General features: G+C 73.1%; 48 protein-coding genes (2 of these 48 only partly in view). 23 read left to right on the top strand and 25 right to left on the bottom strand.

Annotation, left to right across the window (positions count from 1 at the left end):
• The 5 genes in view from lpxA to HJG45_RS29435 are tightly spaced (at most 19 nt apart) and all read left to right on the top strand, a layout consistent with a single transcriptional unit that may run on beyond the window.
• On the top strand, window positions 1-616 hold the 3' portion of the coding sequence (gene lpxA / locus HJG45_RS12195; protein ID WP_254452463.1) for an acyl-ACP--UDP-N-acetylglucosamine O-acyltransferase. 254 nt of this gene lie to the left of the window's left edge; the window shows 616 of its 870 coding nt (coding positions 255-870); its start codon lies off the left edge, out of view; its stop codon occupies window positions 614-616.
• On the top strand, window positions 613-1,473 hold the full coding sequence (locus tag HJG45_RS12190) for a UDP-2,3-diacylglucosamine diphosphatase LpxI domain-containing protein (RefSeq protein ID WP_171612392.1): 861 nt from the start codon (window positions 613-615) through the stop codon (window positions 1,471-1,473). The genes lpxA and HJG45_RS12190 overlap by 4 nt, the downstream gene beginning before the upstream one ends.
• The gene (gene gloA / locus HJG45_RS12185; protein ID WP_171612391.1) at window positions 1,470-1,859 is read left to right on the top strand and encodes a lactoylglutathione lyase; all 390 of its coding nucleotides are present in this window, start codon (window positions 1,470-1,472) and stop codon (window positions 1,857-1,859) included. Before HJG45_RS12190 ends, gloA begins: the two co-directional genes overlap by 4 nt.
• 19 nt (window positions 1,860-1,878) lie before the next feature.
• Window positions 1,879-3,282 carry a YcjX family protein gene (locus HJG45_RS12180; protein WP_171612390.1) on the top strand — a complete coding sequence of 468 codons (1,404 nt, stop codon included), beginning with the start codon at window positions 1,879-1,881 and terminating at the stop codon, window positions 3,280-3,282.
• Window positions 3,279-4,184, top strand: a complete 906-nt coding sequence (locus tag HJG45_RS29435; protein WP_171612389.1) for a DUF697 domain-containing protein — start codon at window positions 3,279-3,281, stop codon at window positions 4,182-4,184. The genes HJG45_RS12180 and HJG45_RS29435 overlap by 4 nt, the downstream gene beginning before the upstream one ends.
• Before the next feature lie 151 nt (window positions 4,185-4,335).
• On the opposite strand, the gene HJG45_RS12170 is transcribed toward HJG45_RS29435, so the two are convergent.
• Complete coding sequence (locus HJG45_RS12170; protein WP_171612388.1) at window positions 4,336-5,298, bottom strand: tripartite tricarboxylate transporter substrate-binding protein; 963 nt, start codon at window positions 5,296-5,298, stop codon at window positions 4,336-4,338.
• A gap of 4 nt (window positions 5,299-5,302) precedes the next feature.
• Window positions 5,303-6,322 (bottom strand): tripartite tricarboxylate transporter substrate binding protein, encoded by a 1,020-nt coding sequence (locus HJG45_RS12165; protein ID WP_171612387.1) that lies wholly within the window; start codon window positions 6,320-6,322, stop codon window positions 5,303-5,305.
• A 64-nt stretch (window positions 6,323-6,386) separates the two neighbouring features.
• On the opposite strand from HJG45_RS12165, the gene HJG45_RS12160 reads away from it, so the two are divergent.
• Together HJG45_RS12160 and HJG45_RS12155 are read left to right on the top strand one after the other, a co-directional pair.
• Window positions 6,387-7,487 (top strand): isocitrate/isopropylmalate dehydrogenase family protein, encoded by a 1,101-nt coding sequence (locus tag HJG45_RS12160; protein WP_171612386.1) that lies wholly within the window; start codon window positions 6,387-6,389, stop codon window positions 7,485-7,487.
• A complete protein-coding gene (locus HJG45_RS12155; RefSeq protein WP_171612385.1) occupies window positions 7,484-9,013 on the top strand; it encodes an FAD-dependent oxidoreductase in 1,530 nt (509 codons plus the stop codon). Before HJG45_RS12160 ends, HJG45_RS12155 begins: the two co-directional genes overlap by 4 nt.
• A 145-nt stretch (window positions 9,014-9,158) precedes the next feature.
• Here HJG45_RS12155 and HJG45_RS12150 read toward each other — a convergent pair whose 3' ends face one another.
• From HJG45_RS12150 to HJG45_RS12140, 3 genes are all read right to left on the bottom strand, one after another.
• On the bottom strand, window positions 9,159-12,251 hold the full coding sequence (locus HJG45_RS12150) for an efflux RND transporter permease subunit (protein ID WP_171612384.1): 3,093 nt from the start codon (window positions 12,249-12,251) through the stop codon (window positions 9,159-9,161).
• Window positions 12,252-12,262: 11 nt separating this feature from the next.
• Entirely contained in the window at window positions 12,263-13,339 is a 1,077-nt protein-coding gene (locus HJG45_RS12145; RefSeq protein ID WP_171612383.1) for an efflux RND transporter periplasmic adaptor subunit, read from the bottom strand.
• A 290-nt stretch (window positions 13,340-13,629) separates the two neighbouring features.
• The gene (locus tag HJG45_RS12140; protein WP_171612382.1) at window positions 13,630-14,604 is read right to left on the bottom strand and encodes a tripartite tricarboxylate transporter substrate binding protein; all 975 of its coding nucleotides are present in this window, start codon (window positions 14,602-14,604) and stop codon (window positions 13,630-13,632) included.
• A 114-nt stretch (window positions 14,605-14,718) separates the two neighbouring features.
• Between HJG45_RS12140 and HJG45_RS12135 the strand changes: the two genes are divergently transcribed.
• Complete coding sequence (locus HJG45_RS12135) at window positions 14,719-15,474, top strand: enoyl-CoA hydratase (RefSeq protein WP_171612381.1); 756 nt, start codon at window positions 14,719-14,721, stop codon at window positions 15,472-15,474.
• 16 nt (window positions 15,475-15,490) lie between these two features.
• Window positions 15,491-16,498 carry a nitronate monooxygenase family protein gene (locus tag HJG45_RS12130; RefSeq protein ID WP_171612380.1) on the top strand — a complete coding sequence of 336 codons (1,008 nt, stop codon included), beginning with the start codon at window positions 15,491-15,493 and terminating at the stop codon, window positions 16,496-16,498.
• 179 nt (window positions 16,499-16,677) lie between these two features.
• Here the strand turns inward: HJG45_RS12130 and HJG45_RS12125 are convergent, their stop codons facing one another.
• The 6 genes from HJG45_RS12125 to HJG45_RS29430 form a co-directional block, all read right to left on the bottom strand.
• Window positions 16,678-18,219, bottom strand: coding sequence for a DHA2 family efflux MFS transporter permease subunit (locus HJG45_RS12125; RefSeq protein WP_171612379.1), 1,542 nt, complete (start codon window positions 18,217-18,219; stop codon window positions 16,678-16,680).
• Between the two features lies 1 nt (window position 18,220).
• Window positions 18,221-19,336, bottom strand: coding sequence for an HlyD family secretion protein (locus HJG45_RS12120; protein WP_171612378.1), 1,116 nt, complete (start codon window positions 19,334-19,336; stop codon window positions 18,221-18,223).
• A 16-nt stretch (window positions 19,337-19,352) separates the two neighbouring features.
• Window positions 19,353-19,805 (bottom strand): MarR family winged helix-turn-helix transcriptional regulator, encoded by a 453-nt coding sequence (locus HJG45_RS12115; RefSeq protein ID WP_171612377.1) that lies wholly within the window; start codon window positions 19,803-19,805, stop codon window positions 19,353-19,355.
• Between the two features lie 85 nt (window positions 19,806-19,890).
• Complete coding sequence (locus tag HJG45_RS12110) at window positions 19,891-21,015, bottom strand: DUF2252 family protein (protein WP_171612376.1); 1,125 nt, start codon at window positions 21,013-21,015, stop codon at window positions 19,891-19,893.
• Window positions 21,016-21,271: 256 nt separating this feature from the next.
• Window positions 21,272-25,072: a translocation/assembly module TamB domain-containing protein gene (locus HJG45_RS12105; protein WP_171612375.1), complete on the bottom strand. Its 3,801-nt coding sequence runs from the start codon at window positions 25,070-25,072 to the stop codon at window positions 21,272-21,274.
• The gene (locus HJG45_RS29430) at window positions 25,072-26,982 is read right to left on the bottom strand and encodes an autotransporter assembly complex family protein (RefSeq protein ID WP_171612374.1); all 1,911 of its coding nucleotides are present in this window, start codon (window positions 26,980-26,982) and stop codon (window positions 25,072-25,074) included. Before HJG45_RS29430 ends, HJG45_RS12105 begins: the two co-directional genes overlap by 1 nt.
• A 77-nt stretch (window positions 26,983-27,059) precedes the next feature.
• On the opposite strand from HJG45_RS29430, the gene HJG45_RS12095 reads away from it, so the two are divergent.
• Window positions 27,060-28,229, top strand: a complete 1,170-nt coding sequence (locus HJG45_RS12095) for an amidohydrolase (protein WP_171612373.1) — start codon at window positions 27,060-27,062, stop codon at window positions 28,227-28,229.
• 167 nt (window positions 28,230-28,396) lie between these two features.
• Here the strand turns inward: HJG45_RS12095 and HJG45_RS12090 are convergent, their stop codons facing one another.
• Window positions 28,397-29,407, bottom strand: a complete 1,011-nt coding sequence (locus HJG45_RS12090) for a P1 family peptidase (protein ID WP_171612372.1) — start codon at window positions 29,405-29,407, stop codon at window positions 28,397-28,399.
• Between the two features lie 62 nt (window positions 29,408-29,469).
• On the opposite strand from HJG45_RS12090, the gene HJG45_RS12085 reads away from it, so the two are divergent.
• The gene (locus tag HJG45_RS12085; protein ID WP_171612371.1) at window positions 29,470-29,952 is read left to right on the top strand and encodes a GNAT family N-acetyltransferase; all 483 of its coding nucleotides are present in this window, start codon (window positions 29,470-29,472) and stop codon (window positions 29,950-29,952) included.
• Window positions 29,953-29,955: 3 nt separating this feature from the next.
• On the opposite strand, the gene HJG45_RS12080 is transcribed toward HJG45_RS12085, so the two are convergent.
• The gene (locus tag HJG45_RS12080; RefSeq protein ID WP_254452461.1) at window positions 29,956-30,915 is read right to left on the bottom strand and encodes an alpha/beta hydrolase; all 960 of its coding nucleotides are present in this window, start codon (window positions 30,913-30,915) and stop codon (window positions 29,956-29,958) included.
• 111 nt (window positions 30,916-31,026) lie between these two features.
• Between HJG45_RS12080 and HJG45_RS12075 the strand changes: the two genes are divergently transcribed.
• The gene (locus HJG45_RS12075; RefSeq protein ID WP_171612370.1) at window positions 31,027-33,672 is read left to right on the top strand and encodes a GNAT family N-acetyltransferase; all 2,646 of its coding nucleotides are present in this window, start codon (window positions 31,027-31,029) and stop codon (window positions 33,670-33,672) included.
• A gap of 13 nt (window positions 33,673-33,685) precedes the next feature.
• On the opposite strand, the gene HJG45_RS12070 is transcribed toward HJG45_RS12075, so the two are convergent.
• From HJG45_RS12070 to HJG45_RS12060, 3 genes are all read right to left on the bottom strand, one after another.
• Window positions 33,686-34,021 (bottom strand): SMR family transporter, encoded by a 336-nt coding sequence (locus tag HJG45_RS12070; RefSeq protein WP_171612369.1) that lies wholly within the window; start codon window positions 34,019-34,021, stop codon window positions 33,686-33,688.
• The gene (locus HJG45_RS12065) at window positions 34,018-35,016 is read right to left on the bottom strand and encodes a glycosyltransferase (protein WP_254452460.1); all 999 of its coding nucleotides are present in this window, start codon (window positions 35,014-35,016) and stop codon (window positions 34,018-34,020) included. Before HJG45_RS12065 ends, HJG45_RS12070 begins: the two co-directional genes overlap by 4 nt.
• A gap of 188 nt (window positions 35,017-35,204) precedes the next feature.
• Window positions 35,205-35,939, bottom strand: coding sequence for a methyltransferase domain-containing protein (locus HJG45_RS12060; protein ID WP_171612367.1), 735 nt, complete (start codon window positions 35,937-35,939; stop codon window positions 35,205-35,207).
• Between the two features lie 199 nt (window positions 35,940-36,138).
• On the opposite strand from HJG45_RS12060, the gene HJG45_RS12055 reads away from it, so the two are divergent.
• The 4 genes from HJG45_RS12055 to HJG45_RS12040 all read left to right on the top strand — a co-directional run bounded on the left by HJG45_RS12055 (window position 36,139) and on the right by HJG45_RS12040 (window position 39,623).
• Window positions 36,139-37,128 carry a DMT family transporter gene (locus HJG45_RS12055; protein ID WP_254452459.1) on the top strand — a complete coding sequence of 330 codons (990 nt, stop codon included), beginning with the start codon at window positions 36,139-36,141 and terminating at the stop codon, window positions 37,126-37,128.
• Entirely contained in the window at window positions 37,128-38,051 is a 924-nt protein-coding gene (locus HJG45_RS12050) for a DMT family transporter (RefSeq protein ID WP_171612366.1), read from the top strand. Before HJG45_RS12055 ends, HJG45_RS12050 begins: the two co-directional genes overlap by 1 nt.
• 24 nt (window positions 38,052-38,075) lie before the next feature.
• Window positions 38,076-38,954 carry an MBL fold metallo-hydrolase gene (locus tag HJG45_RS12045; RefSeq protein WP_171612365.1) on the top strand — a complete coding sequence of 293 codons (879 nt, stop codon included), beginning with the start codon at window positions 38,076-38,078 and terminating at the stop codon, window positions 38,952-38,954.
• A 153-nt stretch (window positions 38,955-39,107) separates the two neighbouring features.
• Complete coding sequence (locus HJG45_RS12040) at window positions 39,108-39,623, top strand: hypothetical protein (protein WP_171612364.1); 516 nt, start codon at window positions 39,108-39,110, stop codon at window positions 39,621-39,623.
• A 31-nt stretch (window positions 39,624-39,654) separates the two neighbouring features.
• Here HJG45_RS12040 and HJG45_RS12035 read toward each other — a convergent pair whose 3' ends face one another.
• The 5 genes from HJG45_RS12035 to HJG45_RS12015 form a co-directional block, all read right to left on the bottom strand.
• Entirely contained in the window at window positions 39,655-40,353 is a 699-nt protein-coding gene (locus tag HJG45_RS12035; protein WP_174890446.1) for an NUDIX domain-containing protein, read from the bottom strand.
• Complete coding sequence (locus tag HJG45_RS12030) at window positions 40,346-41,185, bottom strand: nitroreductase family protein (RefSeq protein WP_171612363.1); 840 nt, start codon at window positions 41,183-41,185, stop codon at window positions 40,346-40,348. Before HJG45_RS12030 ends, HJG45_RS12035 begins: the two co-directional genes overlap by 8 nt.
• Before the next feature lie 173 nt (window positions 41,186-41,358).
• Window positions 41,359-41,760, bottom strand: coding sequence for a VOC family protein (locus tag HJG45_RS12025; RefSeq protein WP_171612362.1), 402 nt, complete (start codon window positions 41,758-41,760; stop codon window positions 41,359-41,361).
• Window positions 41,761-41,817: 57 nt separating this feature from the next.
• Complete coding sequence (locus HJG45_RS12020; protein WP_171612361.1) at window positions 41,818-43,872, bottom strand: acetate--CoA ligase family protein; 2,055 nt, start codon at window positions 43,870-43,872, stop codon at window positions 41,818-41,820.
• A gap of 213 nt (window positions 43,873-44,085) precedes the next feature.
• Window positions 44,086-44,997 (bottom strand): SDR family NAD(P)-dependent oxidoreductase, encoded by a 912-nt coding sequence (locus HJG45_RS12015; protein ID WP_171612360.1) that lies wholly within the window; start codon window positions 44,995-44,997, stop codon window positions 44,086-44,088.
• 129 nt (window positions 44,998-45,126) lie between these two features.
• On the opposite strand from HJG45_RS12015, the gene HJG45_RS12010 reads away from it, so the two are divergent.
• Window positions 45,127-45,528 (top strand): carboxymuconolactone decarboxylase family protein, encoded by a 402-nt coding sequence (locus tag HJG45_RS12010; RefSeq protein ID WP_171612359.1) that lies wholly within the window; start codon window positions 45,127-45,129, stop codon window positions 45,526-45,528.
• Between the two features lie 177 nt (window positions 45,529-45,705).
• Window positions 45,706-46,188 carry a nucleoside deaminase gene (locus tag HJG45_RS12005; protein ID WP_171612358.1) on the top strand — a complete coding sequence of 161 codons (483 nt, stop codon included), beginning with the start codon at window positions 45,706-45,708 and terminating at the stop codon, window positions 46,186-46,188.
• A 25-nt stretch (window positions 46,189-46,213) separates the two neighbouring features.
• Here the strand turns inward: HJG45_RS12005 and HJG45_RS12000 are convergent, their stop codons facing one another.
• Window positions 46,214-47,686, bottom strand: a complete 1,473-nt coding sequence (locus HJG45_RS12000; protein WP_171612357.1) for a helicase HerA domain-containing protein — start codon at window positions 47,684-47,686, stop codon at window positions 46,214-46,216.
• 313 nt (window positions 47,687-47,999) lie between these two features.
• Between HJG45_RS12000 and HJG45_RS11995 the strand changes: the two genes are divergently transcribed.
• Complete coding sequence (locus HJG45_RS11995) at window positions 48,000-48,587, top strand: hypothetical protein (RefSeq protein WP_171612356.1); 588 nt, start codon at window positions 48,000-48,002, stop codon at window positions 48,585-48,587.
• 410 nt (window positions 48,588-48,997) lie between these two features.
• Here HJG45_RS11995 and HJG45_RS11990 read toward each other — a convergent pair whose 3' ends face one another.
• From HJG45_RS11990 to otnI, 3 genes are all read right to left on the bottom strand, one after another.
• Window positions 48,998-49,888 (bottom strand): helix-turn-helix domain-containing protein, encoded by an 891-nt coding sequence (locus HJG45_RS11990; RefSeq protein WP_171612355.1) that lies wholly within the window; start codon window positions 49,886-49,888, stop codon window positions 48,998-49,000.
• Between the two features lie 167 nt (window positions 49,889-50,055).
• On the bottom strand, window positions 50,056-50,946 hold the full coding sequence (locus HJG45_RS11985) for a 2-hydroxy-3-oxopropionate reductase (RefSeq protein ID WP_171612354.1): 891 nt from the start codon (window positions 50,944-50,946) through the stop codon (window positions 50,056-50,058).
• Window positions 50,947-50,989: 43 nt separating this feature from the next.
• Window positions 50,990-51,772, bottom strand: a complete 783-nt coding sequence (gene otnI / locus HJG45_RS11980; RefSeq protein ID WP_171612353.1) for a 2-oxo-tetronate isomerase — start codon at window positions 51,770-51,772, stop codon at window positions 50,990-50,992.
• Between the two features lie 186 nt (window positions 51,773-51,958).
• Here otnI and HJG45_RS11975 point away from each other — a divergent pair, with 186 nt between their 5' ends.
• The 4 genes from HJG45_RS11975 to HJG45_RS11960 form a co-directional block, all read left to right on the top strand.
• Window positions 51,959-53,026, top strand: coding sequence for an AI-2E family transporter (locus HJG45_RS11975; protein ID WP_254452458.1), 1,068 nt, complete (start codon window positions 51,959-51,961; stop codon window positions 53,024-53,026).
• Window positions 53,027-53,220: 194 nt separating this feature from the next.
• Window positions 53,221-54,207 carry an ABC transporter permease gene (locus HJG45_RS11970; RefSeq protein ID WP_171612351.1) on the top strand — a complete coding sequence of 329 codons (987 nt, stop codon included), beginning with the start codon at window positions 53,221-53,223 and terminating at the stop codon, window positions 54,205-54,207.
• A gap of 1 nt (window position 54,208) precedes the next feature.
• Window positions 54,209-55,129, top strand: a complete 921-nt coding sequence (locus HJG45_RS11965) for an ABC transporter permease (RefSeq protein ID WP_171612350.1) — start codon at window positions 54,209-54,211, stop codon at window positions 55,127-55,129.
• On the top strand, window positions 55,129-55,819 hold the 5' portion of the coding sequence (locus HJG45_RS11960) for an ABC transporter ATP-binding protein (RefSeq protein ID WP_171612349.1). Its footprint extends 332 nt past the window's final position; the window shows 691 of its 1,023 coding nt (coding positions 1-691); the start codon lies at window positions 55,129-55,131; the stop codon falls past the right edge of the window. The genes HJG45_RS11965 and HJG45_RS11960 overlap by 1 nt, the downstream gene beginning before the upstream one ends.

The following is a 55,819-nucleotide window of genomic DNA, read 5'->3' as shown; positions in this document are numbered from 1 at the left end:
GCCGACGCGCTGCGAGATCGGCGCCGGCTGCCTGATCCGCGAGGGCGCGACCATCCACCGCGCCAGCGTCGGCGGCGCCGGGCTGACCCGCATCGGCGCCGGCTGCATGCTGATGGCCCAGGCGCATGTCGGGCATGACTGCCTCCTCGGCGATGGCGTCATCCTCGCCAACAACGTCATGCTCGGCGGCCATGTGCTGGTCGGTGATGGCGCCTTCATCGGCGGCGGCGCGGCGGTGCACCAGACGGTGCGCATCGGCCGGCTCGCCATGGTGAGCGGTCTCGCCGGCGTCACCAACGACATCCCGCCCTTCGGCTACGTCTTCGGCCTGCCGGCGCGCCTCGTCGGCTTCAACAAGATCGGGCTGCTGCGCCGCGGCATCTCCCGCGATCAGCTGCGCACCCTGCGCCAGGCCAACAACCTGCTGTTCAAGGAGCCGGGCGAGTTCGCCGCCAAGCTCGACCAGGCTGCGGCGCGCTGGCCGGGGGAGGCGTTGGTGCAGGAGGTGATCGCCTTCGTGCGCGACACCACGCGGCGGCGCCAGCTCGTGCGCCCGGGCCGCATGACGGCGCCCGAGCTCGGCGGCATCGATGAGGAGAACGGGGAGGGGGTGTGAGCCCCGAACCCCTCGGCATCCTCGCCGGTGGCGGCCATGTGCCGCTGCAGGTCGCCCGCACCGCCCGCGCCGCCGGGCGGCCCGTGCATGTCGTCGCGCTGGAGGGCTGGGCCGACCAGGAATGGGACGGCTTCCCGGTGCTGCACGAGCGTGCCGGCGCCGCCGGCCGCATCCTCGGCCATCTGCGCGCCCAGGGCGTGCGGCAGCTCGTGCTGACCGGGCGCGCGCAGCGCCCCTCCTTCCTCTCGCTGCGGCCGGATGCCACCGGCGCCCGCCTGCTCGCCCGCATCGGCCGCGCCTTCTTCGCCGGCGATGACGGGCTGCTGCGCGCGGTGGCGCGCGTGCTGGAGGACGAGGGGTTCGAGATCCTTCCGGCGCAGGCCGTGCTGCGGGACATCCTGCCCGCCGCGGGGCTGCTGACCCGGACGGCGCCGGATGCGTCGGCCTGCGCCGATATCGCGCGCGGCATCGCCGTGGTGCGCGCCCTCGGCGCGGTCGATGTCGGCCAGGGCGCGGTGATCCAGCAGGGGCTGGTCCTCGGCGTCGAGGCGATCGAGGGCACCGATGCGTTGCTCGCGCGTTGCGCCGGGCTGAAGCGGGAAGGCCCGGCGGGGCGGCGGGACGGCGTGCTGGTCAAGCTGGTGAAGCCCGGGCAGGATCGCCGCCTCGACCTGCCGACGGTCGGGCCCGAGACCATCCGGGGCGCCGCGGCGGCCGGGCTTGCCGGCATCGCCATCGAGGCGGGCGGCACCATCCTCGTGGATCGGGCCGGCACGCTCGCGGCGGCGGAGGCGGCCGGGCTGTTCGTCATCGCCATCGATCCCGAGCGTTTCACGACAACGGAGAGGACGCCATGAGCAAGTTCCTGCACACCATGATCCGGGTCGGCAACCTCGATCGCAGCGTGAAATTCTACACCGAGCTGCTCGGCATGAAGGAGCTGCGCCGCCGCGACGTGCCGGACGGCAAGTACACGCTCGCCTTCCTCGGCTATGGCGAGGGCAATGCCGAGGGCCAGGGCGAGATAGAGCTCACCTACAATTACGGCACCGAGAAGTATGAACAGGGCAACGCCTTCGGCCATCTCGCGGTCGGCGTGCCGGACGTGGCGGCGACCTGCGAGAAGGTCCGTGCCGGCGGCGGCAAGGTGACGCGCGAGGCGGGACCGGTGAAGTTCGGCACCACCATCATCGCCTTCGTGGAAGACCCCGACGGCTACAAGATCGAGCTGATCCAGCGCTGAGCCTGCCGGCGCGGCACGCATGTCGGGCCTGCTCGATCCCTTCGGCCTGCTGCGCGACGCCGCCTGGGGGGCGGAGCGGTTCGGCCGCTCCCTCATCGGCCAGGAGCGCATCCGCCTCGCCGTCACCGGCCTGACGCGCGCCGGCAAGACCGTCTTCCTCACCTCGCTGCTGGCCAACCTGCTGGCGGCGGGGCGGGGACGCCGCACCCTGCCGGCGCTCGAGGAACTGGCAGGCAAGCGGCTGCGCGCGGTGCGCCCGGCGCCGGCGGGCGTGGAGGGGCTGCCGCGCTTCGACGTCGCCGCGCATCTCGCGGCCCTCGCCGCCGATCCGCCCGCCTGGCCGGCGCGGACCGAGGATCTCTCGACCCTCGAGCTGGTGCTGGAGCTCGACCGGCAGAGCATGCTCGGCGGGCTGCTCGGCACCCGCACCGTCACGCTGGAGCTGCTCGACTATCCCGGCGAATGGCTGCTCGACCTACCGATGCTCGGCGACGACTATGCCCGCTGGTCGGCAGCGACGCTGGAGCGGCTGCGACGCGGCCGGCGGGCCGAGGCGGCGGCCGAGTTCCTCGCCTTCGTCGATGCCCTGCCACCCGGCGCGCCGGCCGAGGACAGCTTGGCGCGACGCGGCTTCGCGCTCTACCGAGACACGCTGCGCGCCTGCCGCGACCGGCTCGGCTTCCGCTTCCTGCAGCCCGGCCGGCTGCTCAATCCCGGCCCGCGCGGCGAGACGCCGCTGCTCTGGTTCTTCCCGCTGCCGCAGCCGGCCCGCGGCGGCCTCGCCACGCTGCTCGCCGAGCGGCACCACGCCTATGTCGAGGCGCAGCGGCGCGACTTCTTCGAGCCCTATTTCCGCCGCTTCGAGCGCCAGGCGGTGCTGGTCGATGTGCTCGGCGCGCTGCATGCCGGGCGCGACGCCTTCGAGGACACGGCCGAGGCGCTGGCAGCGATCGCCGCGGCGCTGCGCTATGGCGGCGGCTGGCTGGACTGGCTGACGGGCACCGGGGTCGACCGCGTCGCCTTCGTCGCCACCAAGGCGGATCACGTGCCGGCGCGGCAGCGCGATGCGCTCGCCGCGCTGCTCGGGCATCTCGTGGCGGCGCCGCAGGGGCGCGCGACGGGCGCCGGCGTCACCACCAGCGTGCATGCGCTGGCCTCCATCCGCTGCACCGAGGATGACGTGGCGACGCTGGATGGCCGCCCGGTAGCCGCGGTGCGCGGCCTGCTGCTCGAGAACGGCCGCAGCGCCAAGGTCTATCCCGGCGAGATCCCGCTGCGGCCGCCGGATCCGGGCTTCTGGGACCATGGCTTCTTCGAGATGCCGGAATTCCAGCCGCCGAAGCTCGATCCCGCCGGCGGCTCGGGCGTGCCGCATCTCGGCCTCGACACGCTGCTGGCGGCGCTGATCGGAGACGTGCTGTGAGCGACCGGCCCCCGCCTTCCTCTCCTCCCGCCTCTCCTCCCGTTGGCCCGCGGGTGATCCTCGAGGAGGAGACGCGCAGCCCGCCGCCGCGGCTCGACTTCGAATGGGAGCAGGCGGTGGTGCCGGTCGCGGCGCCGCGGCCCTCGGTGCGCTGGTCCGGCATCGGCCGGCTCTTCGGCGGGCTGGCGCTGCTGGGCGGCGGGCTGGCGGCGCTGGATGCGGCGAATTTCGTCGCCGACCAGTTCGCCCGCGGCCCGCTGCAGGGCTGGGCGACGCTCGGCGTCGTCGCCAGCGGCCTTGCCTTGCTCGGCGGCGGCGCTTGGCGGGAACTGCGCGGCCTGGCCAGCATCCGCGCCGTCGACCGCGCCCGCAGCGCCTTCCTGCGCGGCGATCTCGCGACGGCGAAGGCCGAGGCGCTCCGCTGGGCCGGCTCGGTGCAGGAGGCGGCGCCGCTGCAGCCGGCGATCCGCAACGCCGCCAGCATCGAGGAATTGCGCGCCCTGTTGCAGCCGGCGCTGGCGACGCTGGAGGCGCGGGCCGCGCTGCTCGGCCGCAACGCTGCGGTGCAATCCTTCGCCGTCACCGCCATCAGCCCCTCGCCGGGGCTGGATGCGCTGATCTTCGCCTGGCGGGGGGTGCGGCTGGTGCGGCAGGTGGCGGCGCTGCACGGGCTGCGGCCGGGTCTCGCCGGCACGCTGTCGCTGCTGCGGCGCACGCTGCTGGATGCGGCGACGGTCGCGGCCACCGATGTCGCGGTCGATGCCGCGGCGCGAGCGCTGCTCTCCAATCGGTTGCTCGAGCAATTCGCCGGCGAGGCGGCGGCCGGCGCGGTGGCGGCGCGGCGGATGCTGCGCCTCGCCAAGGTCGCCGCCGAAGCCTGCCGCGTGGTGCCGCCGGGGTGAATTCCCCACAAGACCGCTGCGCGGCCTTGCGGGGACCCCGTGATTCGCCCTGCGTCCAGGCGGCGTCACAGCCTGCTGCGGCGAAGCCGCGGCAGGGCAACGGGCGGCGATGGTTGCGAAGGACGCTTCTGGGCGTGCCTCGTGTCGCCCCTTACTCCGCCTTGATGCCGGCCTTCTCCGCCACGCCGCGCCAGTAGACGATCTCCCGCCGCACCTGCGCCGCATAGTCGGCGGGGCTGCTGGCCACCACGCTGTAGCTCTGGCTCTCCAGCCGCGCACGCAGTGCCGGCTCGCGCGCCGGGGCGAGGAGCAGCGCGTGCAACCGCTCGACCACCGGGGCAGGCAGACCGGCCGGCATGATGAAGCCCCATTCGCCGAGCACGTCGACCTCCGGCAGCCCCGCCTCCACCATGCTCGGCACCTCCGGCAGCAGCGGCGTGCGGGCCGCGCCGGTGACGGCGAGGGCGCGCAGCCTGTCGCCCTGCACATGGCCGAGCGAGGAGGAGAGGGCGGCGAAGCCATAGGGCGTCTCGCCCGCGACCAGCGCGGCGAGCTGCGGTCCGCCGCCGCGATAGCCGATCGGGGTGATCTCGCGCCCCGTCGCCAGCTGCAGCTGCACCACGGCGAGATGCGTCGGCGCGCCGATGCCGCCATGCGAGAGGCCGAGGCCCGGCCGGGCGGCGGCCTCGGCCAGCACATCGGCGAGGCTGCGGGCTGCGGCCCCCGGATGCGCCAACAGCAGCGCCGGCGAGGTGACGGCGAGGCCGAGGAAGCCGAGATCGCGCTCGGTCTCGTAGGGCAGCTTTCCCTGCAGCAGCGTCGGGTTCAGCACCAGCGCATTGTCGTTGGTGCCGATCGTGTAGCCGTCGGGCGCCGCGGTCGCCACCGCCTGGGTGCCCGGCACCGTCGCGCCGCCGCCGCGGTTCTCGACCAGGAAACTTTGGCCGGAGGCCTCGGTCGCGTGCTGCGCCAGGATGCGGGCGACGATGTCGCTGCTGCCGCCCGGCCCATAGGGCACGATGATGCGCACCGGCCGGGCGGGAAAGCTCTCCGCGCGGCCGCGGAGGGCTGCGGCCGGCAGCAGCGCGGCGGCGAGCAGCCCGCGGCGGCGCACCGGGTCAGCCCTCCAGCCGGACATTGGCGATCTTCGCCACCTCGCGCCACTGCGCGATCTCGCGGCGGACGAAATCGCCGAAGGCCTCCGGCGTGCCGGGCGCCGTGGTGCCGCCGAGCTCGATGAAGCGCGCCTGCATCGCCGGCTCGCGCAGCACGGCGTTGAGATCGGCATTCACCCGGCGGAGGATCGGCTCCGGCATCCCCGCCGGCCCGCAGAGCCCGGTCCAGCCATAGGCGCCGTAGCCGGGCGCGACCGTCTCGGCGATGGTCGGCACCGCCGGGAGCTGCGGCGCCCGCTCGGGCGTCGTCACCGCGATCGGGACGACCTTGCCGGATTGGATGTGCGGCAGGGCCGAGGCGACGCTGTCGAACATCAGCGGCACGTTGCCGGCGAGCAGGTCGGCCATGGCCGGGCCGCTGCCGCGGTAATGCACCATGTTGAAGCGGGTGCCGGTGCGGTGCGCGAAGAGCTCGGCCGACATGTGCTGGCTGGTGGCCGGCCCGGCGGTGGCGAGGTCGATGGCCCCCGGCCGCGCCTTGGCCGCCGCGACCAGCGCCGGCGCCGTGCGCTCGGCGAAGGCGGGATGCGCCACGATCAGCAGCGGCAGCACCACGACATTGCCGATGAAGGCGAAGTCCCGCTCGGCGTCGTAGGGCAGGCGCGGCAACACCGAGGGGTTGACCCCGAGCGTGCCGGAGGTGCCAGCGGTCAGCGTGTAGCCATCCGGCGCAGCCCGGGCGCCAGCCTCCAGTGCCGGGGCGCCGGCGCCGCCGCCGCGATTCTCCACCACCACCCGCTGCGGCCAGCGGCGGGAGAGCTCATCGGCATAGAGCCGGGTGAAGATGTCGGCCGCCTGCCCGGGCGGGAAGGGGACGATGATGCGCACCGGCTTCTCCGGCCAATCCGCCGACCGGTCCGCCGGGGCGCCCGGCGCGGTCTGCGCCGAGGCCGTCCGTCCTGCTGCCGCCCATGTCGGCAACGTCGCCGCGGCGAGCAGCGCGCCGCGTCTGGTCCATGCCATCCCTGTCCCTCCCGGAGCCTTTGCCGCAGGATAGGGGGGAGGCGAGGCAAGGGGGAAGCGGGCCATGGCGCGGGCGAATTCGGTGCGGGTGGCGGTGCTGCCGGGCGACGGCATCGGCACCGAGGTGACGGAGGCGACGCTCTCGGTGCTGGAGCCGCTGGCGCGGCGGCACGGCATCGGCATCGCCACCGAGATGCTGCCCGCCGGCGCCTTCCACTACCGGGAGACCGGCGAGGCCTTCCCGGAGAGCAGCTTCCGCGCCGCCGAGGCCGCCGATGCCATCCTGCTCGGCGCCATGGGCTGGCCCGGCATCCGCTATGCCGACGGCACCGAGATCGCGCCGCAACTCGATCTCCGATTCCGCCTCGGCCTCTATGCCGGCGTCCGGCCGGTGCGCGCCATTCCCGGCGTGCCGGTGGCGCTCGCCGATCCACGGGCACGGGACATCGACCTCGTGCTCATCCGGGAGAGCACGGAGGGCCTGTTTCACTCGCGCGGCAAGGGGCTGGTGACGGAGGAGCTCGCCGAGGAGACGCTGCGCATCACCCGCGCGACCACCGAGAAGCTGGCGCGCTTCTCCTTCCGCCTCGCCGAACGGCGCGCGGCGCAGCGCGGCCGGAAGGGCCAGGTGACGCTGGTGGACAAGGCGAACGTGTTCCGCGCCTTCGCCTTCATGCGTGGCGTCTTCGACGGCGTGGCCAAGGAATTCCCCGGCATCGGCAGCGGCCACCACTACGTGGATGCCATGGCGCTCGACCTCGTCCGGCGCCCCTGGGCCTTCGACGTGCTGCCGACCGAGAACATGTTCGGCGACATCCTCTCCGATCTCGGCGCCGGTCTGGTCGGCGGCATGGGCTTCTCGCCCTCGGCCGATATCGGCGACACGTATGCGGTGTTCCAGCCGGCGCATGGCACCGCGCCCGACATCGCCGGCAAGGGCATCGCCAACCCCACCGCGACGCTGCTCTCGGCGGCGATGATGCTGGACTGGCTGGCGGCGCGCGGCGCCGGGCAGGGCTATGCCGATGCCGCGACGGAGCTGGAAGGCGCGGTGGATGCCGCCTTCGGCGCCGGGCTGCGCACCGCCGATATCGGCGGCGGCGACGGCACCGCGGCGGTGGCGCGGGCGGTCGCCGATCACATAGGCAGCCGCAGCGGCGGATGATCAGCCGGCGCGCCCTGCTCGAGGGCGTCGCCGGTGCGGGCGGGGCGCGCGCCGTCATCGCCACCCTCGCCGCGCTCGGCGGCCTGCCCGCGACCCCGGCCCGCGCCGCGCCGCCGGCGCTGCCGCGCGACGGGCGGCGGGTGGTGGTGGTCGGCGGCGGCATCGCCGGGCTGGTCGCCGCCTTCGAGATGCGCCGCGCCGGCTGGTCGGTGCGGCTGCTGGAGGCGGCGCCGCGCCTCGGCGGCCGCTGCCTGACGCTCCGCGCCGGCGACGCGGTCCTGGAAGCCGGCGGGCCGGCGCAGCGCGTCGCCTGGGACCCGGCGCCGCATCTTTACTTCAATGCCGGCGCCGCCCGCATCCCGCACCATCACCGCGGCATCCTCGGCTATTGCCGGGCGCTCGGCGTGCTGCTCGAGGTGCTGGTGAACGAGAACCGCGCCGCGCCGGTGGAGGGGGCGGGCGGGCCGCTGCCGCTGCGCCGGGTGCAGGCCGATCTGCGCGGGCTGGTGGCGGAGCTGGCGGTGAAGGGTCTCGGCGCCGAGGCCCTGGCCGGGCCGCTCTCGGCGGCCGAGCTGGAGGGGCTGCGGCGGGCGCTGCGCTTCTGGGGCGCGCTGGATGCCGACCTGCGCTATCGCGGCAGCCCGCGCTCCGGCTGGGCGCTGCCGCCCGGCGCCGGCCCCGACCCGCCGCGCCCGCTGGAACCGCTCGATCCGCGCCTGCTGCTGCGGCCCGAGCTGTGGCTGGCCGCGGGCTTCGCCGAGGGCATCGACTACCAGGCGACCATGCTGCAGCCGGTGGGCGGCATGGACCGCATCGCCCTGGCGCTCGGCCAGGCGCTCGGCGATGCGGTGGTGACGGGGGCCGAGCTGCTCTCGCTGCGCCGGGTGGAGGGCGGCGCCCGCCTCGCCTGGCGGGAGGAGGATGGCAGGCGGCACGAGGAGGTGGCGCCGGCCATGCTGCTCACCCTGCCGGCGCCGCTGCTGGCGCGGCTCGACACCGACCTGTCGGAGGGGCGGAAGGCGGCGCTGGCCGGGCTGCGCTATTCCGAGGCGGCGAAGCTGGCCTTCCTCGCCCGCCGCCGCTTCTGGGAGGAGGATGCCGCGATCTATGGCGGCATCTCCTGGACGGCGCGCGACGCCACTCAGATCTGGTATCCGAGCCAGGGCTTCCACGCCGCCGGCGGCGTGCTGCTCGGCGCCTATATCTGGGACGACGACGTGGCGCGGCGCTTCGCCGCCCTGGATCCGGCGGCGCGCGGGGCGGCGATGGCGGCGGATGGCGAGGCGCTGCATCCCGGCTATGCGCGCGAGGTCGGTGCGCCGGTCTCGGTCGCCTGGGCGCGCATGCCGCTGGCCGGCGGCGCCTGGGCGGAATGGAGCGCGGCGCAGCGCGCCCGGGACTATCCGCTGCTGCGAGCGCCGGAGGGGCCCTACCACTTCGCCGGCGAGTACCTCTCCTGGCTACCGGGCTGGCAGGAGGGGGCGGTGCTCTCGGCCTGGCAGGCGCTGGAAGGGCTGGCGCGGTAGAGCGGCGCCGCCTTCAAGCGCCTGTCAGAACCGTCGCTCCCCACTGCCCTGCTGCGGCTTCGGCGCGGCAGGCTGTGACGGGTCTGGGCGGGAGGGGCCTCCATGGAGCCCCCACAATGCCGCGAAGCGGTTTTGTGGGGCGTTCTCATTCCGCCGCCAGGGTCAGGCCGGCCGGCAGGACCTGCCGCCGCATCCGCAGCGCCAGCCCGTAAAGGGCCGGCACCACCAGCAGCGTCGCCACGGTGCCGAGCGTCAGCCCGCCGATCATGGCGATCGCCATCGGCCCCCAGAAGACCGAATGCGCCAGCGGCACGAAGGCGAGCACCGCGGCGAGCGCCGTCAGCAGCACCGGCCGGGCGCGGCGAACCGTGCTCTCGATGATGGCGCGCCGCAGCTCGCTGCCGGCGGCGAGGTCCTGCCGCACCTGATCGACCAGGATGATGCTGTTGCGCATGATCATCCCGGCCAGCGCGATGACGCCGAGCAGGGCGACGAAGCCGAAGGGGCTGTCGGTCAGCAGCAGGGCGGCGGCGGCGCCCGGCAGGCCGAGCGGCGCCGTCGCCAGCACCAGCAGGGTGCGGCCGACATGCCGGAGCTGCCACATCAGCAGCAGCAGCATGGCGCCGATCATCACCGGGAACAGGGCGTAGAGCGCGGCATTGGCCTTGGCGCTCTCCTCCGTCGCGCCGCCGGTGACGATCCGCATCCCGGCCGGCAGCCGGGCCCGCAGCGCCTCGATCCGCGGCATCGCCGCCGCCGTGACGTCGGGCCCCTGCAGCCCCTCCGCCACATCGGCGCGGACGGTGAGGAAGAGCTCGCGGTTGCGGCGCCAGAGGATCGGCTCCTCCATTACCGGCTCCAGCCGGGCGAGCTGGGCGAGCGGCACCGCGCCGGCCGGCGTCGGGATGGTGAGGTCGGCGAGGGCGGCGAGCGAGAGGCGCTCCGCCGCCGGGGCGCGCACCACCACATCGACCAGCCGGTGCCCCTCGCGCAGCTGCGTCGCGACGGTGCCCGAGAGCAGCCCCTGCAGCGCCTGGGCGACCGTCGCCGGGGAGAGGCCGAGCTGCGCCAGCCGCTCCTGCTCGAGCGCGATGCGCAGGCCCGGCGCCCGCTCGCCCCAGGCGAGCTGCACGTCGCGCGTGCCAGGCGTCGCCCGCAGCGCCGCGGCGACCTCGCCGGCGACCCGGCGCAGCCCGTTGACATCCGGGCCCTGCACGCGGAACTGCACGGGGAAGCCGACCGGCGGGCCGAATTCCAGCCGCGAGACGCGCAGCCGCGCCTCCGGCACCGTGCCGTCCTCGGCCAGCCGGCGCAGTCGGGCCAGAAGCCGCTCGCGCGCCGCCAGGTCGGGGGTGAGGATGACCAGCTTGGCGATGGCCTCGTTCGGCAGGTCCGGGTTGAGGGCGAGGAAGAAGCGCGGCGCGCCAGAGCCGAGATAGGTGGTGACGCTCCGCGCATCCGGGTCGCCCCGCAGCGCCGCCTCGATCCGCTCGGCGGCGGCGCGCGTCGCCGGCAGGCCGGCGCCCTGGCGCAGCGTAATGTCGACCAGCAGCTCGAGCCGCGCCGAGCTGGGGAAGAATTGCTGCCGCGTCGCCGCCAGCCCGGCGATGCCGGCGCCGAGGACGAGCACGGCGATGCCGAGGACCGGCAGGCGATGGTCCACGCACCAGCCGACCAGCCGGCGCAGCAGGCGGTAGGCGCGGCCGTGATAGCCCGCGCCGTGTGCCCCCCCGGCGGCCGCCTTGCCCACCCCCTTGGCCCGCGCTGCCGGCAGCAGGAGCAGGCCGAGCGTGGGGACGAAGAGCACGGCGACAAGCCAGGAGGCGGCGAGCGCCGTGCCCACCACCCAGAAGATGCCGCCGGCATACTCGCCCGCGGTCGAGGCGGCGAAGCCGACCGGCAGGAAGCCGGCGACGGTGACCAGCGTGCCGGAGAGCATGGGAAAGGCGGTGGAGCTCCAGGCGAAGCTCGCCGCCCGCAGCCGGTCCCAGCCCTCCTCGAGCTTCACCACCATCGCCTCGATGCTGATGATGGCGTCGTCGACGAGTAGGCCGAGGGAGAGGATCAGCGCGCCGAGGCTGATCCGCTCCAGCTCCATCCCCCAGGCCAGCATCACCAGGAAGACGATGGCGAGCGTCAGCGGCACGGCGAGGGCGACGACGATGCCGGCGCGCAGGCCGAGGGAGAGGAAGGAGACCACCATCACCACGGCGAGGGCGGCGGCGAATTTCAACAGGAACTCGCCGACGCTCTCGGCCACCACCCGGGGCTGGTCGGCGATCACCTCGAGCGCCAGGCCCAGCGGCAGCTCGGCGCGCAGGCGGCCGAGCACCTCCTCCACCTCGCGGCCGAGGGCGAGCACGTCGGCGCCGGGGCGCTTGGCGATGCCGATCAGCACGGCGGGCCGGCCCTGGTGGCGGATCTGCGCGCTCGGCGGATCGGCCAGGCCGCGGCTGACGCTGGCGATGTCGCCGAGGCGCAGCGTCCGCTCGCCGCTCGCCACCGGCACGGCGCGGATCGCGGCGAGCCCGTCGAGAGCCGCGGCGCCGCGGAGATGGATGCGCGAGGAGGACGTCTCGGCCACGCCGGCGGGCAGGACGGCGTTGTGCCGCGCCAGCGCCTCGACGATCGCCGCGGGGGGGATGGCCAGGGTGGCGAGGCGGCGATGCGAGACATCGACGAAGACGCGCTGCGCCTCCTCGCCGAAGATCGCCACCTTGCCGGCGCCGGGCAGCGGCAGCAGCCGCAACCGGATCGCCTCGGCCTGGCGCGTGAGCTCGGCATTGTCGGCGCCGGTCAGCGCGACGAGGACGGCATAGACATCGGAATACTCGTCGTCAAAGACCGGGCCCTGCAGCCCGGCGGGCAGGCCCGGGCGGATGTCGGCGACCTTCTTGCGCACCTGGTACCAGAGGCCCGGCACCTCGCCCGGCGGCGTGGCGTCCTGCAGCACGACGGTGGTGATGGCCGAGCCCGGGCGGGTGAAGGTCTGCAGGTGGTCGAGCCAGGGCAGGTCCTGCAGCTTGCTCTCGATGCGGTCGGCGACCTGGTCCTGCATCTCCTCGGCCGTCGCGCCTGGCCACTGCGCCGAGACCACCATCAGCTTGATCGTGAAGCCGGGATCCTCGGCGCGGCCGAGGCGCAGATAGGCGGCGGTGCCGGCCAGGGCGAGCAGCAGGAGAAGGAAGAGGGTGAGCGTGGTGTTGCGCACGCCCCATTCCGACAGGTTGAACCGCATTCCGGGCCGCCCTAGCGCAGCGTCGCCGCCGGGCGCAGGCCGGCGATGCGGACCCGGCTCGCCGGCTCGAGCAGTTGCGGGCCGAGCGCCACCACCTGGTCGCCCTCGGCGAGCGGGCCGCGCAGCACGGCCGCCACCTCGCCGAGCGAGACTACCTCGACCGGGACCGCGGCGACGCGGCCCCCGGCCACGCGCCAGACCATCGGCCCGGCGCCGCGGTCGTGCAGGGCGGAGAGGGGCAGGGTGGCGAGCGTCTCGCCCGGCGCCTCGGTGAGCACCGTGCCGGTCATGCCGAGCGTGATCCAGTCCGGCGCCTCGGGCAGCGAGAAGCGGGCGGTGTAGGTGCGGAGCAGGCTTTCCGCCTGCGGCGCCAGCTCGCGCAGGCGGGCCGGCAGGGAGAGGCCGGGGCGCGCCCAGAACTGCGCCGCGACCCGGGCCTCGGCGAGGCCGGTGACGGCGGCTTCCGGCACCTGCACCACCAGCTCGCGCTCCTCGGGATTGGCCAGGCGGAAGACCGGCTGCCCCTCGGCCACCACCTGCCCGGCCTCGGCCAGCAGGGCGGTGACGACGCCATTGCCCGGGGCCCGCAGCAGGGCGTAGTCGAGCCGGCGGCGGGCCAGGTCGAGCGCGGCGCGGGCGGCGGCGGCGCGCTCGGCGGCGCTGCGGGCGGCGGCCACGCGCTGGTCGTCATAGGCGATGGAGACATGGCCGGCGGCGCGCAGCGCGCGCGACCGCGCCGCCTCCGCCGCGGCCTGCCGCGACTGGGCCTCGGCGGCCGAGAGCTCGGCCTCGGCCGCCCGGGCGGCGAGGGACAGGTCCGCCTCCTCGATGCGCGCCATGGGCTGGCCGGCCGCCACCTTCTGCCCGACCTCGACGAGGCGCGCGGTGATCCGGCCGCCGGCGCGAAAGGCGATGTCGGCCTCGTGCCGGGCCCGGACCACGCCGGTGAGGGCGCGGGCCTCGGCGGCCGGGGCGAGATGCACCTCGGCCACCTGCACCGGCCGCGGCTGCTCGGCGGCGGGTTGCGTGGCGCTCTCGGCCTTGCAGCCGAGGAGGGCGATGGGCATGAGCAACAGGACAGGACGCATGGGCTGGCTCCGGACGGCCGGAGATCGGACCATGTGCCGACCGACGAGCCGCGGGGCTCGTCAGCGCGCGCCCTTCACGGCCGGAGGGCGCGCAGCACGGGTGCAGCCATCTCGTCCACCGGGAGCCGGAGCGCCTCCTCGCCCGGTCCTGGCCGGGCAAGGCCGGTCGCAGCCGGGCCCGGGTGGTTCCGGGGGCATTATCGTATGCAATCCGGTTGGCGGTTTCTTAACGGGGTTCACATGTCCCCCCTTGTCGCCTCCCTTGTCGCTCCTTTTGTCGCCCTGGGGCGTCAGTCGATCTGCAGGTTCATCCGCTGCAGCACCGGCGCCCAGCGCTCGGCCTCCTGGCGGAGGAAGCGGGCGAATTCCTCCGGCCCGGTGCCGAGGGCGAACTGCCCCTCGCCGAGCAGCCGGTCGCGCAGGCCAGGATCCCGCAGGGCGGCGGCCGCGGCCTGCGAGACGCGCTCGATCATCGGCTGCGGCGTCCGGGCCGGCGCGACCAGGCCGAAATAGGTCTGCGCCACGGTGCCGGGCACGAATTCCTCGAAGATCGGGCGGTCCGGCGTCGCCGGCATCCGGCGGTCGCCGGTCCAGGCCAGGATGCGGCCCTGGTGGTTGCGGTGCGGCTGGATGGCGCTCGCCCCGCCGACCACCAGCAGGTCCAGCGTGCCGGCGAGGAAGTCGTTGAGCTGCTGCGCATCGCCCTTGTAGGTCACGTCCTGCATGCGGATGCCGAGCTTCTCCGCCACCAGCACCGCGGCGATGTTGTTGAAGCTGGAGGGACCGTTGGTGCCGTAATTGAGCTGCCCCGACTTCGCCTTCGCCAGGGCGACGAAATCCGGGATGGTCTGCGGCATGTCCATCCGCAGCAGGAAGGCGAAGGGCAGGACCGAGAGCAGCGAGGCGGGGGCGAAATCCTCGGCCTTGTAGGAGAGGCGGCGAATCAGCAGCGGGTTCAGCGTCAGCGTCGTGCCCGAGTTGACCAGCAGGGTGTAGCCGTCCGGCGCGGCGCGGGCGACGGATTCCGCGCCGACCACGGTGGCGGCGCCCGGGCGGTTGTCCACCAGCACCGGCGCGTCGAGCGCCGCTTGCATCCGCTCGGCGAGCAGTCGCGCCATCACGTCGGTCGAGCCGCCGGGCGGGAAGGGGACGACCAGGGTGAAGGGCCGCGCCTGGGCCAGTGCGGGGCTTGCCAATACGGGACCTGCCAGCGCCGCCGCGGCGGCGGCGAGGAAGGGGCGGCGCCCCGGCATCGTGACGGTCATAGGGTCCTCCCGGTGGTTCGGCGCAGGGTGCCATGCGGGAGCGACGCCGGAAATGGCCGCGCGCTTGACGCCGGCCGCGCCGCGCCCTGCTATGGCGGCAGGAGGAGCGAAGCGATGTCCGAGTATATCCGCGTCTCGGTGGCGGACGGCGTCTGCACCGTGGCGATGCACCGGCCCGAGAAGAAGAACGCGCTGACCCGCGACATGTATGCGGGGCTGGCCGATGCCATCGAGCGCAGCGCCGCCGATCCGGAGATCCGCTGCCTGCTGCTGACCGGCACGGAGGAGGTCTTCTGCGCCGGCAACGACATCGCCGATTTCCGCGCCCCGCGCCCGGCCGAGGACCCCGCCGTCCCGACGCCGAGCCGGCGCTTCTATTTCGGCCTGGCGAATTTCGAGAAGCCGCTGGTCGCCGCGGTGCCCGGCCTTGCGATCGGCATCGGCTGCACCATGCTGCTGCATGCCGACATCGTCTATGCCGCGCCGGAGGCGCGCTTCCGCCTGCCCTTCGTCGATCTCGGCCTGGTGCCGGAGCTCGGCGCCTCCATGCTGGTGCCCTGGCTGGTCGGCAAGCACAAGGCGGCCGAGCTCATGATGCTCGGCGAGTTCTTCGACGCCGCGGCGGCCGAGCGCATGGGCTTCGTCAACCGCATCCTCGACCGCGCCGAGCTGTTGCCCAACGCCACGGCGACGGCGCGTGCCCTGGCGCAGAAGCCGGTGGAGGCGATGCGCCAGACCAAGCGGCTGCTGCGGCCGGAGATGCCGCCGCTGCTCGCGCGCATGGAGGAGGAGCGCGTGCTGATCGCCGAGCGGCTGCGCGCGCCCGAGACCCAGGCCATCATGGCCAATGTGCTGAAGCCCAGGCGCTGACCGGAAGGATATTCGTATGTCGCTGCTGGACATGATGAAGGGGCGGCTGTCGCTGCCCGTCATCGGCTCGCCGCTCTTCATCATTTCCGTCCCCGACCTCGTGGTGGCGCAGTGCACCGCCGGCGTGGTCGGCTCCATGCCCTCGCTCAATGCCCGGCCGGCCGAGCAGTTCGAGGACTGGGTGGTGGCGATCAAGGAGCGCCTCGCCGCGCATGACGCGCGGCATCCGGACCGCAAGGCGGCGCCCTTCGCCATCAACCTCATCGTGCACAAGTCGAACGACCGGCTGGAGCACGACCTTGCCATCGTGGTGAAGCACAAGGTGCCGCTGATCATCACCTCGCTCGGCGCCCGGCCGGAGGTGAACCAGGCGGTGCACGGCTATGGCGGCTATGTGCTGCACGACGTCATCAACCAGCGCTTCGCCCACAGCGCCATCGACAAGGGCGCCGACGGCCTGGTGCTGGTGGCGGCGGGAGCGGGCGGCCATGCCGGCGCCCTCTCGCCCTTCGGCTTCCTGCAGGAGACGCGCGCCTGGTTCGACGGGCCGATCGCCCTGTCAGGCGCCATCGCGCATGGCCGCAGCATCCTGGCCGCCGAGGCGATGGGCGCCGACTTCGCCTATATCGGCAGCGCCTTCATCGCCACCGAGGAGGCGCGCTCGCAGCCCGAGCAGCGGCAGATGATCGTCGAGAGCGGCGCCGAGGACATCGTCTACACCAACCTCATCACCGGCGTGCACGGCAACTACCTGAAGCCCTCCCTGCGGAAGGCCGGGCTGGACCCGGACAACCTGCCGACCAGCGATCCGAGCGCGATGAGCTTCGGCAGCGAGCGCAAGCGGCGATGGAAGGATATCTGGGGCTCGGGCCAGGGGATCGGCACGGTGCGGGAGGTGGTGCCGGCGGCGGCGCTGGTCGAGCGGCTGCGGCGCGAATACGCCGCCGCCCGCGCCCGCCTCGGCGCCCGCAGCCCCCTGGTCAACCCCGCCTGGGAAAAGCTCCTCGACGCCGCCGCGGAGTAGTCCCGAGGCGGCGACGGCCCCGCAGTCGCTGCCCCGTTGTCCCTCCGAGGCTTCGCCTCGGAGGGCTGTGACGCGCTCAGGGCCAGGAGCGAATCCCGGGGTCCCCACGATGGCGCGAAGCGACATCGTGGGGAAATTCCGGGGCCCCTGCGGCGGCGCGCAGCGACGTCGTGGGGAGTTCAATCCATCGCCGCATGCGCCGGATCGGCGGCGACGGCCCGCGGCGGGCGCCGCATCAGCGGCAGCAGGAACAGCATGCCGAGCGCGAGCACCATCAGCAGGTGGAAGTCGTTGCCATAGGCGATGATGCTCGATTGCCGCGTCACCTCGGCATTCAGCGCCGCCGCGCCCTCGGCGGTACGGAAATCCCAGAACTGCCGGATGGCCGGCAGCTCGAACAGCCGGTTCAGCGGCGTGACGTGCTCGGCCAGCGAGGCGTGCATGATCTGGGTGTTGCGCGTCAGCAGCGCCGCCAGCGCCGAGATGCCGATCGCCGAGCCGAGGTTGCGCAGCAGGCTGATGAGCGAGGTGCCGTCGGTGCGCAGCGCCGGGTCCAGCGTGGCGAAGGCGACGAGGTTGAGCGGGATGAAGACGAAGCCGAGCCCCATGCCCTGCACTACCGTCACCAGCATCAACCAGTGCATCGGGATGTCCGGCGTCCAGTAGGTCATGTCCCAGAGCGTCCAGGACAGGATCAGGATGCCGAAGGCCATGATCTGGCGCGGGTCGACGCGCGCGGCCAGCCGGCCGGCGACGAACATCGCTGCCATGGTGCCGATGCCACGCGGCGCCATGGCGAGGCCGGCGGTGAAGACCGGATAGTCGGCCAGCGTCTGCAGATAGGGCGCGAGCAGGGCGGAGGTGGCGAAGAGGATGACGCCGACCACGAACATGATGCCGAGCCCGGCGACGAAATTGCGGTCGCGGAAGATGCGCGGCGGGATGAAGGGCTTCTCCGCCAGCGCCATGTGCACCAGGAACAGGTAGAGGCCGAGCCCGGCCAGCGTCGCCTCGATCAGGATCTCGGTCGAGCCGAACCAGTTCTTCAGCTCGCCGCGGTCCAGCATGATCTGCAGCGCGCCGACGCCGAGGGCGAGCGCGCCGAAGCCGGTCCAGTCGAAGCGCCGGCCGGGCTGGGCGCCGCCGCGCGGCAGGAACAGCAGCAGGCCGAGGAAGGCGAGCAGGCCGAAGGGCAGGTTGACGTAGAAGACCCAGCGCCAGTTCAGGTTCTCGGTGAGGTAGCCGCCCAGCGTCGGCCCGAGGATCGGCCCGACCATCACGCCCATGCCCCAGATCGCCATGGCCGAGCCGCGCTGCGCCGGCGGGTAGATATCGAGCATGGTGGACTGGCTGAGCGGCACCAGCGCCGCGCCGAAAGCGCCCTGCAGCAGGCGGAAGACCACCATCTGCTCGAGCGTCTGCGCCGCGCCGCAGAGCACGGAGGCCAGGGTGAAGCCGCCGACCGAAAGCAGGAACACGCTGCGCCGGCCGAAGCGGGCGACCAGGAAGCCGACCGGCGCGGTCAGGATGGCGGCCGCGGTGATGTAGCTGGTCAGCACCCAGGTGATCTGGTCGGAGGTCGCGGCCAGCCCGCCCTGCATGTAGGGCAGGGCGACGTTGGCGATGGTGCCGTCCAGCGCCTGCATCAGCGTCGCCACCATGGCGCAGATGGTGATGAGGGCGCGGTGCGGCACCACCTCCTCCGCGGCGGAGCCGGACATCTCAGCCTCCGATCAGGTCGCTCAGATGCCGCTCGTGCCCGGTGTCGATGGAGACGACCGCGCTCATGCCGGCACGGAGCTGCGGCGCGTCAGCGGGCTGCTCGACGCGGATGCGCACCGGGATGCGCTGCACCACCTTCACCCAGTTGCCCGAGGCGTTCTGCGCCGGCAGCACGCTGAAGGTGGAACCCGAGGCAGGGCTGATGCTGGCCACCGCGCCGTTCCAGGTGATGCCCGGATAGGTGTCGATCGTTACCGTCACCGGATCACCGGCCTTCACATGCGTCAGGTCGGTCTCCTTCGGCAGCGCATCCACCCAGACATGGTCGGTCGAGACCAGGGCGAAGGCCGGGGTGGAGGCGCCGAGATACTGGCCGGGCTGCAGCGAGGAAACCTGGGTGACGACGCCGGCGAAGGGGGCGCGGATCGTCGCGTGGTCGAGCTGCCGCCGCGCCTCGTCGAGACGGGCCTGGGCGGCGCGGGTATCCGGGTGCTGGTCGATCGGCGCATCGGCCGAGCCGCCGAGCTTGGCGAGCTGCACCTGCGCCTGCACCTTCAGCGATTCGAGCTGCTGCTGCGCCTGGGCAAGGCCGAAGCGGGCCTGGTCATAGGCCGCCCGCGTCACCGCGCCGCTGTTGACGATCTGCGCCGCGCGGTTGTTGGTCGCCTGGGCGAGCTGCACCGCCGCCTCCTGCGCCGCGACGTCGCGCAGGATGCGGCGGTAATCGGCCTGCATCGCCTCGAGGTTCAGCTTCGTCTGCAGGAGCTGCGCCTCGGCCTGCTGCACGGCGTACCGGAAGGGCGCGGGGTCGAGCTGGACCAGGACCTGGCCGGTCCGCACCGCCTCGCCCTCGTGCACCGCGATGCGCTGGACGATGCCGGAGACATCGGTGGCGAGCAGCAGCTTGTCGGCCTGCACATAGGCGTCGTCGGTGCCGGCATAGCGCCCGCCGCGAAGCCAGACCTCGCCGGCGCCGAGCGCCACCACCAGGACGCCGCCGAGCATCAGGACAGGACGCAGCCAGCGGCGGCGAGGGCGCGCGGGCTTCCTCGTCGTCGCCTGGTCGGGCGCCGCGTCCCGGGCGCTGCGGTCGGCGCGGATGGAACCTTCGGGCATGGACTATGTCACTTCCTCAGGCGGCCTCGCCGGCTTCGCCGGCAGCCAGCAGGTTGTTCTTCATCAGCAGCAGGGCCTCGATCACCTGCCGTCGCCGCTCCGGCGAGAGGCCGGAGGTGACCTCGGCATCGAAGGCGATCCGCATCTCGTCGATCTCGGCCAGCACCGGGGCGGCCTCGGGGGTGAGGTGCAGGCGCCAGACCCGCCGGTCGGCCGGATCGGCGCGGCGCTCCACCAGGCCGCGGGCGGTGAGGCGGTCCACCAGGCGGCCCACCGTGATCGGCTCGACCTCCAGGATCTCGGCCAGCTCCCGCTGGGTCATGCCGCCGCAGCGGCGCAGCCGAACCAGGATCATCCACTGCGCCCGGGTCATGCCATGCGCGCGGGCTCGACGGTCCGCCAGGGTCCGCATGAGCCGGGCGACGTCGTGCAGCAGGATCAGGAGGTTGGGGTCTTGCAGGTCGGGCATCGGTGGAGAGGTGCTCAGGCGGCTGAATATAAGCAGCGTTATGATATGCCCAACAGCAGGTGAATTAGCTTCGAGTCATCAAATTTCACAATTTTGTGTTCTTGCCGCTGCCACTCGCCGCGGCCAGCGCCGCCTGGTCGGCGCGCACCGCATCCGCCATCACGCGCGCCGCATCGCGCAGCCAGTCCGGCGGCATCTGCTCCAAGTCGCCGAGGATCGCGGCGCCCGCGCCCGCGCCCGCAGGGGCACCAGTACCGGGACCGGCATCGGCATGCAGGTTGCCGATCTCGCCCCCCATGGCCTCGAGCAGGGAGAGCAGCGGGCCGGCCCCGTCGCCGCCCGCCGGCACCTCCAGCTTCCGGCTGTCCGGCGCCAGGCGGCGGATGACGAGGCCCGGCGGCAGGGCGTACCAGGGATCGGCCGCCCGGTTCGGGCTGTTCGCCAGCGCCGCGACATCGATCTCCGCCGCGCCGGGAAAGCCGGCCTGCCGCCAGGCGGAGGGCACCCGTGCCTTGGCCTCGCGCACCACCTGGCCGCCGCGCCAGGTGGCGATCGCGACCAGCCGCGGGCGCCCGAGGCTGCCGAGCCCGGCCTCGCGGGCGGCGAAATGCGGTGCGGCGGCGCCTGGCGGCAACGCCGCGGTCAGGGCCTGCCGCCAGTCGGGCGGCGGCGCCGCGGCGGGCAGCGCGGCCAGCTTGGCCCAGAAGGCGGCGCGCGCCGGCGGGTCGGGCAGGACCAGGGCGCGCAGCGCGGCATGCTCCTCGTCCAGCACGAAGGCACGCGGCGCGGCGAGATGCGCGGCATAGCCGCGGAGGAGCGTCTCGGCGATCTCCCGCCCGCCCGGCCCGCCATCGCGCCGGGCGAGCAGCGCGCTGGTGGCGAGCCGCACGAGATCGGCGGCGAAGGGCAGGGCGGCCGCCTCGTCGAGATCGTTCACGCCCCAGACCAGCCGGCCCTCGGCATCCCGCCAGGTGCCGAAATTCTCCAGATGCGCATCGCCGCAGGAGGGCACGCGCCGGGTCGCGGCGAGCTTCGGCAGCAGGGCGGCGAATTGCGCGGCGAAGCGGAAAGCGGTGCCGCGCAGGAAGGCGAAGGGATCGGCGGCCATGCGCTGGCGCTTGCGGGCGAGCGCCTCGGGGATCACCGCGCAATGGCGGCCGAGCCAGGCGTCATAAGCGTCGAGCGCCTGAACGATGTCGGTCTTCGGCATGGCGGGGAGAGGATAGGCTGGAACCTGGCGGCGCGGCCTTCGGCGGGGTGGCGTGGCGGTGAAAACGCGGCCATGCCGGCCCTGGAGCGTGACTCACGTGATCAAGCAACGGCCTGGACCGTGATCCGCGACCCTGTGTGAGCGGATCATGGTCCAGTGGCCCGCTGGTCCGCGAGGTCCGTGGGTAAACCCACGACCCTCGCGGGCAGGACATCAGGAACCCCCGCGGCGGTGCGAACCGACGTCGTGGGGGAAATCAGTATTCCAGCTCGTAGGAGAGGCCGAGCCGGTCGCCGGCCGGCCCGGTCGCCGTCTGCCCGTCGAGCTTCAGGCGGGGCGTGATCTCCACCTGCACGCCGACGCCGGTCTGCCCACCCTGGGTGCCCTGCCGCACGCCGAGGAAGACGCCGGGCGCGACATAGCGGCCGGCCTCGACCGTCGGTCCCTTCTGGGCGCTCTCGGCGCTCGATCCCGATTGCTCGCCGCCGCCCGAGACGCCGAGCCGGTCGAGGCCGAGCAGGCTGCGCACCCGGTCGAGCGGGTTGGCCGCGCCGCCGCCGACGCCGCTCATCTGCGCCACCGCCGCGGCGATCTGCGCGATCTCGAGCGGCGAGAGCCGGCTGGTCGGCCGGTCGAAGAGCAGCCGGGCCAGCACCTCGTCCTGCGGCAGTTCCGGCGTGGAGGTGAAGGTCACCTTCGGATCGGCTGGCGAACCGGCGACATTGATGGTGATGGTGGTGTTGCTCGCCTGGGACTGAGCGGTGAGGTCGAGCGTCGGCATCAGCGAGCCGGGCGCGAAGCCGATCGTGCCGCGCCGGAAGGTCACCCGCCGGCCTAGCAGGTCGAGATCGCCGCGCCGCAGGTTGAGCGCGCCATCCGGCGAGGGCGCGGCGGTGGTGCCGCCGACCCTGATGCGGCCGCCGAGCTCGACATCGATGCCGCGGCCGCGGATGAAGATGCTCTGCGGCGCGTTGACCAGCACGTCGAGGTTGAAGGGCGGCGCCGGCGGCGAGGGCTTGGGCGGCGGCTTCGGCGGGATCACGCCCGGCGGCAACGTACCCGTCTGGCGGACATTGGTCAGCGTCGGCACACTGGCGGGCAGGTTCTGCGGGATGCGGATCTCGGCCTCGTTGATCCGCACCTCGCCCGAGAGCGTGCCGCCGCCGGTCACCGGGCCCTGCAGCCGCAGGTTGGTCCCGAGGCTCGCGGTCACCAGGTCGGAGACCACGGGCCGGGCGTTGCGCGCGGTGATGGTGATGTCGGCCGGGAAGCCCGGCTGGCCGGCATCGATGCTGCCCCTGACATTGATCGTGCCATTGCCGGCGGTGCGGGCGTTGATGCCGTCGATGAGCAGCCGCGTGCCCTCGCCGCTCACCGTGCCGTTCACGTCGAAGATCCGCACGCCGTACTGGGTGTTGCGGTATTCGGTGTTGGAGAGGGTGGCGCGTCCGCCGAGGCGGGGCGTGCCGAGCGTTCCGTCCGCCCGCAGCGCCAGGGCCAGCCGGCCGGTGACGCGGTCCGCCCCGGCGGCGAGGAAGGGGCTGGCGAGCGGGGCGAGGTTGAGAGTGCCGTCGAGCGTCGCGGCGAGCGGGTTGGCTGGGCCGAAGCCCTGCGGCAGCCGCGCCTGGGCGGTGATCCGCCCGGCCGGCCCCGCCTCGAGATCGGCGCGGAGCTGCGCCGCCTCGCCGGCGAGGCTGCCCTCGGCCCGGAGCGTCGCCGGCGGCAGGCCTTGCGCCCAGTCGGCGCCGGCGCCGAGGCCGGTGCCGTTCACCACGACGCGGATCTCGGGCTTCGCCACCGGCCCGGTCGCCCGCAGATCGGCGCTGAGCGTGCCCTGCGGCTTGATGTCGGGCGCGAAGGGCTCGGCCAGGGCGAGGGGCAGGGAGGCGATGCTGGCGGTCAGGTCGGCCCGCTCCGGGCCCCAGCGGCCGCGCGCCTCGATCCGGCCGCCGCGGCTGACGGCGATGCTGGTGGGCGCGATCTCGACGCCGCCATCGCCGCCGAGCGTCACCCGCGTCGGCGCGGCGAGGCGGAGGGATTCGCCCTTCGCCTGCGCCTCCAGCGCCGCGAGATCGAGCCGGTAGCCGCCATTCTGCTGCGCGACATGGCCGCGGCCGGAGACGGCGCCCTGGGTGGCGCGGCCCTGCAGGGTCCAGTCGAGGGCGGCGGGCGTGCCGGCGGCGCTGGCCTGCAGGCTGCCCTCCTGGCCATTGAAGGCGAGGTGCGGCGCATCGAGTTTCGCCTCGAAGCCCTGCAGCCCGTCCTGCGGCGCCAGCTTGGCATCGAGTGCCAGCCGCCCGCCGAGGTCCTGGACGCCGCCGAGCCGGCCGAGCGGCGCCAGGTCGCTCGCGGTCAGCTTCGCCGTGCCGTCGAAGAGCTTCGCCGCCGGGTCGAGCCGGCCCGTCACGTCGAGATGCGCGGGACCCAGCCGCGCCTCGCCCTGCTCGATCTGGACGAGGCTGCCCTCGGGCTGGCCGCGGAAGGCGAGGGCGAGCGGCATCCCGTCCAGCCGGCCATCGAGATTGGCGGTGCCGCGCGGCGCCGAGGCCGGGGTGGCGATCCTGGCGTTCAGCGCCAGCGCCTCCAGCACATGGCCGGCGGCGGCGATGCGGCCCGATTCCGCGGTGACGACGAGATCGGGATCGGCGAGCTTGCCGCTCGCCTGCACCCGCGCCTCCAGCGCTCCCTCCGAGCCGCCGCCGAGCACGGCGAGGCGGGGCAGGGAGAGCCGGGCATCCATGTCGATCGGCTCGACGAGGCTGCCGGCCACGGTCAGCCGCCCCTCGGCGCCGTCGAGCCGTGCATCCAACGCCGGACCGGGCATGGCCGCCTTCACCGCCAGCCGCGGCCGCGGGCCGAGCACCGCATCGGCCTGGGCGACGCCGGTGCGCAGCGCTTCCGGCACCAGGGTGAGGTCGAGCTTCGGCTTGCCGATGGTGCCGCCGATCGTCGCATCGGCCTGCACCGCCTGCCAGCCGAGCCCGGCCGGCAGCAGGGCGCCGAAGCGCTCGGAGGGGGCGAGGGTGAGCTTGGCCGCGAGGTCGAGCGCCTCGCTGCCGAGATCGGCGCTGCCGGTCACGCCGAGCTGGCCCGCCGGCACCTCGAGGCTGAGGTCGCGCAGCGCCAGGCGGCGATCGGCGCCGAGATCGGCATCGAGGGCGAATTGCGCCGGCTCGCCGACCGGCCGCGCCTGCGGTGGCAGCAGCCGCCCGCCGCGCGCCTCGCCCTTGAGCGTCGCGCCGAGCGCGCCATCCGGCCGGGCGCGGACCGTGCCCGCGGCCTTGGCGCCGATCTCGGGCCCGAGCGCCGCGGTCAGGTCGAGCGCCGCGCCGCTGGCCGGCCCGTCCAGCGTCAGGTCGAGGGCGAGGGGCTGGTCCTTCAGCCCGGCGAGGGTCGGGCCGATGCCGCCCGGCGCCTCATGCACCGAGAGCTTGGCCGAGAGCCGGTCCTCGGCCGGGGCGAGGGCGAGGGTCAGGTCCACATGGCCCTCGGCATCCAGCCGCTTCATGGCGAAGGCGGCCCGCAGCGCCCCGGCTTCCAGCGCGGCATTGCCGTCGACCGAGAAGACGGCCTCCTGCTTCACGACTGGCGCGCCGAGCTCCAGCCGCCCGATGCCGAGACGGTCGAGCCGGACCGTGACCGGCAGCGAGGGAAGCTGCGGCAGCACGGTATCGGAAGGCGGCGAGGGCTCGGGCGGCGCCGCCGGCTCGCCCGCGGCGGGCAGGCGCGGCACGGCGATGCGCGCGGCCTGCAGCGCCTCGATGCGGAAGGTACGGGTGGCGAGCGCCATCAGGTCGAGGTCGATCAGCGCCTCCTCGACCGTCAGCCAGACTCCGTCCTTGTCGGCCATGGTGATGCGCGCCGCGCCGAGGCGGCCGGGGATCGGCCCGGTGAGCCCCTCGATGGTCAGCCCCGGCACCTGCTCGCCCGCCAGCCGCGCGACCGTGGACCGTCCGCCCTCGGTATTCACCCAGACCAGGGCGCCGCCGATGAGCAGGATGGGCAGGCCGACGAGGACCAGCAGGATCCCCAGAAGCCATTTCGTGACACGACGCATCAGAAGGACTGACCGATCCCGACATAGAGGCCGAAGGCCGAATTGCCCTGCTGCTTCACCAGCGGGACGGCGATATCGGCCCGGATCGGCCCGATCGCCGTGAAGTAGCGGAGCCCGACGCCGGCCCCGACCCGGAGGTTCGAGGTGTCGGGCGCCGAGCTGGTGCCGACCGAGCCGGCATCGACGAAGGCAACGCCGCCAATGTTGCCCCAGATCCGTTGCCGCAGCTCGAGGCTGGTCTCGAGCAGGCTGGAGCCGCCGGAGGGGCGGTTCAGGGCGTCGCGCGGGCCGATCGACTGGTAGTCGTAGCCGCGCACCGAGCCGCCGCCGCCGCCGTAGAAGCGCTGGTGCCGCGGCACGTTGGGCAGGTCGGCGCCGAGCAGCGAGCCGAAGGTGCCGCGCACCGCGAGGATGGTCCGTCGCTCGCCGAACACATCCCAATAGGTGCTGGCGGTGACGCGCAGCGGCGCGAAGGGCGTCGATTCCCGGAAGGACCAGGACGGCGTGAGGGTGCCGTTCACCCGCCAGCCGCGCGCCGGATCGAGCAGGCTGTCGGTGCCGTCGTAGCGGCCGCCGAATTGCACGCCGGCGATCTGGTAGGGGACCAGCGTGCCGCCCGGCGGGCCGCTGCTGCCGAAATCCAGCACCGGGCCGAAATTGAAGCTGAGGCGCCGGGAATAGCGGCGCTCCAGCAGGGCGGAGAGGGTGATCGCGTCGCGGTCATAGGCCTCGAGCCGCTCGCGCAGGTACCAGATGCTGCCGATGAAGTTCCATTGCGGGCCGAAGCCGAGGCCGAAGACATGCGGGTCGCGATAGGTGCCGCCGATCCGGTAGGTGGAATTCTCGAGCCCGCCATTCGTGCCGAGCCGGGCGATCTCGGCCTCCAGCCGCAATTGCTCGGCATGGCCGAAGAGGTTGCGGTGTTCCCAGTAGACCCGCACGGTCGGGCCGTAATTGGTCTCGTAGGCGAGGTTGATGCCGATGGCGCGGCGGGCCCGTTCGGCGACGACGAAGGTCACCGGCAGGCGCCCCGCCTCGTCCAGCCGCTTCGCCGCCCGTGCCTGCACCGAGCCGAAGGCGCCGAGCGCCATCAGCTCCTGCCGCTGCCGCTCCAGCCGCTCCGGGCTGTAGCGCTCGCCCTCGATCTGCGACGCTTCCTCCCGCAGGAAGCTCGCATCGATCCGCGTCATGCCCTCGACATCCGGCGCGGCGAAGCGGGCGACCGGGCCGGGGGCGAAGGTCCAGGCCACGTCCATGGTGTGGCGGTCGTGATCGACCGTCGTCTCGCGCTTCGCCACCGACGCCAGCGGATGACCCTGCTCCAGCAGCCGGTCGAGCAGGGTCTTCTCGGCGGCGAGCACCGGCGCAGCGCGCGCGACGTCGCCAACCTTCAGGTCGTAGGGCTTCGCCCCCGCCTCGTCGACCGCGGCCTGCTCCGCCGCCGTATCGGCGCGCAGCCGGATATGCGCGATGTGATAGGGCTCGCGCTTGTCGGCGGTGATGCGGATCTTGAGCGGCTTCTCGCGCGTCGCCTCCAGCCGCTCGAGCATGCCCGGCTCGCCGACCGTGCCGCCCAGCATCTCGATCTTCGTCGTGCCTGCCCAGTAGCCCTCGGATTGCAGCGCCCGCTGCAGCCGCTCGCGGTCGCCATTCGCCCGGGCGAGGACGCCGCCGGCCGTGGTCGGCGAGGACTCCTGCAGCGTGACGAGCTGCGAGACCGCCTTCAGCGCGGCGTCGAGCGCATCATCGCCGGTCGGCTCGATCTCCACCGTATAGGGCAGGTTCTCGGGGTCCGGCTCGGCCGCCATAGCCGGGGGCTGCGGCGGCTGCTGCCCTTGTGGCTCCTGGGCGAGAGCGAGGGTCGCGCAGAGCAGCAGCGAGGCGAGGAAGGGGCGGAAGCGGGCAGTCACGGTTGCGGAAGCATTTTCTTCTGGCTTGGTTCCCCCCGGGGATGGAACTGCCCCGGGGCGCGAGTTAGGACACTGCCATGGAAGACCCTCTCGCCCAACGGCTGACCGCCTGGCGCCGCCACCTGCATGCCCATCCCGGGCTGACCTTGCATGAAGGCGAGACCGCGGCCTTCGTGGCGGCACGGCTGCGCGAGCTGGGGGTGGAGGTCACCGAGGGCGTCGGCGGGCATGGCATCGTCGGCACCATCCGCCGAGGCGGCGGCGCCGGCGGCAACCGCAGCGTCGGGCTACGCGGCGACATGGATGCGCTGCCGATCCAAGAGCTGAACGAGGCGCTGCCCCACCGCTCCACCATCCCCGGCGTGATGCATGCCTGCGGCCATGACGGGCACACCACCGCACTGCTCGGCGCCGCGGCGCTGCTGCTGCAGGACCCCGACTGGTCGGGCACCGTGCATCTCGTCATCCAGCCGGCGGAGGAGGGCGGCGGCGGCGCCCGGGCGATGATCTCGGATGGTCTGTTCCGGCGCTTCCCGATGGAGCGCATCTTCGGCTGGCACAACTGGCCGGGCCTGGCGGCGGGGACCGTCGCGGTGCATGACAGCGCGGTGATGGCGGCCGGCGCCCGCTTCGAGATCGCCTTCGAGGGCCATGCCGGCCATGCCGCCCTGCCGCACCTGACGCGCGACCCGATGCTCGGCGCCGGGCATTGCATCGTCGCGCTGCAGAGCATCGTCGCGCGCAACCTCGATCCGCTGCAGGCCGGCGTCGTCAGCGTGACCGTCGCCGAGGCCGGCGAGGCGCAGAACCAGATCGCCGACCGCGCCGTGCTGAAGGGCACCGCGCGCTGGCTCGCCGACGCGACGGGCGAGGCGATCGAGGCCGGGCTGCGCCGCGTCGCCGAAGGCATCGCCGCCGCCTTCGGCCTCCGGGCGACGGTGGAGTTCCGCGTCGGCGTGCAGGTGACGGCGAACCATCCCGGCGAGCGCGACATAGCCGCCGCCGCCGCGGGCAGCGTGACCGCGGTGCGGCGCGACATGCTGCCGGCGATGACGGGCGAGGATTTCTCCTGGTTCCTGCACGAGGTGCCGGGCGCCTTCGTCTGGATCGGCAACGGGCCCACGGACCGGAACGGCACCGGCGGCTGCGAGCTGCACAACCCGCGCTACGATTTCAACGATGCGATCCTGCCGGTGGCAAGCGGCTTCCTCGCCGCGGTCGCGAAGCGGGCGCTCGCCACGGGGTAAACGGCGCCCGCCGGCCTGGACCATGATCCGCTCACACAAGGGCGGGGATCATGGTCCAGGCCATTGTTCGATCGCGTGAGTCACGCTTCTCGGTGAGTCCACCTCAAGCGATCACGCCCCAGAGCAGATCCCGTTCGAGTGGAAACACCCGAACGGGTGAAAATGCTCTAGCCCCGCCCGTACCGGCTGCGCCAGCCGGGCCGGTCGCCCAGGCTCTCCGCGTGATACACCCCGCGCGCCACGGCCCGTGCCAGCGTGTCCGCCGCCAGATGCCCGAGCCGCGCCAGCATCGCCGGGCCGGTGAGCGGCACCCGGCCGGTCGCCAGGGCGAAGACGCTGTCGCCGTCGAAGGGCGTGTGGATCGGCCGGATCGCCCGCGCCAGCCCGTCCTGCGCCATGATCGCCAGGCGCTGCAACTCGCCCTTGCCGAGCGCCGCGTTCACCGCGATGACGGCAATGGTGGTGTTCGCCATCGGGTTGAGCGCGAAGCCGGGCGGCAGCGGCATCTCCGCCTCGCCCCGCCACGCCGCCGGCGGCGGGCCGAGGCCGCCGAACTCCTCGCCCATCTCCAGCGGCCCGGCCCAGAACCGGTCGGTGCCCGGCATCACGGCGCTGCCGAAGCTGTTCACCGCCACCAGCGCGCCGATCTGCAGCCCGTCCGCCGTCACCGTGCTGGCGCTGCCGAGCCCGCCCTTCAGCGCCCCGGCCCGGGCGCCGAGCCCGGCCCCGGCATTGCCGAAGGCGAAGTCCGGCCCGACGGCATCGAGCGCGGCGCGGCCGAGCGCGGCATAGGGCGGCGCCTCGCCCCAGGCCTTGTCGCCGCCATTCGCCAGGTCGAAGAGGATCGCCGCCGGCACCACCGGGATGACGGCGCCCCCGAAGGCGATGCCGCGGCCGCGCGCGCCGAGCGCCGCCACCACCCCGCCGGCGGCGTCCAGCCCGTACATCGAGCCGCCCGAGAGCACGATGGCATCGACCTCGTTGCGCAGGCTTGCCGGCTCCATCGCCTGGATGTTCTGCGTGCCGGGGGCGCCGCCGCGGATATCGGCGATGGCGGGGCAGCGTTCGGTTGGATAGATCACGCTGACGCCGGTGCGGATGCGGTGGTCCTCGGCATTGCCGACGAGGATGCCCTCGACATCGGTGATGCGGTTGCGGGGGCCGGGCTGCAGGTCCATGCCGCCGAGGCTCGCACGGGGCGGCGCCGGGCGCCATCCGGATGCATGCCGGAGGAGGAGCGATGACCCCAGCCTGGCGCCCGATGGCGGCGGCCGACCTGCCGGCGGTGCTGGCGCTCGCCGACCGCCTGCACCCGCACCATCCGGAATCCCCCGCCGTCTTCGCCGAGCGCCTCGCCCTGGCGCCGGCCGGCTGCCGGGTGCTGGCCGATGCGGTGGGGATCGGCGGCTATGCGGTGAGCCATCCCTGGACCGGGGCGGGGCCGCCGGCGCTCGACACGCTGCTCGGCGCGCTGCCCGTGCAGCCCGGCGCCCTGCACATCCACGACGTCGCGCTCGACCCCCGGCTGCGCGGCGGGGGCCATGCGGTGGCGGTGCTGCGGGCACTGCTCGCCGCCTCGCCTTGGCCGCGGGCGACGCTGGTGGCGGTCTCCGGCACCGGCCCCTACTGGGCGGCGCAGGGCTTCGCCGAGGCGCCGGCCCGGCCGGCCGCGGCGCTGGCGAGCTATGGGGCGGAGGCGCGGTTCATGGTGCGGGAGGGCTGACGCTCAGGCGAGGCGCCCGCGCAGCCAGGCGCCGGCCGCCGCCACCGCCTCGCGCGCCTGGCCGACATGGCCGACGGCGCGCAGGAAGCCATGCACCGTGCCGGGGAAGAGCCGCGTCTCCACCGGCACGCCGGCGGCCTCGAGCGCCGCCGCCATCGCGTGGTTCTCGCTGGCCAGCACGTCGAGCTCGGCGATGTGCAGCAGGCAGGGCGGCAGGCCGGCGAGGCTGCCGCGCAGCGGCGCCGCCAGCGGGTTCACCCGGTCGGCCGGGCGCGGCGCATAGGCGCCCCAGTAGAAGGCCATCCGCTCCCGGGTCAGGCCGTAGCCGGTGGCGAATTCCTCGTAGCTCGGCCTGTCGAGGCGGGAGTCGAAGACCCCGTAGTTGAGCAGCAGCCCGCGCAGCGGCACCGGCGATCCCTCGGCGCGCTGCCACAGCGCCAGCCCGGCGGCGAGGTTGGCGCCGGCGGAATCGCCGCCGAGCACGATCCGCGCCGGGTCGATGCCCCAGGCCGCGCCCTCGGCCGCGATCCAGCGCAGCACCGCCGCGCATTCCTCGAGCGCCTGCGGGAAGACCGCTTCCGGGCTCAGCGCGTAATCCGGCCCGACCACGATGCAGCCGGCGGCCTCGGCGTATTCGCGCATCAGCCGGTCATGCGTGTCGATGCTGTTCCACACCCAGCCGCCGCCATGCAGGTAGAGCAGCACCGGCAGCGCACCTTCGCCGGCGGGTCGATGGACCCGGCACTGGATCCGCCGGCCGCGCGCCGGCAGCCAGCGGTCGCCGCTCTCGGCCATGGTCGGGCCGCCCTCGGAGAGCGGCAGGTTCAGCGCCTCGGTCAGGGCGCGCGGCGCATCGAAGGGCAGGGCCAGGCGAATCGGCGGCAGGCCGGCGGCGCGCGCCTCCATCATCGCGTTGAAACCCGCCATCTCCGGGTCCAGCCGTGGATCCGCCATCTCGCTCATCGCCCCCTTGCCGCCAGCGCCGGCACCGAGTGGAGGCGCCGCCGCCGGCGAGGGCAAGGGGGGCCGGCGGCTTGCCGAGCCCGGCCGGCCCGCCGCATCTTGCGCCGCATCATGTCGAGCACCCTTTCCGTCCGGGGCGCCGCCGGCCTCCGGGCCGCGGCCATGTTCCGGCCGCGCAGCGTCCTGCTGCTCGCCGATCCCGCCCAGGCCGAGGCGGCGATCCTCGCCCGCAACCTGGCCGCTGGCCGCTTCCACGGAACCTGCCACGTCATCGGCATGGCGGTGGAGGGGCTGGATCCGGCCACGAGCATCGAGGCGCTGCCCGAGCCGCCCGACCTCGCCATCCTCTGCCTCGCCCCTGGGGCGCTCGAACCCGCCATGGCCGCGCTCGCCGCCCGCGGCTGCTTCGCCGCGGTGGTGCCGGGCCCGGCGCCCGATCTCGGCGGCATCTGCGCCCGCACCGGCATGCGCGCCCTCGGCCAGGGCAGCTTCGGGCTCTGCGTGCCGGCGATCGGCCTCAACGCCTCGCTCGCCCACATCCCGCCGCAGCCGGGCAAGCTGGCGCTGGTTAGCCAGTCCGCCGCCCTGGTGCGGGCGGTGCTCGACTGGGCCGCGGCCGAGGCGGTCGGCTTCAGCCAGATCATCGGCATCGGCGGCAATGCCAATACCGGCTTCGCCATGGCGCTCGACTGGCTGGCGCGCGACGCCCAGACCGGCGCGGTGCTGCTCGACCTGCGGCGCATCCGCAACCGCCGCGCCTTCGTCTCCGCCGCCCGCGCCGTGGCCCGCACCCGCCCGGTCGTCGCGCTGCGGGCCGGCGGGCTGGCGATGGACGGCGCCGGCATCACCGACCAGGTGATGGAGGCGGCGCTGCGCCGCGCCGGCGTGCTGCGCGTCACCGGGCTCGAGGACCTGCTCTCGGCGGTTGAGACCTTGGCGCGGGTGCGGCCGCGCCTCGGCGGCGGTGCGGAGGCGCAGCGCGGCGACCGCGTCGCCGTCGTCACCAACGGCATCGGCCTCGGCCATCTCGCGGCCGATGCGGTGATCGAGGGCGGCGGGCGCCTCGCCGTGCTGGCGCCCGAGACGCTCGCCGCCTTCGCCGCGCTGCTGCCGGAGGGCTGGCAGGCGGGCAACCCGCTCTCCCTCGGCCCCGGCAGCGGGCCGCGCCTGGCCGAGGCGGCGACCATGCTCGCCGCCCTGCCGGAGGTGGATGCGGTGGTGGCGCTGCATGCGCCGGCGCCGGAGGAGGCCGGGGACGTCGCCGCCGAGGCAATGATCGCCGCTGCCCGCGCCGGCGGGCGCCGCGCGGCGCCGGTGCTGGTCGGCTGGGCCGGCCAGGCGACGGCGGGCCGGCAGCGCCGCGCCATGGCCGAGGCCGGGCTCGCCGTCTTCGCCACCCCGGAAGCCGCGGTGCGCGGCGCGCTGCACCTCGCCCGGGACCGCCGCAACCGCGCCGCCGCGGCGGAGCTGCCGCCGGCTGAGGTGCTGGAGCTGGCGCCCGACCGCCACTTCGCCCGGCGCCTGCTGCAGGCGGCCCGCGCCGCCGGCCGGCGCGTGCTGACCGAGGAGGAGGCGCTCGATCTCTGCGCCGCCTATGGCGTGCCGACCATCCCGGGCCGGCGGGCCAGCGCGCCGCAGGATGCCGCGGATGCCGCGGCCATGCTCGGCTTCCCGGTGGTGCTGAAGGTGCTGAGCCCCGATCTCCGCCACAAGAGCGAGGTGGGCGGCGTCACCCTCGGCCTCGCCACGCCGGGGGCGGTGCGGGCGGAGGCGGAGGCGATGCTGGCCCGGGTGCGGGCCCGGCTGCCGGCGGCGCGGATCGAGGGCTTCCTGGTGCAGCGCCAGGCGGCGCGGGCGCTCGAGCTGCGCCTGCGGCTCGGCGACGACCCGATGTTCGGCCCCTGGATCGGCTTCGGCCAGGGCGGCACGGCGGCCGACATCCTGGAGGACGAGGCCTATGACCTGCCGCCGCTGAACCTGGCGCTGGCCGGCCAGCTCATCTCCCGCTCGCGCACCGCCCGGCTGATGGCCGGCTTCCGCGACCATCCGCCGGCGAACCAGGCCGCGGTCGCCGATGTGCTGGTCCGCCTCTCGCAGATCGCGGTCGACTTCCCCGAGATCGAATCGCTCGCCATCAACCCGCTCTTCGCCGATGCGCAAGGGGTGCTGGCGCTGGATGCGCATCTGGCGCTGCGGCCGGAGGGGACGCGCGGCGAGCTCGCCATCCCGCCCTATCCGGCCGCCCTGTCGCGCCCCTGGCGCAGCCGCGCGGGCGAGGCGCTGACGGTGCGCCCGGTGCGGCCCGAGGATGCCGAGGCGCATGGCGCCTTCTTCCACACCCTCCCGCCCGAAGATGTCCGCTGGCGCTTCTTCTCGCCGCTGAAGGAGCTCTCCCCGAGCATGACGGCGCGGTTGACCCAGATCGACTACGACCGCGAGATCGCCTTCATCGCCTCCCGCCGGCGGCCGGAGGGCGGCGAGGAGACGCTCGGCGTGTCGCGGCTGATCCGCGACCCGGGCGATCCGCTGCGGGCGGAGTTCGCCGTCGCCGTCTCGCCGGCCATGAAGGGGCAGGGGCTCGGGCGGCACCTGATGGAGCGGCTCTTCGAATGGGGCCGCGACAACGGCGTGCGCGAGGTGATCGGCCAGGTGCTGGCCGACAACGCGCCGATGCTCGCCTTCGTCCGGGCGCTCGGCTTCGCCATCCGGCGCTCGCCGGAGGAGGAGGACGTGATGGAGGCGCGGCTCGCGCTGTAGACCGGAAAGCGCTTCAGGCCCCGGCGAGCATCAGCACGCCGCCGCAGATGAGCGCGATTGCCGCCAGCTTCTGCAGCGAGAGGCGCTCGCCGAAGAGGAAGTGCCCGAGCAGCGCCACCGCGACATAGCTCGCCGCCGTGCAGGGCAGGGCGATGCTCATCGGGATGCGGCGCAGCGCGATGATGTAGAGGAAGGCGGCGCCGGCATAGGCAGCGAGGCCGAGCAGGGTGCTCGGGCGGAAGAGCTGGGCGAGGAAGCCGCCCTCGGCCACCGCGCCGGCCTTCAGCAGCACCTGGCCGAGCAGCGAAGTGAGGATCGCGGCGGCCAGCGCCAGCCAGTAGAGCGTCATCGCAGCGCGTCCTCCGGCTGGCGCGCCGGGGTGGCCTCGGGCCGCGGGGCGATGATCTCCCGCACCACGCCCTGCGGCTTGCCGTTGGCCGAGAGGAAGGCGCGGCCGACATACTCGCCGAGCACGCCGAGGATGAGGAACTGCACCCCGGCGAGCAGCAGCATGGTGGTCATGCTCGAGGCCCAGCCGGAGGGCGTGCCGCTCATCATCGCCTCCGCCACCACCAACAGGGCGAGCAGGAAGCCGAGGATGCCCATGGCGATCCCGGCGAAGATGGCGAGGCGCAGCGGCAGGACGGAGAAATTGGTGGCAAGGTTGAGCCAGAGCCGGATCAGCCGCTTCAGCGTGTAGTTCGAGCGGCCCTCGGCGCGCGCCAGGTGCAGCACCTCGATCGAGCTGATCCGCTGCGTCACCTGCATGATCAGCCCGTCCACATAGGGGTAGGGGCCGCGATACTTCGCCACCTCGCGCACCACCAGCGCGCTCATGCAGCGGAAGGAGGAGAGATAGAGCCCCTTCGGCTTGTCGAGCAGCGTATCCGCCACCCGGTTGGCGAAGCGGCTGCCGAGGTTGCGCCAGCCCTCGTGCTGCTTCTCGGCATAGCGGGTGTAGACGACGTCCCAGCCGCCGAGCCGGGCGTGGTCGTAGAGCTTCAGCACCTCCTCCGGCGGGTTCTGCAGGTCGTCGTCCATGGTGATGACATAGGCGCCGCGGGCATGCCGCAGCCCGGTCATGACCGCGTTGTGCTCGCCGAAATTGCGCGCATGCTCGAGATAGGTGACGGGCACCGTGGCGCGCGCCTGCAACTCGCGGCAGACCTCGGCGGAGTTGTCCGGGCTGCCATCGTTGACCAGGACGATCTCGAGCCCGCCCTCGGGGCGCAGCGCCGAGAGCGCCTCGACCAGCCGGCCGACCGTCGTGGCGCCGCGATAGACCGGGACGACGATGCTCAGCCCCGCGGGGCGCGCGTCGAAATCGGGGAAGCTCGGGGGCATGGTGGGTCTCCGGGCTCGGGTCATAGCAACGGCCGTTGATGTTGACACATCAATGGCCCCTCACTCGCCGGGCGGTTCGCTCCGCGAACCTTGGCTGCGCGGCGTCGCGCCGCGAGGCGCGCCTCATGGCGCGGCCCGCGGCGCCCATTCGGACGCCCGGCATGAATGGATCATTCATGCCGTTGGCATCAGGGGCGGCGGGCGGTGGCGAGCACCGAGCCGCCGGCCGGGAAGGGGATGCCGAGCATCCGCAGGCGACGCTCCAGCCGCGTCACGGCGTACAGGCCGCGATCGAGCCAGGCCGGATAGGCCGCGACATCCGACTGCGCCAGCGCGGCGCGCGGGGCGAGCTTGCGCCGCGCCACCATCAGCGGCAGCAGCAGGCTGTTCCAGTAGCGCAGCCGCACGCCGGCCAGCCCGACCGCGGCCAGCAGGCCGGCCACGCGCCGCGCGGTGAAGCGCCGGGCGTTCTGCACCCGCAGGTCGTGGCCGGAGCGCAGCCAGTCGAAGGCCGGCAGGTTCAGCACCAGCAGCCCGCCCGGCCGCAGCACCCGGCGCAGCTCCGGCAGCGCCCGGGCCGGATCGACCGCAGCGTGGCAGAGCACGTCGAGGCTCACCACGGCGGCGAAGCTGCCCTCGGCGAAGGGCAGCGCATGCACCGTGCCGCGCAGCACCGGATGGCCCGACTTCGCCGCCGCCCGCATCGCCGTCGGCAGATGGTACTCCACCCCGACGGCGGCGAGGTCGGGTCGCGCACGGCGCAGCCGCGCCAGGAAGCCGCCGGTGCCGCAGCCGGCATCGAGCAGCGGCCCTGGGCCTGGCTGGCCGGCGGCGAGGGCGTCGAGCACCTCGGCATGCAAGGCGCGGTACCACCACATGCCGTCCTCGGCCGCGTCCATGAGCTGGTATTGCGCGGGTTCCACGCGCCGGTTCTGGCACGCGGCCGGCGGCGAGAACAAGCGGCGGGGTCCAGGCGCCGGCGGAGGGGGAGCGATGCGGGGCCGTTTCATCCGCATTCCGGCCATGTTTTCCGCCGCACCTGCTTCCTGCCGCGACGTGGCGGCGCTACCGCCCTCCAGGGACGGAAGGCCCGGGGGAAGACTGGGGCAAGGCCGGGGAATGATGAGGCAGGGGGGAATCGGTGCGGCGGCGCCGCGGGCCTGGCCGGGCGGCACCCCGCTCGCGATGCCGACGGGCGAGGAGGCGGTTCGCGGCCTCGCCATCGTGGCGCTCGGCTATGCGGTGATCTCGCTCGCCGATGCCACGGTGAAATGGGTGATGCCGCTGACCGGCCCGGCCGTCGCCATGGTCTGGCGCGGGCTCTTCGGCGGCCTCGCGGTGCTGCTGCTCTCGCGCGGCCGGGCGCTCCGGGCGGTGAACCGCCCGCTGCTGCTGGCCCGCAGCCTGCTCTCGGCCGGCGTCTCCGCCGCCTGGTACCTCGCCTGGTCGCTCGGCGTCAGCCTCGCCGACAGCTATGCCGTCGCCGCCGCCTCGCCGCTGCTGATGACCCTGCTCGCCATCCCGCTGCTCGGGGAGCGGGTCGGCTGGCGGCGCTGGTGCAGCACCGCGGTCGGCTGCGCCGGCGTGTTGTTCATGCTGCAGCCGGGGGGTGAGCTCTGGCGCTGGGAATCAGCGCTGCTGCTGGCCGCGACGGCGGTGATGGCGCTGACCCGGATCTGGACCCGGATGCTGACCCGCACCGACACGCCGGACAGCATGGCCTTCTGGGTGCTGGCGGCGCAGGCGCCGGTCGGCCTCGCCCTGCTCGCCTGGCCGGCGATGGGGCTGCCGGCCGCCACCGGCGCGGCGGGCGGGCTGCTGCCACCGCTCTGGGCGCTGGCGATGCTGGCCGGCTTCGCCCTGCTGAACGCCCTGGCGCAGATCCTGTTCGGCCGCGGCTACGCGCTGGCGCCGGTCTCGGCCATCGCGCCCTTCGAATACACGCCGCTGCTCTGGGGCATCGGCCTCGGCTTCCTGCTCTGGGGCGAGGTGCCGGCCTGGACCACGCTCGGCGGCGCTGCGGTGGTCGTCGCCGCCGGCCTCTACAACGTCCATCGCGAGCGGGTGCGGCGCGCCGAGGAGCGCGCGGCGCGGCTGCGGGCGGGCGGCTGATGGCGTTGCGCCACGACATCCGCCGCGGCGCGCTCTGCATGCTGGGCGCGCATGCGCTCTTCACCGGCATGGGCGCCATCGTGAAGCACCTGGCCGACCATGTGCCGGTCATCGAGCTGATGTTCTTCCGCAGCGTCTTCGCCCTGCCCGTGGTGCTGGCGATCTGCCTGCGCGCCGGCGGCGTCACGCTGCGGACCCGGCGCTTCGGCGGCCATGCGCTGCGCGCCTGCACCGGCATCGCGGCGCAGACCCTCGGCTTCTACGCCCTCGGCATCCTGCCGCTCGCCGAGCAGGTGGCGCTCGGCTACACCCAGCCGCTCTTCGTCACCATCCTCGCCATCCCCTTCCTCGGCGAGATGGTGGGCCTGCATCGCTGGAGCGCGGTGGTGATCGGCTTCTGCGGCGTGCTGCTGATCGCCGCCGGGCAAGGTCTTGGTGTTGGGGGATTGGGCGCCGGCGAGCTGCCGCCGGGCCTGGCGCTCGGCACCCTGGCCGGGGTGGCGCAGGGCCTGTTCTCGGCGGTGACGACCCTGCTGGTGCGCCAGCTCTCGGCCACCGAGAGCTCGACCACCATCACCCTCTGGCAGTCGCTGCTGATGGGCGCCTATGCCGCGGTGCTGCTGCCCTTCGTCTGGGTGACGCCGGGCTGGGGGGATCTCGGCCTGCTGATCCTGGTCGGCCTCGTCGGCGGCTCGGCGCAATGGCTGCTGACCGAGGCCTGGGCGAGCGCGCAGGTCTCGGCGGTCGCGCCCTATTCCTATTCGGCGCTGCTCTGGTCGATCCTGCTCGGCTGGCTGGTCTTCGGCGAGCTGCCCGGGCTGGCGATGCTCGGCGGCGCCGGCTTGATCGTCGCCGCCGGCCTGTACATCCTGCACCGCGAGCTGGTCCGCAAGGGCCGCAAGGAGACGGCGCGACCGGGCTGAGGCGCCGCCAGGTGGGAGGAATGGATGGCGATACCCTTCCTGCGGCAGGATCCGCTGCCGCATGGCGCGGTGGAGGAGACGGCGCCGGGCGTGCGGCGGATCGTCTGCAACAACCCCTCCGCCTTTACCTTCCGCGGCACCAACACCTACATCATCGGCCGCGGCCGGGTGGCGGTGCTCGATCCCGGGCCGGAGAACGAGGCGCATCTGGCCGCCATCCTCGCCGCGACGGCGGGCGAGACGGTGACGCATGTGATCGTCAGCCACACCCATCGCGACCACTCGCCGGGGGCTGCGCCGCTGGTCGCCGCGACCGGCGCCGAGACCTGGGGCTTCGGCCCGCATGTGACGCCGCCCGAGGCCGGTGGCGAGGGCGGCGACCACGGCTTCCAGCCGCAGCACCGCCTGGCCGACGGCGCGGTCGTGGCCGGCGAGGGTTGGCGACTGACCGCGCTGCACACGCCCGGGCATTGCGCCAACCATCTTTGCTTCGCCATGGAAGGAAACGGCGTGCTGTTCAGCGCCGACCATGTGATGAGCTGGTCGACCAGCGTGGTCAGCCCGCCGGATGGCGACATGGCGGACTACATGCGGAGCCTCGACCGGGTCATGGCGCGCGAGGATGCGGTCCTGCTGCCCGGCCACGGCGCGCCGCTGCGCGACCCAAAGCCCTTCCTCGCCGGGCTCCGGGCGCATCGGGAAGAGCGCGAGGCGCGGGTGCTGGAGGCGCTGCGCCAGGCCGGCAGCGCGACGGCGGCCGCGCTGGTCGGGCCGGTCTACGGGCCGCTCGACCCGCGCCTCGTCGGCCCGGCCGGGCGCAGCCTGCTGAGCCACCTGATCAAGCTGGAGCAGGAGGGGCGGGTGGCGCGCGGCGAGGGGGATGGCTGGCACCACCTCGGCTGACGGCTGCCGTTCGGGACCATGGCGGGGTGGATGGTGCCCAATGCCGGGCCCCTGGTAACGCATTCCAGCGCACAGACCCTTGGCGCAAGCCTTGGCATGCTTTGCCCCCGTGCAGGCAGGTCCCGCACGGGGGCAAAGCAGAAGGTGATAGCCATGTGGATTGGCGCAATCCGACTGTCGGTCCAGACAGCGGCAAGGCCTTCCTACGCCGGCACGGACAACCTGGTGCAGGCGGTGATCCGTCGGGACGGAACCGAGCTCAGAGTTCTCAACCTGGACTATCCCGCCGAGGATGATCTGGAGCCCGGGTCATTCCGCGTCTACGATTACAGCGGCCCAACGAAGCTGCCCCGGCGCAACGACCGGACGCCGGAATTGCCCGATGGGGTCGGGCAGATTCCAAGTCCTTATCCGGGCTACGGCTTCGAGTTCTCGCGCGGGCTGAATGGCCATCTCGGCATCAGGCTGCACATCAACGGCGACGACCTCTGGATCAAGGACAGGGTTGATCTCTACGTCCGCTTCATCAGGTTGCGGGCAACAAGCTTCGATACCTTGAATTGGATCGAGGACACCGACTGGACCTATGTGGCGAGCTGGGGCCAGAACGTCACGCTGAGCACCGATGGCGGCGAGGGCAGAACAGACTGGACGCTCGCCCTCACCTGACAAGACGGAACCGAGGTCCGCGACGGCCGGCTCACCTGTCGCTGAGCCGGTTATCCATTCCTCGAAAACAGATCAGCTCGCGGGTTTCGCGTTCGGCCGGCGTCATCGCCAGCCAGGCGCGGAACTCCGCCAGCACCTTCGCCGTGATGCTGGCGATCTTGTGCCGGAAGGCCTCCTCGAAGCCGAAATAGCGCAGCTCCTCCAGCTCGCCCGAGCCGCGCAGCGGCCCATGCGCCGCCTCGCCGGGCGCGATCAGGAAGCGGGCATTGAAGCGGGCGACGCGGTTGGGCGGCGTCACCGCGCGGCAGAGATACTCGATGGCGGCGAGATCCGGCAGCAGCCGGTGGCCATCCATCCGGCCGAGGACCAGGCCGGTCTCCTCGTGCAGCTCGCGCGCCGCGGCAATGCCGATCGCGCGGGCGAGGGAGGGCGGCGCCTGCCGCTCCAGGCAGGCGCGGGTGAAGTCCGGCAGCTCGCTCATCGCCGGGGCGCGGTGATCGGCGCGATCGACGCGGCCGCCTGGGAAGACCAGGACATTCGGCATGAAGCGGTGGCGCGCATGCCGCAACCCCATCAGCACCTCCGGCCCCTGCGGCCCTTCGCGCCAGAGGATGAGGCTCGCCGCATGCTTCGGCGTGACGGAGCGGCTCGGCGCGGCGGGGCGGCTCTCGGCCGGGCCGCCGGGATTGTCCTCGGTCGGCGACACGCGGTGCGGGGCGTCGTCAGTCAAGGGAGAGCCCCCGCAGCTTCAGCCAGGCGCGGAGCCCGAACCGCTCCGGCACGGAGAGCTGCCGCGCGGCATTCTCCGACCAGGCGCAGCCCTCGGGCTTCGGGCCGTGGATCTCCGGATAGCGCGGCTTCGCCGGCGGCCGCGCGGCGTCGTAGGCGGGCAGCGCCGCGTCCAGCCCGCTCTCGTCGTAGCGTTCGGCATGCACGACGACACTCTGCGGCAGGCGTGGCGAGAGCCAGTTCCGCGGCCCGGCCGGCACGCCGAGGGTCAGGCCCGCCACCGGGAAGACGCCCTCCGGCAGGGAGCAGAGCGGGCCGATCTTCTCGACATGGTTGCGCACATAGGAGATCGGGCAGGTGCCGAGCCCCGCCGCCTCGGCCGCCATCACCGCGAAGCCGAGGGCGAGCGCCGCATCGGCGGTGGCGTTGAGGAAGGTGTCGACATTGTCGTTGGCATGCGCGCGGCCATGGCGCTCGCACAGCCACCGGCCGCGCCGGACATCGCCGCAGAAGAGCAGGAAGACCGGCGCCTGCTTGATCCAGTCCATGCCGGTGATCCAGTCGGCGATGCGCGCGATGCGCGCCGCGTCGCGGAGGACGATGATGGCGTATTGCTGCAGGTCCGACTTGCTTGGCGCCGATTGCGCGCCGGCGAGCACGGCCTGCAGCAGCGGCTCGGGCACCGGGTCGGGCGCGTAGCGGCGCGTGACACGCCGGTCGAGCAGGGCGGCGAGGCCAGGCGGCACCTCCGGCGGCGGGGTGAAGGGCAGGGGCGCCTCGGGCGCCAGGCCATAGCGGCCGCGGATCAGCCGCTCCGGATCGTTCTCGGACATCGTGCCGGCAGCATGGCAGGGGATGCCGGCGGGGGCGAGCCCCCGCGGCCACCCGATCGCAGACCAACGGACCCGTCGCCCGGCCGGTCGGAGGCCCCGAACGGGCCCTGCGGCTTATGCCGCGAAGCCAAGCGGACCGGAGGTTCGCGCCCGGCGCCTGAGGGCCAAGGCCGTCAGCGCTTCGTCCAGGGGTCGTAGGTGCCGAAATGCCAGAGATGCCCCTCCGGATCGCGGCAGGAATAGCTGCGTCCGCCATAGGCCTCGTCCTTCAGCGGCGCCACCACCTCTGCTCCCTCGCGCACCGCCCGGGCATGGTGCGCATCGGCGTCCTTCACCACGATATAGGCGCTCTGCGTCACATGGCCGGCCGGCGGGTACTGGATGGAGCCGCTGCCCTCCTCCCGCGCCGTGCCGAGCATGATCATGCCGCTGCCGAAGATGAGCTGGGCATGCGCGATGCCGCCATCCTCGTCCTGGTAGACCGCATGCCGGGTGAAGCCGAAGGCGCGGCAGAGCCAGTCCACCGCCGCCGCCGCGTCGCGGTAGGGCAGGGTGGGGATGATGGTGGCGGGCATGGGCTGCAATTCCTGTGGCAGGCAAGGTGGCGCAAAGGGTGCGCGCCCTTCCATAGCCTATTCCGTGCACACCACCCACGCATCCGCGACCGTCACGCCCCGATTCTCCGCATGGATGATCAGCGGGTTGATCTCCGCCTCGCGGATATCCGGCCGGGCGGCGAGGCGAGAGACCGCCGCCACCGCCCGCGCCAGCGCCGGCAGGTCGCCGGGCGGCAGGCCACGCCAGCCGGCCAGGGGCTGCAGCCCGCGCACCTCGGCGATCATCGCCATGGCCTCCGCCTCGTCGACCGGGGCGAGGCGGAGGGTGACGTCACGGAACAGTTCGGCGGCGATTCCGCCAGTGCCGAGCAGCACCACCGGCCCGACCTCGGGGTCACGGCGGAAGCCGAGGATCGCCTCGCCCAGCCCCTTCGCCATCGGCTGCAGCAGGAAGCCCGTCAGCCGCGCCGCGGGCGCCATCCGGGCGACGCGGCCCTGCATCGCCGCCGCCTCCTGCCGCAGGGTCGCGGCATCGGGGATGTTGAGCCGGACGCCGCCGAGCTCGGTCTTGTGGGCGAGGTCGGGTGAGAGGATCTTCAGCGCCACCGGGAAAGCGAGGTCGCGCGCGGCGTCCTCCGGGCCGCGCAGGACGGCGAAGGGGCTGTCGAGGCCGAGCGCGGCGAAGAGCCGGCGCGCCTCGGCCTCGTCCGGCCGCGCCGGCAGGGCGTGGTCGATGGCCGGCCGCGCCGGCTCGGGCTGCGGCGCCCGCCAGTCGCACCAGGCGCGGATCGCATCCGCCGCCGATTCCGGGGTGCGAAAGGCGGGGATGCCGGCCTCGGCCAGCAGCCGCAGCGAGGCATCGGCCTGCGGCACCAGGAAGGCGGCGATCGGCTTGCCGCCGCCCGCTTCCCGCGCCCGCAGGATGCCGGCGACCGCGTCCTGCGGCTTGAACTGCGCCGAGGAGCCGATGACCGAGAGGACGAGATCCGTGTCGCCCGCCGCCTGCAGCGCGCCGATCGCGGCCGCCACCCGCTCCGGCCGCGCCCCGGCCAGGGTGAGGTCGAGCAGCCGGCCGTGATGCGCGATGCCGGCGGCGTCGAGCCTCGCTGCCGCCGCCGCATCCGGCGCCCGCGCCTCGATCCCGGCGACGCCGAGGCAGTCCACCACCATGGCGCCGCCGCCGCCCGTCGTCGTCGTCACGCCGACCGCGCGGTGGATGCGCGGCGGGGGCGCCCGGCCGATGAGCAGCGGCGGCAGCTCGATCAGCGCCTCGAGCGTCGTCACCCGGGCGATGCCATGGGCGCGGAAGAAGGCCTCGGCCGCGGCATCGGAGCCGGCCAGCGCCCCGGTATGGCTGGTGGCGAGCTCGGCGCCGTAGGGCGAGCGGCCGAGCTTGTAGGCGATGACCGGCTTGCCGGCGGCATGGGCGCGGCGGGCGAGGGCGGCGTAGTGCTCCGGCTGCCGGATCGCCTCGAGGAACAGCAGGATGGCGTCCACCTGCGGGTCGTCGACCAGCAGCCCGGCGATCTCGCCGGCCGAGAGATCGGCCTCGTTGCCGGTGCCGACGATGTGCGAGAAGCCGATGCCACGGGCGGCGCCGCGCGACATGATGGCGCCCATCATGGAGCCGGACTGGCTGACCAGGGCGATGCGGCCGGCCGGCAGCGTCTCCGCCTCCAGCGCCGCGTTCACCGAGCAGGCGATGCGGTCGTTGAGGTTGACCACGCCCATGGAATTGGGGCCAAGGATGCGCAGCCCGGCGCGGCGGGCGGTCTCGACCAGCCGCGCCTGCAGCGCGGCGCCTTCCGGCCCGGATTCGGCGAAGCCGTCGGCCAGCACGCCGGCGGCGGCGATGCCCTTGGCGGCGACCGCCTGCACCACGCCTTCGACATGCGGCGTGTTCAGCAGGATATAGGCGAAATCCACCTCGCCCGGAATGTCGGTGACGCTCGGATAGGCCTTCACGCCCAGCACCTCGGCCTCGCGCGGATGCACCGGCAGCACCTCGCCGGCATAGCCGTGCTTGCGGAGATAGAGCTGCGCCCGCGCGGTCAGCCGCTTCGGATCGGAGGAGGCGCCGATGAGGGCGATGCGGCGCGGCTGGAAGAGCGCGCGGTGGAGCGGGTTCATGGCGTTTCCCCGGGAGGTTCCCTTGGCCGGCCCGGACCAATGGGCAACCCTACCCCCTGTCGGGCTGTCGGCGGATGATGCCGGCAGGACGGCGCCTGAAGCCGTCGCTGCCCGTTGTCCTGCCGCGGCTTTGCCGCGGCAGGCTGTGACGCCTCCTGGGCCCCTTGCGAATCGCGGGGCCCCCGCGACGGCGCGAAGCGACGTCGTGGGGATTTAGAGGGGATCCCAGGAGAACACCTCGCCCGAGCGCTCGAGCGGGATGAAGAAGCTCTTCAGCGCCGGCAGCGCGTGCTCGGCCAGGCTCTCCGGCGTCCAGCCTTCGCTGCTGTGGATGCCGCGGATCGGCCGGTTCTGGCTGAACAGGAACAGCTCGTTCATGCGCGGGCCGAAGATCTGGCCGTTGACCTCCTTGGCGGCGTCGGAGGCGAGGAAGACGGCGAGCGGCGCGTTCTTCTCCGGCCCCATGCGCATGATCTTCTCGACGCGCGCCTTCTGCTCCGGCGTCTCGGCCGGGATGGAGCTGGTCATGCGGCTCCAGGCGAAGGGCGCGAGGCAGTTGGAGCGGACGTTGTAGCGCTTCATGTCGAGCGCGATCGACTTCGACAGGGCGCAGATGCCCAGCTTCGCCGCCGAGTAGTTCGCCTGGCCGAAATTGCCGATCAGGCCGGAGGTCGAGGTGATGTGGACGAAGGCGCCGCTCTCCTGCTTGCGGAAATGCGTCGCCGCGTGCCGCGACATGTAGAAGGAGCCGTTGAGGTGGACGCCGATCACCGCGTCCCATTCCTCCGCCGTCATGCGGTGGAAGATCTGGTCGCGCAGGATGCCGGCATTGTTCACGACGATGTCGATGCGACCGAAATGGTCGAGCGCGGACTGGACGATCTTGCCGGCGCTCTCCCAGGAGGAGACGCTGTCGGTGTTGATCTCGGCCTGGCCGCCGCGCTGCTCGATGATCTGCTTGGTCTGCTGCGCCGGGGTGGCGGACTGCCCCTCGCCGGTCAGCGAGGCGCCGATGTCGTTGATGATGACCTTGGCGCCGGCCTGCGCCATGTGCAGCGCGATCTCGCGCCCGATGCCGCCGCCCGATCCGGTGACGACCGCGACCTTACCGTCCAACATGCCCATGATGGCGTTTCCTCTTCCACGGATTGGGTAGGTGGCTAACCGTAGCCCCGCCGGGGCGTCGCGTGAAGCCGGGGTGGCTATGCCCCGCCGCGGGGGCGCCTATGCTGGCGGGGCAGGAGGAGACGGAGCATGGAAAAGGGACCGCATTACGCGAAGGGCCGGGAGATCCGGCGCAAGCTGCTCGGCGACCGCGCCGTCGAACAGATGGCGCAGACCGTCTACGACGATCCGATGATGAACAAGTTCGGCGACTACGCCTCGGAGGCCGTCTTCGGCATGCTCTGGGGCCGGCCGGGCCTCGACCTCAAGACCCGGGCGCTGATCTGCGTCGTCTCCGACACAGCGACCCATGCCTGGCCGGAGCTGAAGATCCATCTGCGCATGGCGCGCAACATGGGTTGGACCGAGGAGGAGCTGAGCGAGGCGCTGCTGCATATGGGCGGCTATGTCGGCCTGCCCTCGGTGCGCGAGGGGCTGCTGGTGGCGCGCGAGCTGTTTCGCGAGATGCGCGAGGAAGCCGGGACGCCCTGACGCCGGCCGGGCCATGCGCCAGAGCGTGATCGCTTGAGGTGGAAGCGCTGAAACGCCTGGATCACGTGATCAAACAACGGCCTGGACCGTGATCCGCGACCCTGTGTGAACGGATCATGGTCTAGAATGGGCATTCGCCCGGCCGTGCTTCCGGGCGGGCATCCCGGAGGCTGCCGCATGACCGATGCCGATCCCGTCGCCAGCCGCCACATGCGGCGCGCCCTGGCCCTGGCCTGCGACTCCGTCGCCGCCGGGGGCGGGCCCTTCGGCGCGGTGATCGCCCACGGCGATGAGGTCGTCGCCGAGGGCACCAACCGCGTGACGCCGGAGCTCGACCCGACGGCGCATGCCGAGATCACCGCCATCCGCCGCGCCTGCGCCGCGCTCGGGCGCTTCGAGCTGCGCGGCCTGACCCTCTATTCGAGCTGCGAGCCCTGCCCGATGTGCCTCGCCGCCATCCACTGGGCGCGGCTGGATGCGGTGCGCTTCGCCGGCAGCCGGGAGGCGGCGGCGGCCGCTGGCTTCGACGATGCGCTGCTCTATCAGGAAGTGGCGCTGCCGCCGGAGCGGCGCAGCGTACCGGCCAGCCGGCTGCTGCCGGAGGAGGGCCAGCGTCCCTTCACGGCCTGGGCCGCCAAGCCCGACCGCACGCCCTATTGACGTTCCCGCATCGTGCCGGCCGCGCTCAGGCGGCCGCGGCTTCCGGGTCGCCGGGGGCGGTTTCCCAGCCGGGGCCGATCAGGGTGACGACCCGTCGCCCGGCCGGATCGGGCCGGCAGGCGATGACGCCCTGCTTCTCGAGGAAGTCGAGCGCCGAGCGGCCGCGGCCGCGCGAGACGCTGCCGAGCACCCGGGCGATGGCGAGGTCGGAGGGGCAGGGCGCCGCCTCCAGCGCCGCCCGTGCCAGCAGCAGATAGGCGCCCTGGCGGTCCTCCGGCAGCGTGCCGGCGAGGGCCAGCGCCTCCTGCCATTCCGGCCGTGCCTCCAGCGCCTCGCTCACCCCGGCGAGGACCAGCGCCAGCAGCGGCCGGAAGCCGGCGAGGTCGAGCGGGCGGCCGGGCAGCATCTCGATCCGGCAGCGGAGCTGGAAATCCTGCAGCAGCGCCTGCGCCGGCCGGAAGGCGGCGCCCGGATCCGCCATGATCGTCCGCAGGATGGCGAGCTGCGCCCGGTGCCGCTCCGCCGCCTCCTCGGCGGTTGGCAGCGGCAGGCTGGCCGGGGTGGTCGGCCGCGTGGCAGCGAGCTGCGCCAGGATGTCGGGTGACGGCGCGACAGGCGCCCGGCGGAGGCGCGGCGGCTCGGCCGCCGGGGCGGCGAGGACCAGGGCCCGCGCCTCCTCGACCGGGGTCTCGGGCAGCGGCATCAGGCCTGGGCCGGCGCCGCGGCTTTCGGTCTCGACCGCGCCGACCCTGACCGCCAGCGGCCGGCGGGCGAGGGCCGGGCCGAGCGCCATGAAGCGGCCGCGCTCGAGGTCGCGGAACATCTCCGCCTGGCGCTTCTCCATCCCCAGCAGGTCGGCGGCGCGGGCCATGTCGATATCGAGGAAGGTGCGGCCCATCAGGAAGTTGGAGGCTTCCGCCGCAACGTTCTTGGCCAGCTTCGCCAGACGCTGGGTGGCGATGACGCCGGCGAGCCCGCGCTTGCGGCCGCGGCACATCAGGTCGGTCATGGCGCCGAGCGAGGCGCGCCTCGCCTCCTCGGCGACATCGACGCCGCCCGCGGGGGCGAAGAGCTGCGCCTCGTCGACCACGACCAGCAGCGGGGTCCAGAAGGGCCGGTCGGCGGCGAAGAGACCGTCGAGGAAGGCGGCGGCGCGGCGGAGCTGGCCCTCGATCTCGACGCCTTCGAGATTCAGCACCACCGAGACGCGGTGCTGCCGCACCCGCTCGGCCGCCAGCGCCAGCCCCTGCTCGGTCTGCTCCGCGGCGTCGATGACGAGATGGCCGTAGCGATCGGCCAGGGAGACGAAATCCCCCTCCGGGTCGATCACCGCCTGCTGCACGAAGGGCGCGCTGCGTTCCAGCAGCCGCCGCAGGAGATGCGACTTGCCGCAGCCGGAATTGCCCTGCACCAGGAGCCGGGTCGCCAGCAGCTCCTCAAGGTCGAGCAGCGCCGGCTGGCCGTTATCCCTGTGCCCGAGATCGATGCTGACCGCCATCCCGTCCCTGGAAGCGCCGAGGGTGGTCCCGCCCGGCGGACTGCGCCGCGCGGAGGCGCGGCCGTGACGACGACGGATTGCGTTCAGGATTGAACGCCGCTCCGCCGTAGCCTGTTGTTTCCAGAGCAGATTCACGCGTCCTGGCGTTCACGCCCTTCCGCGATCCGCTCCAGGCCGCTCCCGGAGGCATGCCCCGCCGGCCGGCCCCTGGTCTAGCCTGCGCGCGACCGGGGGGAAAGCGGGACGGGGCCAGGAGGCCGCGATGGGCGCCGCGATTCACCGGCAGGAAAGGCGCGGCCAGCTAGGGAGGGGCATGACCCTCCCGACCTCCGCCGAGATCGCCGCGCAGTTCGCCGAGTTGCGGCGCTTTATCGACCGCCGGATCGCCGAGCTCAGCGCCGAGCTCGGGGCGACGGTGCAGCTCATGGATTGCAGCGAGGCTGCCCTGGGCGGGCAGCTCGCCCGGATCCAGGAGCAGATCGGCGGGTTGGTGGCGATCCCGGCGGCCGATACCCGCAACAGCGGCATCGAACTGGAAGCCGTGGTGCAGGCGACCGAGGCGGCGGCGAACACCATCCTGGAGGCGGCGGAGGCGATCCAGGCCTGGATCGAGGACGGGGCCCGGGACAGCGCGGCGCTGCAGGCGCTCTCGGCCCGCGTCAACGCGATCTTCGAGGCCTGCGGCTTTCAGGACATTACCGGGCAGCGGATCCGCCGGGCGATACAGCATCTGCAACAGGTCGAGACGCTGCTGCAGGGACTGATGCCCGGGCGCGCGGCGGCGCCGGCTCCGGAGACGGGGCAAGTCCAGGTGCGGGCCCTGCCGCAAACCGTGTCGGCGGCGTCGGCGGGGACGCCGGACCTCGCCCAGGCCGAAATCGACCGGTTGCTCGCGGGCTAGACCGTTGTTTGATCGCGTGATTCATGTTTTTCGGTGAGTCCACCTCAAACGATCACGCTCTAGCGCGTGCAGGAATACTGCAGGAACAGGGAGTTGCAACGGCTTCCCGCGAACCATGCGAGACGGAAGGGGTTCCGTGCGGCTCGGCCGGCACCGTTCTCTACCGATGCTATGGTCGAGATGGCAAGCTTGAAGCAGCGCATGCGGATCGAGAGACAAAGTATTGTTTCTAAAGCAATTCTAGGACGCGGCGCCAAAGGAGGGATGTGGGCCGGGACCGTCATCCGCGACGCGGCAACAGAGCATGCATCCAGCCCGGTCGGCAGCAGAGGGCCCACCAGCTCTCGCCCGTCGGCCACCGGACAGTTCCTGAAAAACAGTGTATTGAGGGCCTTTCCCGAAGTTTTGCCTCAGGCCGCCGCTTCGGTGGCCCGCAACTCCCGCAGCAGGTAGCGGACCCGGTTCGCCGCCGCCGTGCCCTTCAGCGCATCGCGCCAGGCGGCCTCGGCCACGCGCTGGTGCAGCCCCACCGCCTCGTCGGCTGCGGTGATCATCGCCACGCCGGCGCCGACCGCCGGGCCGCTATCAGGCGGGAAGGGGCTCGTCACCACATGCGCCCGCTCCCGGCCGCGCAACACGATGAAGCTCCCCGTCGGCTCCGGTCCCTCCTTCAGGCCGATCTGCAGCCCGATCGGGACCGATTCCATCAGATTGGCCAGGCTCTCCACCTCCGCGATGGCCGCCGCCCGGCAGCGGGCTCGCCCGCGCTCGGACACGGCGAGGCCGGGCGCCACACCTTCCTGCAGCATTCGTCGCAGCGAGGCCTCGGACAGGATGGCAATGATGCTCGGCCGGCGCTGCTGGTAGAGTTTTCGCCGCGCCAGCAGGGTGGACAGAGCCTGTTCCGCCTGGCTGCGGCCCTGCAGCGGATCGGGCGCGGCGTCCACCGACTCCGCCCAGGCATCGTTCAGCGCCGCCTCATAGGCGTCGGAGGCCACCTGGAAGCAGGTGCCGCCGCCGAAGATCAGGATCTGGTCGGCCTCCTCCTCGATCTGCCGCAACCGTTCGAGGAAGGCGAGGGGGCGGGAGAAATAGTCGATCCCGATGCCCAGCAGAGAGAGGGGAGAGATCTTCAGCAACTCGGCGAGGCGGCGAATCGTATCGAGCTTGATCACCTCGCCTTTTTCGTAGCGGTAGAGCGCCGCTCGCGAGACGCCGAGTCTCGCGGCGATCTCCTCCGCCCGGAGGCCCGATTCGAGCCGGTAGGCGCGCAATTGCTGCCCGATATCTGCGAAACGCATGCCCATCTCCGGCTAGCAAACGAAGCCGGGATGGGTGGTCTTATATGGATATCCTCGCCCACCCGGCACTGGTCCAAAAAATCTGCACGCTTTCCGCGATCATTGCAAGCATTGCGCGAAGTCCGCGAGCACCGACGCGCAATCGGGCGTCGTGCTCGCGTGAAACGTCAGGACTTCGGATCCGCCACAACCGGATGCGCGGCGAGCGTCTCCAGCGCCTTCACCAGGCCCGAATGGTCGAGCCCGCCATTGCCGGCGGCAACCGAGGCGGAGAAGAGCTGCTGCGTCGAGGCGGTGTTGGGCAGGGCGACGCCGAGCTCCTTGGCCGATTGCAGGGCCAGGTTCAGGTCCTTCTGGTGCAGGACGATGCGGAAGCCCGGATTGAAGGTCCGCTTGATCATCCGCTCGCCGTGCAGCTCGAGGATGCGGGAGGTGGCGAGGCCGCCCATCAGCGCCTGCCGCACCTTGGCCGGGTCGGCGCCCGCCTTGCTGGCGAAGACCAGCGCCTCGCCCACCGCCTCGATGGTCAAGGCGACGATGATCTGGTTGGCGACCTTGGTGGTCTGCCCGGCGCCGTTCGGGCCCACCAGGGTGACGTTCTTGCCCATCTTGTCGAAGAGCGGCCGGGCGCGCTCGAAGGCCGCCTCCGGCCCGCCGACCATGATGGTCAGGCTGGCCTGCTTGGCCCCGACCTCGCCGCCGGAGACCGGGGCATCCAGGTAGTCGCAGCCCAGGGCGTTGATCCGCTCGGCGAAGCCCTTGGTCGCGGTCGGGCTGATCGAGCTCATGTCGATCACCAGCTTGCCCTTGGAGAGGCCGGCCGCCACGCCCTCGGCGCCGAACAGCACCGCCTCGACATCCGGGGTGTCGGGGACCATCAGGATGATGACCTCGGCGGCGGCGGCCACGGATTTGGAATCCGGGACGACGGTGAAGGCGCCGCGCTCGTCGGCGCCGAGACTCTTACGCTCGGGCACAATGATCTCATGCCCCGCTTCCTTGAGATGGCCGGCCATAGGCTTGCCCATGATGCCGAGGCCGATGAAGCCGATCTTCATTACGTATAATCCTTGCGCTGCGGGCGGGTGGGGCGGGCCGGGCTCAGGCCTGCCGATAGGGGGCGAACCAGCCGAGGCCGGCCTCGGTCTCGCCGGCCGGGCGGTATTCGCAGCCGATCCAGCCGCGGAAGCCGAGCTCGTCGATGCGGCGGAAGACGAAGGGCCAGTTCACCTCGCCGGTGCCCGGCTCGTTGCGGCCCGGATTGTCGGCCACCTGCATATGGGCGATCAGCGGCAGGTGCTTCTCCACCCGCTTGACGATGTCGCCCTCGGTAATCTGGCAGTGATAGAGGTCGAATTGCAGGCCGAGTCGCTCCGGCCCGATCGCCTCGATGATCGCCGCCCCTTCCGCCATGGTGTTGAGGAAGAAGCCGGGGATGTCGCGGTGATTGATGGGCTCGATCACGGGCTTCACCCCGGCCTTGCCGCACTCCTCCGCCGCCCAGGCGAGGTTGGCGGCATAGGTGGCGAGCAGCGTGTCGCGCGGCACGCCGGCCGGGGCGAGGCCGGCCATGAGGTGCAGACGTGGGCAGGAAAGGGCGGCGGCGTAGTCGAGGCCCCGCTTCACCCCCTCGCGGAATTCCTGCTGCCGGCCGGGCAGGGCGGCGATGCCCCGCTCGCCCTTGCCCCAGTCGCCGGGCGGGGCGTTGAACAGGACCTGCTGCAGCCCGTGATCCTTCAGGCGCTGCGCGATCTCGGCGGCCGGATGCTCATAGGGGAAGAGGAACTCCACCGCCGCGAAGCCGGCCGCGCGGGCGCGGGCGAAGCGGTCGAGGAAGGGGACCTCGTTGAACATCATCGACAGGTTGGCGGCGAAACGCGGCATGGCGCCAGAACTCCCCCCGTTGGGCTGCGGAAGCTAGCCGTGCCGTGCCGGACTGGCTACTGCGGCGGGGCCGGCCACGGCCGGGGATGCCGTTGCCGTCACGGCACGATATCCTGCGGCGGCCGGTCGGGATGCCGCGGCGAGGCGCAGGGGCGAGGCGCAGGGGCGAGGCGCAGGGAGGGGATGATGCAGGCTGGCCAGTCCGATCCGGTGCGCCTTCTCGGGCTGTTGGGCGCGCTCCTGCTCGCGGCCGGCTGCCTGCTGGTGCTGCGGCCCTTCCTCTCCTCGCTGCTCTGGGCAGCGATCCTGGTCTACTCGACCTGGCCCGCCTTCCGGCTGCTGCGCGAGAAGCTGGGCCTCTCGCCCGGCGCCGCCGCCCTGGTGATGGTGGTGGTGGAATTCCTGCTCATCGGCCTGCCCTTGGTCTACGCCACCCCGACCTCGCGCGAGGATATCGAGGGCATCCGCGGCGCGGTGGAGCGCTTCCTGACCGAGGGCCTGCCCGGCATCGGCGACTGGCTGAGCCGCCTGCCGCTGGTCGGCCCCTGGCTGCAGGACTACCTCGCGGGCGTCGATCTCGGCCTGTCCGGCCTCGCCGGGCTGATCGCGCCCTATGCCGGCAGCCTCGCCCAGGCGATGCTCGGCCTGCTGCTCGCCCTGCTCTCCGGCATCGCCGAGGTCCTCGTCGCCATCTTCCTCGCCTTCTTCTTCTACCGCGACGGGCCGGCCATCGCGCAGCGGAGCGAGGCGGCGCTGGCGCGGCTGGCCGGCGAGCGCACGCGGCACCTGGTGCAGCTCACCGGTGACGTCACCCGCGGCGTGGTCTACGGGCTGCTCGGCACCGCCGTCGCGCAAGGGGTGATGACCTGGTTCGGCCTCTGGCTCGCCGGCGTGCCGCGGCCGGCGCTGCTCGGCGTCGTCGCGGGCGGCATCTCCATCTTCCCGGTCGGCGCGCCGCTGGTCTGGATCCCGGCGACGCTCTGGCTGCTCGCCGACGGCCGGACCGGCTGGGCGATCTTCCTCGGCCTCTACGGCACCTTCGGCATCAGCAGCGCCGACAACGTGATCCGCCCCTGGCTGATCGCCCGCGGCGCCGACCTGCCGCTGCTGCTGACGCTGCTCGGCGCGCTCGGCGGCGTCTTCGCCTTCGGCTTCCTCGGCCTGTTTCTCGGCCCGGTTCTGCTCGCGGTCGGGTTCAACCTGCTGAAGGACTGGGCGGGGGAACCCGCGCCCCCCGCCGGCGGCACCGGGTGAGGCCTTTCCGCGCGGCGTCGCCGGAGCCTATAGATTCAACGGGAGACTTGACGAGGCGGAAGCCGGAACGCCGGGCCGCGGCGGGAGACGGGACGATGTGGAGACGGGCAGGGGCGATCCCGCGGGCCGAGGCTCCGGCGGCGGCCGGCACGCGGCGGCAGGTGGCCAGCGGGCCGGCAGGGGGCCGCGGCTAGATGGCCGCCTTCATCCTCTCGCGCATCCTGCAGGCCATCCCGGTCATGCTGGTCGTCGCGCTGTTCAGCTTCGCCATGTTCGCCTATGTCGGCGACCCGGTGGCGATCATGCTCGGCCAGGACTTCACCGAGGCGCAGCGGGTGCAGCTGGTGCACGATCTCGGCCTCGACCAGCCCTTCTTCGTGCAATTCGCCACCTTCGTCGGGCATGCGCTGCAGGGCGATTTCGGCCTGTCCTACCGCCTGTCGCGGCCGGTGGCGGAGCTGATCGCCGAACGCGCCCCGGCGACGCTCGAGCTTGCCTTCTGCGCCGCGCTGGTGGCGCTGCTCGTCGGGGTGCCGATGGGCGTCTATACCGGCCTCTACCGCAATTCCTGGCTCAGCCGCGCCTTCCTCACCTTCAGCCTGATCGGCGTCTCGCTGCCGACCTTCCTCATCGGCATCCTGCTGATCCTGGTCTTCTCGGTCTGGCTCGGCTGGCTGCCGAGCTTCGGCCGCGGCGACGTGGTGCAACTCGGCTGGTGGAGCACCGGGCTGCTCACCCTCTCCGGCCTCAAGGCGCTGATCCTGCCTTCCATCACCCTCGGCATGTTCCAGCTCACCCTCATCATGCGCCTGGTACGGGCGGAGATGCTGGAGGTGCTGCGGACCGACTACATCAAGTTCGCCCGCGCCCGCGGCCTCTCCAACCGCGCCATCAATTTCGGCCATGCGCTGAAGAACACGCTGGTGCCGGTGATCACCATCGCCGGGCTGCAGCTCGGCGGCATCATCGCCTTCGCCATCGTCACCGAGACGGTGTTCCAGTGGCCGGGGATGGGCCTGCTCTTCATCCAGTCGGTCGGCGCCGCCGACATCCCGGTGATGGCGGCCTATCTGCTGCTCATCGCCCTCGTCTTCGTCACCATCAACCTCGTGGTGGACCTGCTCTACTACCTGGTGGACCCGCGGCTGCGGATCGGCCGCGGCGCGGCGGGGGGGCACTGAGATGGCCGTCGCCGCCGCCCTCTCGCGCGCCCTCGACAGCGACCTCTGGTGGTCCTTCCGGCGCTCGCCCGTCACCATCCTCTCGGCCGTGGTGGCGCTGGTCTGCATCCTCGGCGCGGCGCTCTCGCCCTGGCTGGCGCCGCACGATCCCTTCGACCTGGCGACGCTCAACCTCGGCGACGCCTTCAAGCCGCCATCCTGGTCGGCCGAGGGCGACCTGCTCTACCCGCTCGGCACCGACGACCAGGGCCGCGACATGCTCTCGGCCATCATGTACGGCGCCCGCATCTCGCTGCTGGTCGGCGTCTCGGCGGTGGTCTTCTCGATCCTGGTCGGCGTCGGAATCGGCCTGCTCGCCGGCTATCTCGGCGGCGTGACGGATGGCGTGCTGATGCGCATCGCCGACATCCAGCTCACCTTCCCCTCCATCCTCATCGCGCTGCTGGTCGATGGCGTGGTGCGCGCCGCCCTGCCGCGGGAGCTGCACGACCGCATCGCCCTCTTCGTCGTCATCTTCGCCATCGGCATCAGCGCCTGGCCGCAATTCGCCCGCACCGTGCGCGGCTCGACCCTGGTGGAGCGCAACAAGGAATACGTCCTCGCCGCCCGCGTCATCGGCATCTCGCAGCTTCGCATCATGCTGACCCACGTGCTGCCGAACGTGGTGGGGCCGGTGCTGGTGATCGCAACGCTCGGCCTCAGCAGCGCCATCATCACCGAGGCGACGCTCTCCTTCCTCGGCGTCGGCGTGCCGCCGACCCAGCCCTCGCTCGGCACCCTTATCAGAATCGGCAACGACTTCCTCTTCAGCGGCGAGTGGTGGATCACCATCTTCCCCGGCGCCGCGCTGATCGCGATGGTGCTCTCGGTGAACCTGCTCGGCGACTGGCTGCGCGACGCGCTGAACCCGAGGCTCCGCTGATGCCGGCCGCCGCCCCCATCACCGGGCCGGTGCTCTCCGTCCGCGACCTGCGGGTGCAGTTCCCGACCCGGCGCGGCGTGCTGACGGCGCTCGATGGCGTCTCCTTCGACATCGCGCCGGGCGAGGTGCTCGGCGTGGTCGGCGAATCCGGCGCCGGCAAGTCGATGACCGGCGCCGCCATCATCGGCTTGCTCGAGCCGCCCGGCCGCATCGCGGGCGGCGAGATCCGGCTGCAGGGGGAGCGGATCGACACCCTGCCCCAGGACCGCCTGCGGCGCATCCGCGGCCGGCAGATCGGCGCCATCTTCCAGGACCCGCTGACCACGCTGAACCCGCTCTACACCGTCGGCCGGCAGCTCATCGAGACCATGCAGGCGCATCTCGGCCTCTCGGACCGCGAGGCGCGGCAGCGGGCGATCGGCTGGCTCGAGATGGTCGGCATCCCGGCGGCGGCGCAGCGGGTGGACAGCTATCCACATGAATTCTCGGGCGGCATGCGCCAGCGCGTGGTCATCTCGCTCGCGCTCTGCGCCGAGCCGATCCTGGTCGTCGCCGACGAGCCGACCACGGCGCTCGACGTCTCCATTCAGGCGCAGATCATCGCGCTGCTGAAGCGGCTGGCGCGGGAGAAGGGCACGGCGATGATGCTGGTCACGCACGACATGGGCGTCATCGCCGAGACGGCCGACC

The organism is Roseicella sp. DB1501 (assembly GCF_013112485.1).
GTDB lineage: Bacteria > Pseudomonadota > Alphaproteobacteria > Acetobacterales > Acetobacteraceae > Paracraurococcus.
The sequence above is the reverse complement of the archived record's forward strand: the minus strand, read 5'-3'. Positions and strand labels throughout refer to the sequence as shown.

Bases quoted from the DNA above. Each gene is read 5' to 3' on its own strand.
- gloA (WP_171612391.1), top strand. From the start codon at position 1,470: ATGAGCAAGTTCCTGCACACCATGATCCGGGTCGGCAACCTCGATCGC.
- HJG45_RS12180 (WP_171612390.1), top strand. From the start codon at position 1,879: ATGTCGGGCCTGCTCGATCCCTTCGGCCTGCTGCGCGACGCCGCCTGG.
- HJG45_RS12165 (WP_171612387.1), bottom strand. From the start codon at position 6,322: ATGGCATGGACCAGACGCGGCGCGCTGCTCGCCGCGGCGACGTTGCCG.
- HJG45_RS12160 (WP_171612386.1), top strand. From the start codon at position 6,387: ATGGCGCGGGCGAATTCGGTGCGGGTGGCGGTGCTGCCGGGCGACGGC.
- HJG45_RS12155 (WP_171612385.1), top strand. From the start codon at position 7,484: ATGATCAGCCGGCGCGCCCTGCTCGAGGGCGTCGCCGGTGCGGGCGGG.
- HJG45_RS12150 (WP_171612384.1), bottom strand. From the start codon at position 12,251: ATGCGGTTCAACCTGTCGGAATGGGGCGTGCGCAACACCACGCTCACC.
- HJG45_RS12145 (WP_171612383.1), bottom strand. From the start codon at position 13,339: ATGCGTCCTGTCCTGTTGCTCATGCCCATCGCCCTCCTCGGCTGCAAG.
- HJG45_RS12140 (WP_171612382.1), bottom strand. From the start codon at position 14,604: ATGACCGTCACGATGCCGGGGCGCCGCCCCTTCCTCGCCGCCGCCGCG.
- HJG45_RS12135 (WP_171612381.1), top strand. From the start codon at position 14,719: ATGTCCGAGTATATCCGCGTCTCGGTGGCGGACGGCGTCTGCACCGTG.
- HJG45_RS12130 (WP_171612380.1), top strand. From the start codon at position 15,491: ATGTCGCTGCTGGACATGATGAAGGGGCGGCTGTCGCTGCCCGTCATC.
- HJG45_RS12125 (WP_171612379.1), bottom strand. From the start codon at position 18,219: ATGTCCGGCTCCGCCGCGGAGGAGGTGGTGCCGCACCGCGCCCTCATC.
- HJG45_RS12120 (WP_171612378.1), bottom strand. From the start codon at position 19,336: ATGCCCGAAGGTTCCATCCGCGCCGACCGCAGCGCCCGGGACGCGGCG.
- HJG45_RS12115 (WP_171612377.1), bottom strand. From the start codon at position 19,805: ATGCCCGACCTGCAAGACCCCAACCTCCTGATCCTGCTGCACGACGTC.
- HJG45_RS12110 (WP_171612376.1), bottom strand. From the start codon at position 21,015: ATGCCGAAGACCGACATCGTTCAGGCGCTCGACGCTTATGACGCCTGG.
- HJG45_RS12105 (WP_171612375.1), bottom strand. From the start codon at position 25,072: ATGCGTCGTGTCACGAAATGGCTTCTGGGGATCCTGCTGGTCCTCGTC.
- HJG45_RS12095 (WP_171612373.1), top strand. From the start codon at position 27,060: ATGGAAGACCCTCTCGCCCAACGGCTGACCGCCTGGCGCCGCCACCTG.
- HJG45_RS12090 (WP_171612372.1), bottom strand. From the start codon at position 29,407: ATGGACCTGCAGCCCGGCCCCCGCAACCGCATCACCGATGTCGAGGGC.
- HJG45_RS12085 (WP_171612371.1), top strand. From the start codon at position 29,470: ATGACCCCAGCCTGGCGCCCGATGGCGGCGGCCGACCTGCCGGCGGTG.
- HJG45_RS12080 (WP_254452461.1), bottom strand. From the start codon at position 30,915: ATGAGCGAGATGGCGGATCCACGGCTGGACCCGGAGATGGCGGGTTTC.
- HJG45_RS12075 (WP_171612370.1), top strand. From the start codon at position 31,027: ATGTCGAGCACCCTTTCCGTCCGGGGCGCCGCCGGCCTCCGGGCCGCG.
- HJG45_RS12070 (WP_171612369.1), bottom strand. From the start codon at position 34,021: ATGACGCTCTACTGGCTGGCGCTGGCCGCCGCGATCCTCACTTCGCTG.
- HJG45_RS12065 (WP_254452460.1), bottom strand. From the start codon at position 35,016: ATGCCCCCGAGCTTCCCCGATTTCGACGCGCGCCCCGCGGGGCTGAGC.
- HJG45_RS12055 (WP_254452459.1), top strand. From the start codon at position 36,139: ATGAGGCAGGGGGGAATCGGTGCGGCGGCGCCGCGGGCCTGGCCGGGC.
- HJG45_RS12050 (WP_171612366.1), top strand. From the start codon at position 37,128: ATGGCGTTGCGCCACGACATCCGCCGCGGCGCGCTCTGCATGCTGGGC.
- HJG45_RS12045 (WP_171612365.1), top strand. From the start codon at position 38,076: ATGGCGATACCCTTCCTGCGGCAGGATCCGCTGCCGCATGGCGCGGTG.
- HJG45_RS12040 (WP_171612364.1), top strand. From the start codon at position 39,108: ATGTGGATTGGCGCAATCCGACTGTCGGTCCAGACAGCGGCAAGGCCT.
- HJG45_RS12030 (WP_171612363.1), bottom strand. From the start codon at position 41,185: ATGTCCGAGAACGATCCGGAGCGGCTGATCCGCGGCCGCTATGGCCTG.
- HJG45_RS12025 (WP_171612362.1), bottom strand. From the start codon at position 41,760: ATGCCCGCCACCATCATCCCCACCCTGCCCTACCGCGACGCGGCGGCG.
- HJG45_RS12020 (WP_171612361.1), bottom strand. From the start codon at position 43,872: ATGAACCCGCTCCACCGCGCGCTCTTCCAGCCGCGCCGCATCGCCCTC.
- HJG45_RS12015 (WP_171612360.1), bottom strand. From the start codon at position 44,997: ATGGGCATGTTGGACGGTAAGGTCGCGGTCGTCACCGGATCGGGCGGC.
- HJG45_RS12010 (WP_171612359.1), top strand. From the start codon at position 45,127: ATGGAAAAGGGACCGCATTACGCGAAGGGCCGGGAGATCCGGCGCAAG.
- HJG45_RS12005 (WP_171612358.1), top strand. From the start codon at position 45,706: ATGACCGATGCCGATCCCGTCGCCAGCCGCCACATGCGGCGCGCCCTG.
- HJG45_RS12000 (WP_171612357.1), bottom strand. From the start codon at position 47,686: ATGGCGGTCAGCATCGATCTCGGGCACAGGGATAACGGCCAGCCGGCG.
- HJG45_RS11995 (WP_171612356.1), top strand. From the start codon at position 48,000: ATGACCCTCCCGACCTCCGCCGAGATCGCCGCGCAGTTCGCCGAGTTG.
- HJG45_RS11990 (WP_171612355.1), bottom strand. From the start codon at position 49,888: ATGCGTTTCGCAGATATCGGGCAGCAATTGCGCGCCTACCGGCTCGAA.
- HJG45_RS11985 (WP_171612354.1), bottom strand. From the start codon at position 50,946: ATGAAGATCGGCTTCATCGGCCTCGGCATCATGGGCAAGCCTATGGCC.
- otnI (WP_171612353.1), bottom strand. From the start codon at position 51,772: ATGCCGCGTTTCGCCGCCAACCTGTCGATGATGTTCAACGAGGTCCCC.
- HJG45_RS11975 (WP_254452458.1), top strand. From the start codon at position 51,959: ATGCAGGCTGGCCAGTCCGATCCGGTGCGCCTTCTCGGGCTGTTGGGC.
- HJG45_RS11970 (WP_171612351.1), top strand. From the start codon at position 53,221: ATGGCCGCCTTCATCCTCTCGCGCATCCTGCAGGCCATCCCGGTCATG.
- HJG45_RS11965 (WP_171612350.1), top strand. From the start codon at position 54,209: ATGGCCGTCGCCGCCGCCCTCTCGCGCGCCCTCGACAGCGACCTCTGG.